The organism is Sporosarcina cascadiensis (genome assembly GCF_009650995.1).
GTDB classification, from domain to species: Bacteria; Bacillota; Bacilli; order Bacillales_A; family Planococcaceae; genus Sporosarcina; species Sporosarcina cascadiensis.
Map to the genome: position 1 here is coordinate 115,344 of NZ_WHVV01000005.1, position 57,275 is coordinate 172,618.

General features: G+C 45.3%; 62 protein-coding genes (2 of these 62 cut by a window edge). 31 read left to right on the forward strand and 31 right to left on the reverse strand.

From position 1 onward, the window contains the following. The 4 genes from GDZ68_RS07245 to GDZ68_RS07260 all read left to right on the forward strand — a co-directional run. Positions 1-1,131 carry the 3' portion of a VWA domain-containing protein gene (locus tag GDZ68_RS07245; protein WP_153721608.1) on the forward strand. It extends 285 nt beyond the left edge of the window, so the window shows 1,131 of its 1,416 coding nt (coding positions 286-1,416); the start codon falls outside the window, past its left edge; the stop codon is at positions 1,129-1,131. Positions 1,132-1,245: 114 nt separating this feature from the next. Then, entirely contained in the window at positions 1,246-1,770 is a 525-nt protein-coding gene (locus GDZ68_RS07250) for a sigma-70 family RNA polymerase sigma factor (RefSeq protein WP_153721609.1), read from the forward strand. Beyond that, positions 1,763-3,088: a DUF4179 domain-containing protein gene (locus GDZ68_RS07255; protein WP_153721610.1), complete on the forward strand. Its 1,326-nt coding sequence runs from the start codon at positions 1,763-1,765 to the stop codon at positions 3,086-3,088. Before GDZ68_RS07250 ends, GDZ68_RS07255 begins: the two co-directional genes overlap by 8 nt. Positions 3,089-3,096: 8 nt before the next feature. After that, positions 3,097-3,297 (forward strand): hypothetical protein, encoded by a 201-nt coding sequence (locus GDZ68_RS07260; protein WP_153721611.1) that lies wholly within the window; start codon positions 3,097-3,099, stop codon positions 3,295-3,297. Positions 3,298-3,391: 94 nt separating this feature from the next. Here the strand turns inward: GDZ68_RS07260 and tnpC are convergent, their stop codons facing one another. The 18 genes from tnpC to GDZ68_RS07345 all read right to left on the reverse strand — a co-directional run bounded on the left by tnpC (position 3,392) and on the right by GDZ68_RS07345 (position 20,854). Beyond that, positions 3,392-4,978 carry an IS66 family transposase gene (gene tnpC / locus GDZ68_RS07265; RefSeq protein ID WP_153721612.1) on the reverse strand — a complete coding sequence of 529 codons (1,587 nt, stop codon included), beginning with the start codon at positions 4,976-4,978 and terminating at the stop codon, positions 3,392-3,394. A gap of 52 nt (positions 4,979-5,030) precedes the next feature. Next, complete coding sequence (gene tnpB / locus GDZ68_RS07270) at positions 5,031-5,390, reverse strand: IS66 family insertion sequence element accessory protein TnpB (protein WP_153721613.1); 360 nt, start codon at positions 5,388-5,390, stop codon at positions 5,031-5,033. Further along, the gene (gene tnpA / locus GDZ68_RS07275) at positions 5,380-5,727 is read right to left on the reverse strand and encodes an IS66 family insertion sequence element accessory protein TnpA (RefSeq protein ID WP_153721614.1); all 348 of its coding nucleotides are present in this window, start codon (positions 5,725-5,727) and stop codon (positions 5,380-5,382) included. Before tnpA ends, tnpB begins: the two co-directional genes overlap by 11 nt. Before the next feature lie 213 nt (positions 5,728-5,940). Then, on the reverse strand, positions 5,941-6,096 hold the full coding sequence (locus tag GDZ68_RS18065; RefSeq protein WP_194841089.1) for a hypothetical protein: 156 nt from the start codon (positions 6,094-6,096) through the stop codon (positions 5,941-5,943). Positions 6,097-6,241: 145 nt separating this feature from the next. Then, positions 6,242-7,003, reverse strand: coding sequence for a polyphenol oxidase family protein (locus tag GDZ68_RS07280; RefSeq protein ID WP_153721615.1), 762 nt, complete (start codon positions 7,001-7,003; stop codon positions 6,242-6,244). 69 nt (positions 7,004-7,072) lie between these two features. Continuing rightward, on the reverse strand, positions 7,073-7,729 hold the full coding sequence (locus GDZ68_RS07285) for a GntR family transcriptional regulator (protein ID WP_153721616.1): 657 nt from the start codon (positions 7,727-7,729) through the stop codon (positions 7,073-7,075). A 49-nt stretch (positions 7,730-7,778) separates the two neighbouring features. Continuing rightward, positions 7,779-9,290, reverse strand: a complete 1,512-nt coding sequence (locus tag GDZ68_RS07290; RefSeq protein WP_153721617.1) for a tripartite tricarboxylate transporter permease — start codon at positions 9,288-9,290, stop codon at positions 7,779-7,781. Between the two features lie 29 nt (positions 9,291-9,319). After that, positions 9,320-9,760 (reverse strand): tripartite tricarboxylate transporter TctB family protein, encoded by a 441-nt coding sequence (locus GDZ68_RS07295; protein WP_153721618.1) that lies wholly within the window; start codon positions 9,758-9,760, stop codon positions 9,320-9,322. Between the two features lie 71 nt (positions 9,761-9,831). Further along, positions 9,832-10,809, reverse strand: coding sequence for a Bug family tripartite tricarboxylate transporter substrate binding protein (locus tag GDZ68_RS07300; protein WP_194841090.1), 978 nt, complete (start codon positions 10,807-10,809; stop codon positions 9,832-9,834). Between the two features lie 18 nt (positions 10,810-10,827). Beyond that, on the reverse strand, positions 10,828-11,796 hold the full coding sequence (locus tag GDZ68_RS07305) for an aminopeptidase (protein WP_153721620.1): 969 nt from the start codon (positions 11,794-11,796) through the stop codon (positions 10,828-10,830). Positions 11,797-12,009: 213 nt separating this feature from the next. Next, positions 12,010-13,122 (reverse strand): o-succinylbenzoate synthase, encoded by a 1,113-nt coding sequence (gene menC / locus GDZ68_RS07310; protein ID WP_153721621.1) that lies wholly within the window; start codon positions 13,120-13,122, stop codon positions 12,010-12,012. Next, entirely contained in the window at positions 13,112-13,933 is an 822-nt protein-coding gene (locus GDZ68_RS07315; RefSeq protein WP_153721622.1) for a GNAT family N-acetyltransferase, read from the reverse strand. The genes menC and GDZ68_RS07315 overlap by 11 nt, the downstream gene beginning before the upstream one ends. Continuing rightward, positions 13,930-15,078, reverse strand: a complete 1,149-nt coding sequence (locus GDZ68_RS07320; protein ID WP_153721623.1) for an amidohydrolase — start codon at positions 15,076-15,078, stop codon at positions 13,930-13,932. Before GDZ68_RS07320 ends, GDZ68_RS07315 begins: the two co-directional genes overlap by 4 nt. A 14-nt stretch (positions 15,079-15,092) precedes the next feature. After that, positions 15,093-15,941, reverse strand: coding sequence for a MurR/RpiR family transcriptional regulator (locus GDZ68_RS07325; protein ID WP_153721624.1), 849 nt, complete (start codon positions 15,939-15,941; stop codon positions 15,093-15,095). Positions 15,942-16,153: 212 nt separating this feature from the next. Further along, entirely contained in the window at positions 16,154-17,260 is a 1,107-nt protein-coding gene (locus GDZ68_RS07330; RefSeq protein WP_228551036.1) for a mandelate racemase/muconate lactonizing enzyme family protein, read from the reverse strand. Continuing rightward, entirely contained in the window at positions 17,257-18,423 is a 1,167-nt protein-coding gene (locus tag GDZ68_RS07335; RefSeq protein WP_153721625.1) for a M20 metallopeptidase family protein, read from the reverse strand. Before GDZ68_RS07335 ends, GDZ68_RS07330 begins: the two co-directional genes overlap by 4 nt. 20 nt (positions 18,424-18,443) lie before the next feature. Beyond that, the gene (locus GDZ68_RS07340; protein ID WP_376776787.1) at positions 18,444-19,847 is read right to left on the reverse strand and encodes a YfcC family protein; all 1,404 of its coding nucleotides are present in this window, start codon (positions 19,845-19,847) and stop codon (positions 18,444-18,446) included. Between the two features lie 119 nt (positions 19,848-19,966). Next, positions 19,967-20,854 (reverse strand): LysR family transcriptional regulator, encoded by an 888-nt coding sequence (locus GDZ68_RS07345; RefSeq protein ID WP_153721627.1) that lies wholly within the window; start codon positions 20,852-20,854, stop codon positions 19,967-19,969. Between the two features lie 462 nt (positions 20,855-21,316). Between GDZ68_RS07345 and GDZ68_RS07350 the strand changes: the two genes are divergently transcribed. The 3 genes from GDZ68_RS07350 (at position 21,317) to GDZ68_RS07360 (ending at position 25,092) form a co-directional block, all read left to right on the forward strand. Continuing rightward, a complete protein-coding gene (locus GDZ68_RS07350; RefSeq protein WP_153721628.1) occupies positions 21,317-22,792 on the forward strand; it encodes a BCCT family transporter in 1,476 nt (491 codons plus the stop codon). A gap of 158 nt (positions 22,793-22,950) precedes the next feature. Beyond that, positions 22,951-23,412: a RidA family protein gene (locus GDZ68_RS07355; RefSeq protein WP_153721629.1), complete on the forward strand. Its 462-nt coding sequence runs from the start codon at positions 22,951-22,953 to the stop codon at positions 23,410-23,412. A gap of 123 nt (positions 23,413-23,535) precedes the next feature. Further along, positions 23,536-25,092: an ABC-F family ATP-binding cassette domain-containing protein gene (locus GDZ68_RS07360; protein ID WP_153721630.1), complete on the forward strand. Its 1,557-nt coding sequence runs from the start codon at positions 23,536-23,538 to the stop codon at positions 25,090-25,092. Between the two features lie 89 nt (positions 25,093-25,181). Here the strand turns inward: GDZ68_RS07360 and GDZ68_RS07365 are convergent, their stop codons facing one another. Both GDZ68_RS07365 and GDZ68_RS07370 read right to left on the reverse strand, forming a co-directional pair. Beyond that, the gene (locus GDZ68_RS07365) at positions 25,182-25,868 is read right to left on the reverse strand and encodes a DUF4956 domain-containing protein (RefSeq protein WP_228551037.1); all 687 of its coding nucleotides are present in this window, start codon (positions 25,866-25,868) and stop codon (positions 25,182-25,184) included. After that, the gene (locus tag GDZ68_RS07370) at positions 25,837-26,646 is read right to left on the reverse strand and encodes a polyphosphate polymerase domain-containing protein (protein WP_153721631.1); all 810 of its coding nucleotides are present in this window, start codon (positions 26,644-26,646) and stop codon (positions 25,837-25,839) included. Before GDZ68_RS07370 ends, GDZ68_RS07365 begins: the two co-directional genes overlap by 32 nt. Positions 26,647-26,948: 302 nt before the next feature. Here GDZ68_RS07370 and pxpB point away from each other — a divergent pair, with 302 nt between their 5' ends. The 6 genes from pxpB to GDZ68_RS07400 all read left to right on the forward strand — a co-directional run bounded on the left by pxpB (position 26,949) and on the right by GDZ68_RS07400 (position 32,525). Beyond that, positions 26,949-27,665, forward strand: a complete 717-nt coding sequence (gene pxpB / locus GDZ68_RS07375) for a 5-oxoprolinase subunit PxpB (protein WP_153721632.1) — start codon at positions 26,949-26,951, stop codon at positions 27,663-27,665. Further along, a complete protein-coding gene (locus GDZ68_RS07380; protein WP_153721633.1) occupies positions 27,665-28,624 on the forward strand; it encodes a 5-oxoprolinase subunit C family protein in 960 nt (319 codons plus the stop codon). The genes pxpB and GDZ68_RS07380 overlap by 1 nt, the downstream gene beginning before the upstream one ends. 104 nt (positions 28,625-28,728) lie before the next feature. Beyond that, positions 28,729-29,775 (forward strand): TRAP transporter substrate-binding protein, encoded by a 1,047-nt coding sequence (gene dctP / locus GDZ68_RS07385; protein WP_153721634.1) that lies wholly within the window; start codon positions 28,729-28,731, stop codon positions 29,773-29,775. Positions 29,776-29,886: 111 nt separating this feature from the next. Further along, complete coding sequence (locus GDZ68_RS07390) at positions 29,887-30,426, forward strand: TRAP transporter small permease subunit (RefSeq protein WP_153721635.1); 540 nt, start codon at positions 29,887-29,889, stop codon at positions 30,424-30,426. Between the two features lie 34 nt (positions 30,427-30,460). Beyond that, the gene (locus GDZ68_RS07395) at positions 30,461-31,753 is read left to right on the forward strand and encodes a TRAP transporter large permease (protein ID WP_153721636.1); all 1,293 of its coding nucleotides are present in this window, start codon (positions 30,461-30,463) and stop codon (positions 31,751-31,753) included. Between the two features lie 13 nt (positions 31,754-31,766). Next, the gene (locus GDZ68_RS07400; protein ID WP_153721637.1) at positions 31,767-32,525 is read left to right on the forward strand and encodes a LamB/YcsF family protein; all 759 of its coding nucleotides are present in this window, start codon (positions 31,767-31,769) and stop codon (positions 32,523-32,525) included. Between the two features lie 235 nt (positions 32,526-32,760). Here the strand turns inward: GDZ68_RS07400 and GDZ68_RS07405 are convergent, their stop codons facing one another. From GDZ68_RS07405 to GDZ68_RS07420, 4 genes are all read right to left on the reverse strand, one after another. Next, positions 32,761-33,768, reverse strand: a complete 1,008-nt coding sequence (locus GDZ68_RS07405) for a FecCD family ABC transporter permease (protein WP_153721638.1) — start codon at positions 33,766-33,768, stop codon at positions 32,761-32,763. Beyond that, positions 33,765-34,772, reverse strand: coding sequence for a FecCD family ABC transporter permease (locus GDZ68_RS07410; protein WP_153721639.1), 1,008 nt, complete (start codon positions 34,770-34,772; stop codon positions 33,765-33,767). Before GDZ68_RS07410 ends, GDZ68_RS07405 begins: the two co-directional genes overlap by 4 nt. 76 nt (positions 34,773-34,848) lie before the next feature. Next, entirely contained in the window at positions 34,849-35,781 is a 933-nt protein-coding gene (locus tag GDZ68_RS07415; protein ID WP_153721727.1) for an iron-hydroxamate ABC transporter substrate-binding protein, read from the reverse strand. Then, positions 35,781-36,578, reverse strand: a complete 798-nt coding sequence (locus GDZ68_RS07420; protein WP_153721728.1) for an ABC transporter ATP-binding protein — start codon at positions 36,576-36,578, stop codon at positions 35,781-35,783. Before GDZ68_RS07420 ends, GDZ68_RS07415 begins: the two co-directional genes overlap by 1 nt. Before the next feature lie 120 nt (positions 36,579-36,698). Here GDZ68_RS07420 and GDZ68_RS07425 point away from each other — a divergent pair, with 120 nt between their 5' ends. Further along, a complete protein-coding gene (locus GDZ68_RS07425) occupies positions 36,699-37,745 on the forward strand; it encodes an NAD(P)/FAD-dependent oxidoreductase (protein WP_153721640.1) in 1,047 nt (348 codons plus the stop codon). A 4-nt stretch (positions 37,746-37,749) separates the two neighbouring features. Here the strand turns inward: GDZ68_RS07425 and GDZ68_RS07430 are convergent, their stop codons facing one another. From GDZ68_RS07430 to GDZ68_RS07450, 5 genes are all read right to left on the reverse strand, one after another. Beyond that, the gene (locus tag GDZ68_RS07430; RefSeq protein ID WP_153721641.1) at positions 37,750-38,496 is read right to left on the reverse strand and encodes an alpha/beta fold hydrolase; all 747 of its coding nucleotides are present in this window, start codon (positions 38,494-38,496) and stop codon (positions 37,750-37,752) included. Between the two features lie 19 nt (positions 38,497-38,515). Then, entirely contained in the window at positions 38,516-39,136 is a 621-nt protein-coding gene (locus tag GDZ68_RS07435) for an MOSC domain-containing protein (RefSeq protein WP_153721729.1), read from the reverse strand. A 442-nt stretch (positions 39,137-39,578) separates the two neighbouring features. Beyond that, positions 39,579-40,040 carry a spore coat protein gene (locus GDZ68_RS07440; protein WP_153721642.1) on the reverse strand — a complete coding sequence of 154 codons (462 nt, stop codon included), beginning with the start codon at positions 40,038-40,040 and terminating at the stop codon, positions 39,579-39,581. A 67-nt stretch (positions 40,041-40,107) separates the two neighbouring features. Then, positions 40,108-40,440, reverse strand: a complete 333-nt coding sequence (locus GDZ68_RS07445; protein ID WP_153721643.1) for a hypothetical protein — start codon at positions 40,438-40,440, stop codon at positions 40,108-40,110. 141 nt (positions 40,441-40,581) lie between these two features. After that, complete coding sequence (locus tag GDZ68_RS07450; RefSeq protein ID WP_153721644.1) at positions 40,582-40,914, reverse strand: DUF5658 family protein; 333 nt, start codon at positions 40,912-40,914, stop codon at positions 40,582-40,584. A 564-nt stretch (positions 40,915-41,478) separates the two neighbouring features. Here GDZ68_RS07450 and GDZ68_RS07455 point away from each other — a divergent pair. Genes GDZ68_RS07455 through GDZ68_RS07470 form a run of 4 tightly spaced genes read left to right on the forward strand, consistent with a single transcriptional unit; the run spans position 41,479 to position 44,189 of the window. Next, positions 41,479-41,841, forward strand: a complete 363-nt coding sequence (locus GDZ68_RS07455; protein ID WP_194841094.1) for a GntR family transcriptional regulator — start codon at positions 41,479-41,481, stop codon at positions 41,839-41,841. Then, a complete protein-coding gene (locus GDZ68_RS07460) occupies positions 41,841-42,749 on the forward strand; it encodes an ATP-binding cassette domain-containing protein (protein ID WP_153721646.1) in 909 nt (302 codons plus the stop codon). The genes GDZ68_RS07455 and GDZ68_RS07460 overlap by 1 nt, the downstream gene beginning before the upstream one ends. After that, positions 42,718-43,470: a hypothetical protein gene (locus GDZ68_RS07465; protein ID WP_153721647.1), complete on the forward strand. Its 753-nt coding sequence runs from the start codon at positions 42,718-42,720 to the stop codon at positions 43,468-43,470. Before GDZ68_RS07460 ends, GDZ68_RS07465 begins: the two co-directional genes overlap by 32 nt. After that, on the forward strand, positions 43,467-44,189 hold the full coding sequence (locus GDZ68_RS07470; RefSeq protein ID WP_153721648.1) for a hypothetical protein: 723 nt from the start codon (positions 43,467-43,469) through the stop codon (positions 44,187-44,189). The genes GDZ68_RS07465 and GDZ68_RS07470 overlap by 4 nt, the downstream gene beginning before the upstream one ends. A gap of 291 nt (positions 44,190-44,480) precedes the next feature. Here GDZ68_RS07470 and GDZ68_RS07475 read toward each other — a convergent pair whose 3' ends face one another. Beyond that, positions 44,481-45,350, reverse strand: a complete 870-nt coding sequence (locus tag GDZ68_RS07475; protein WP_153721730.1) for a dimethylarginine dimethylaminohydrolase family protein — start codon at positions 45,348-45,350, stop codon at positions 44,481-44,483. A gap of 200 nt (positions 45,351-45,550) precedes the next feature. Between GDZ68_RS07475 and GDZ68_RS07480 the strand changes: the two genes are divergently transcribed. From GDZ68_RS07480 to GDZ68_RS07510, 7 genes are all read left to right on the forward strand, one after another. After that, positions 45,551-46,213: a GNAT family N-acetyltransferase gene (locus tag GDZ68_RS07480; protein WP_153721649.1), complete on the forward strand. Its 663-nt coding sequence runs from the start codon at positions 45,551-45,553 to the stop codon at positions 46,211-46,213. Positions 46,214-46,353: 140 nt separating this feature from the next. Then, positions 46,354-47,967, forward strand: coding sequence for an ABC transporter substrate-binding protein (locus GDZ68_RS07485; RefSeq protein WP_330583160.1), 1,614 nt, complete (start codon positions 46,354-46,356; stop codon positions 47,965-47,967). Between the two features lie 15 nt (positions 47,968-47,982). Continuing rightward, positions 47,983-48,972 (forward strand): ABC transporter permease, encoded by a 990-nt coding sequence (locus GDZ68_RS07490; protein ID WP_153721650.1) that lies wholly within the window; start codon positions 47,983-47,985, stop codon positions 48,970-48,972. Further along, entirely contained in the window at positions 48,972-49,823 is an 852-nt protein-coding gene (locus tag GDZ68_RS07495; RefSeq protein WP_153721651.1) for an ABC transporter permease, read from the forward strand. Before GDZ68_RS07490 ends, GDZ68_RS07495 begins: the two co-directional genes overlap by 1 nt. Then, complete coding sequence (locus GDZ68_RS07500; RefSeq protein WP_153721652.1) at positions 49,813-50,595, forward strand: ATP-binding cassette domain-containing protein; 783 nt, start codon at positions 49,813-49,815, stop codon at positions 50,593-50,595. Before GDZ68_RS07495 ends, GDZ68_RS07500 begins: the two co-directional genes overlap by 11 nt. Before the next feature lie 23 nt (positions 50,596-50,618). Then, a complete protein-coding gene (locus GDZ68_RS07505; protein ID WP_228551038.1) occupies positions 50,619-51,242 on the forward strand; it encodes an ABC transporter ATP-binding protein in 624 nt (207 codons plus the stop codon). An 857-nt stretch (positions 51,243-52,099) separates the two neighbouring features. After that, positions 52,100-52,318 carry a hypothetical protein gene (locus GDZ68_RS07510; RefSeq protein ID WP_153721654.1) on the forward strand — a complete coding sequence of 73 codons (219 nt, stop codon included), beginning with the start codon at positions 52,100-52,102 and terminating at the stop codon, positions 52,316-52,318. Between the two features lie 50 nt (positions 52,319-52,368). Here GDZ68_RS07510 and GDZ68_RS07515 read toward each other — a convergent pair whose 3' ends face one another. After that, complete coding sequence (locus GDZ68_RS07515) at positions 52,369-53,301, reverse strand: urea transporter (RefSeq protein WP_153721655.1); 933 nt, start codon at positions 53,299-53,301, stop codon at positions 52,369-52,371. Positions 53,302-53,480: 179 nt separating this feature from the next. Between GDZ68_RS07515 and GDZ68_RS07520 the strand changes: the two genes are divergently transcribed. The 6 genes in view from GDZ68_RS07520 to ureG are tightly spaced (at most 22 nt apart) and all read left to right on the forward strand, a layout consistent with a single transcriptional unit that may run on beyond the window. Then, on the forward strand, positions 53,481-53,783 hold the full coding sequence (locus GDZ68_RS07520) for an urease subunit gamma (RefSeq protein ID WP_153721656.1): 303 nt from the start codon (positions 53,481-53,483) through the stop codon (positions 53,781-53,783). A gap of 22 nt (positions 53,784-53,805) precedes the next feature. After that, positions 53,806-54,126 (forward strand): urease subunit beta, encoded by a 321-nt coding sequence (locus GDZ68_RS07525; RefSeq protein ID WP_153721657.1) that lies wholly within the window; start codon positions 53,806-53,808, stop codon positions 54,124-54,126. Further along, a complete protein-coding gene (gene ureC / locus GDZ68_RS07530) occupies positions 54,127-55,839 on the forward strand; it encodes an urease subunit alpha (RefSeq protein WP_153721658.1) in 1,713 nt (570 codons plus the stop codon). 11 nt (positions 55,840-55,850) lie between these two features. Continuing rightward, positions 55,851-56,306 (forward strand): urease accessory protein UreE, encoded by a 456-nt coding sequence (ureE, locus tag GDZ68_RS07535; RefSeq protein ID WP_153721659.1) that lies wholly within the window; start codon positions 55,851-55,853, stop codon positions 56,304-56,306. Continuing rightward, on the forward strand, positions 56,299-56,985 hold the full coding sequence (locus GDZ68_RS07540) for an urease accessory protein UreF (RefSeq protein WP_153721660.1): 687 nt from the start codon (positions 56,299-56,301) through the stop codon (positions 56,983-56,985). Before ureE ends, GDZ68_RS07540 begins: the two co-directional genes overlap by 8 nt. A gap of 18 nt (positions 56,986-57,003) precedes the next feature. After that, positions 57,004-57,275 carry the beginning of an urease accessory protein UreG gene (gene ureG / locus GDZ68_RS07545; protein WP_153721661.1) on the forward strand. The gene runs 340 nt beyond the window's last position, so the window shows 272 of its 612 coding nt (coding positions 1-272); the start codon lies at positions 57,004-57,006; the stop codon falls past the right edge of the window.

Consider the following 57,275-nt stretch of genomic DNA (forward strand, 5'->3'; position numbering starts at 1 on the left):
GATACGTTTAAGAGTGTAGTGGAGAATGATTTGCCAGGCTATTTTAAAGAGCATCCGGAAGCAGATGCTGACCATGTCTATAATTATCTGGTGTATACACTTGGTTCAGGACAGTACAAGAAGTACTATGAGCAGCTGAAAGATTTCGATCATGGCTATATCATGCCTGAACTGCCGGATGGAGAAGATGAAATCAAACGTGCGAAAGCCCAAAAGACCAATATTGTTGTCTTGATGGATGCGAGCGGCAGCATGAAAGCCGAAATCCAGGGGGAAACGATGATGGATCTGGCAAAAGATGCAATTGATCAATTCACCAGCGGATTGGATGATACGGTGAATATTGCATTATTCGCTTATGGTCATAAAGGAAAAGGCACGGAGGCGGACCGTCAGTTGTCGTGTGCATCTATAGATAATCTGTATCCGTTAAATGCCTATAATGAAGAATCGTTTCATGAAGCATTGAATTCATTTCAGGCAAGCGGATGGACGCCATTGGCAGGTGCTATGGAAAAAGCGCGCGAGTACTTGTCTGATTATGATCGAGAACAGTACCGTAATATCATCTACATCGTCAGTGACGGCGTAGAAACTTGCGGCGGCGATCCGATGAAAGCAGCGAAGCGGCTGCATGACAGTCAAATTGAAGCCAAGGTCAACATTATCGGTTTTGACGTTGATGATGAAGGCCAAAACCAGCTTAAGCAAGTGGCGGAGGCAGGGGGCGGTCAATATGCGACGGTTCGAAACCAATCAGAATTTGAAGAAGTGCTGATCCATAAATGGCAGCCCAGCCGTATGCAAGTGATTACCCAGCAGGGTGTGAAACTGCAGGACTCTGTCTGGAAAATGGAAGAGCTGATTGATTTATATGGCCGGCTGACCAATCTTGCGACGCGCGAAAGCCAAAGAATTACAGATGCTGCCTCTTTCCTGCGCAATGAAGGGTATATCAGCGATGAAGCAGCGGATGAAGTAATTGAAACAGCAAAGCAGCAGCAAGAGATGCGAAATACACATTTTGAAGAACTGAAAAACCAGAAAAATGATGAAGCTGAAGCGGCAAAAGAAGAAATTGATGAGGCAGTGAATGAGTGGAAGGAAGAGTGGTCTGGGGTATTGGAATAAAATTAGATGTCAACGGGACCTCGGGTGATGACCGGGGTCCTTATTAATTTCAAAAACAGTTGAACTTTTTCAGGTTTGCGCAGTCTAATGTATAAGAAGCGGGGGTGGGACTGAATGGAAACAACAGACAGAGAGATACAAGTAAGAGCGATTGCAGGCGATGATGAAGCCTTTCTCGCACTGATGCAGTTGTATAAAGAAGACCTTCTGCGGACGGCTCTTGCATTCTTGCGGAATGAGCATGACGCTCTGGAGGCGCTGCAAGAAGTGACATACCGTGCTTATAAAAAGATTCACACAGTAAAAAATCCGGCTTTTGTCAAAACGTGGCTGATCCGCATCATGATGAACTATTGCCAGGATCAATTGAAAAATAATAAGCGATTTACATCGGATAACGCCGGTATATATGCAGCAGGAAAAGAAGATGTCTCACACCTCGAAATGCAGGAGGCGCTGGCTGGATTATCAAATGAAGAGCAGCAGTTAATTTATTTGAAATATTTTCAGGAAGTAAAAATCAAAGATATCGCACAGCTGGAGAATATCCCGGAAGGAACAGTGAAATCGCGGCTGCATAAAATTTTGCGGACACTACGATCTTATTTTGAAGAGAAGGGGGGAACCGGACATGTATGAGAAGGAAGAGGAAAAGTTGAAGAAGTTGAAAGAGCAATTGGACAGTCGCCCCCTGCCTTTGACTGAAGCTGATCAGGCAATTCGTGAAGGAATGGAGCGGGCGAAGCGGGAAACTCGGCAGGTACGGAAAAGACGCAAGCGGTTCTATGGCACTGTCGCGGTTGTTGCGCTGCTGCTTTTGACGTTTGTTACTTCGATCCGTGTTTCTCCTGCGTTTGCGAATGCGGTGGCTTCCATTCCAGGAATGGAGAAATTCGTTGAACTCATCTCAATGGACAAAGGTCTCGATGCAGCGTTTCAAAATGATTATTATCAGCAGATCGGAGCTTCGCAAACAATCGGCGATCTGACACTTACAATCGACGGAGTCATTTTGGATGAATCAGGAATGAATGTGTTCTATACGATTGATTCGGAGCAGTTGCTGGAACGTATAAGGATAGAAACTGTCGATTTAGAAATGGAAGGAGGCATGCCGGAAGGAAGTGTTTCATACGGTTCGCCGCAGGAAGAGGATGAAAAGGACCGAAAGTATACAGATCGTATAGATTTTCATTTTGTAGATCCCTATCTATCGCAAAATCTTTCATTCGATTTGAAAGTGGAGGCGCTGGTGAGTGGAGAGGGTACGGCGTTTTCTGTGCCGTTTACTGTCCCGGAGAAAATAAAATCCAGCGAAGTATATACATTGAATCAAGAAGTCGAAATTGATTCACAAAAGTTTACAGTGGAAACTGTCACCATTTCGCCGCTGCGGGTGGGAGTAAAGATTGTGCTTGATCCATCTAATCGCATGAAAATCCTTAATTTTGAAGATATGAGGCTGGAAGACGAAAAAGGAGAAGTTTGGAGTTCTATCAAAAACGGCACCACGGCTTTTGGTGAAGTGGACGACAGCAGACGAACATATTTCCTGCAAAGTAATTACTTCAACCAGCCGAAAAAGCTTTATTTACGCATGAACAAAGTGCAGGCAGTCAGGCAGGAAGATGCAGTTGCGGAAATTAACACCGAAACAGGAGAGTGGCTCAATCAGCCGGCCGATCAGAAAATCGAGCTGGTGGAATCAGATAAATATCATGTGGAACTCCGGATGCCAAGCAAAGGGGAGAACGGCGTGCATTATGATTTATTCAGCTCAATAACAGATTCGGCAGGAAAAGAAGTGAACAAAACATCCACCGGGATGTATACAATAGACGGTTTCGATCACTGGAATATCAGCTTCAGTCCGACTGATCACCAAAATCCGCTGAAGCTGGAGCTGTCTGCCTATCCAAATTACCTGGAAGGCGATGTGAAGTTGGAGCTGAAGTAGGGTCGGGGATGCTGCGGAATGCCGCTGGTGATCATGAACTTGGTGCGTGCGCTCATAAAAATATGCTCGTGCTCATTAACTTTCCTCTGGTGATCATGGCGGTCCTTCACGTGATCATGGAGCTTTCGAATTTGATCATGGAGCTTTCGAATTTGATCATGGAGTTGCTTCGTGCGCTCATAGAGAGCAATTGGAGCTTTGCAGGATAAGATTGAACGTGCGGCTGACGGCTGTTTTGTAAGCGTCAAAAAAACCACACCTATATAGAAGGTGTGGCCCCGTGTATCCTTGTAAAGTAATTTGTTACTTCGTAACAAATTGTTGGTAACAGTTTTCCGGTAATTCTGTAGACCAAGGCAGTAGTTTCTCTACTTGATCCGCATCAGATATCACAATGTTTGGCAAGGTCTGCAAAACATACGTTAAATAATTCGGTACGTGTAACTGATTCTCTTTCGCAGTAATGACCAGGCTATAGAATCTTGCGCTGGCTGTAGCGCCCCTTGGAGTATTGGAAAATAGCCAATTCTTACGACCGATCACAAACGGTTTAATGCTTCTTTCCGCTCGGTTATTATCAATTTCCAGGTGGCCGTCACGAAAAGGAGACCACAGTTTCGCCTCTTGATTCACCGCATAGGTCAAAGCTTCTCCCAATTTACTCTTCGGGAGCACTTGTGTACGAACGGTTTTTACCCATGAGAAAAAAGCCTCCACAAGTGGCGCGCTTTTTTCCTTGCGAATTTGGAGCCGTTCGTCAGGAGTGCACGTTTTGAGAGTAGATTCTATCCCATATATTTCGCCTATCCGGCGTAACGCCTCATCAGTCAGTGTACGCCTTCTCTCCGATTTTTTGGGGATAGCATGTGATGTCTCATTAAACTTCCTTCGAAGATGAGCCCAACAGCCAGAAAGCAGAACGCCCTCCAGCTTTTGATACCCTGGATATCCATCGACGTGCAGCGTACCCTGGAAGCCTTTCAGAAAGTGTACGGGGTGGTCAGACGCACGGCTCGGCTGATACTCATATAACACGCACGGCTTCTCGTATTGACCTGTGCGGTATAGCCACATATAAGAAGAAGAGGAAGGACTGCGTCCTTTTTCCCGCAATACCTGCACCCCTGTTTCATCCGCATGGAGTCTGTCTGCTGACAGAAGCAGGTCATGCATCCTTTCGTAGAGTGGCAGGATCCACTTCTCAGATACCTGGAGCAACCAGTTGGAAAGGGTCTGCCTGGAAACCGGTGCTCCTGCCTGCTGAAACACTTCTTCCAATCGGTAAAGCGGCAATCCGAACAGGTATTTCTGGCAAATCAGGAAGGCCAGAATGGAAGGGGAAGCCATGCTTTTCGGGAGAACAGGATTCGGCATCGGTGCAGAAACGATCGGCGTTCGGATACCCTCTTGGTCGCAATGTCTGCAAGCGTATACTTCTCGTTCATGTTCCACTACTTTTACGCGGGCAGGAATCACCACGAGTTCTCGCCGAATGTCTTTCTTCATGAGATGCATCATATGTCCGCAATCCAAACAAGCCTGCTCCTCAGGGGGCAAGCTGTACGTCACACTCTCTATGGGCAGATCCGCCGAGAAGGTCAGTCGTCTTTCCCGGGGCTTCTTCTCTTTTTCAGAAGGATCTGTTGTGTCTATATCCACTGTTTCCTGACAGGAATCCACTAGGTTTTCTGCCTCGTTGAAAAGCTCGAGTTCCAGTTGTCCGCTGGGGGACTTTTCGCTGGAACGACCGAACTCCTGCTTTTTCTTGAGGCGGAACTGCTCCTCATACCAAGAGACCAGAGCAGAGAGTCTAGCGACTTCCTGTTCTAGCACGATGACGCGTTCATTCTGTTCAGTTGTCTGGGATGAGGTGTTCTGTAAATTTTTCATAAGATAGGAATTCGTCAAAACCAGCCAAATTCCTTCTTTATTTTACAACTTTTTATACAACTTTCGTTCCCATTACCCGAGGAAAGACTTTCCCGTCTTCTATCGTCAGTCCATCCAGCATCCATCGTAGCTGACGTGGGCTGACGGAAGTGGCCTCTTCGCCGTGGCCGTCAGGCCAATGAAAACGCCCGGTCTCTAACCGTCGATAATACAACCAGAATCCGTTATAGTCCCAATGTAGAATCTTGACTCGATCCCGGTCTCTGTTACAAAAAATAAATAGATTAGATGTACAGGGATCCATCTGAAAGGTTTCCTGCACTTTCGCCGATAATCCGTCTATAGAAAGCCGCATATCGGTTGCCCCATGGGCAAGGTAGATTCCTTTGATGCCGTCCAGATTAATCCGCATCGTTCAGCACCTCCAAAAGTTCTCGTAGTAACTCTTGATCAAAGCCGCTACCAATCACCAATTTATATTCGCGAAGGTGGAGATCGATGGTGGAGGGAGGAAGCGTCACAGCCACAGAGGACCAAGTAATTTCCTGTTCTACAAAATCACTTCTTTTAATGTCTTCAGGAAATAGCCGCTTACGTGCATTCATGAATTGATCATACGAAAACTGATCCTGTTTTCTGACCCACTCCGCTATCGTTTCCCCGCTGTGCCGCCAGTCCTCGATGATTCGAATCCATTCTTGATCTATTTCGCTGAGAAAAGCCGAAGGCTCTTCAGTCGTTGGTTTCATATTCTCAACTTCCTTTCATTTTTAAGCTAAAACTAGCATCTCATGAAAAAGGACAGAGAGAAATGTGTGTTTACTTTGACGCTTACCACCAAACCGTTAATTGAACGAACCAAAACAGTCGTTCACCGCACCTTTCCCAACATTCGCTAATCAGAACAAAGTAAAGCTGCCCGAAAGCCGTATATCACTGACTTTCGGGCAGCCTACAGTCATTCACTTCAGGCGTTTTACCTGGCTGTTCTTTTCTTTTTCTATGATCTGCCGGGTGAGCATCTCGTTGATTTCATTATAAGACGGCCCTGATTCCGCATTCAGCCGTTTCACTTCCTCGATATCGGTACCTGCCACCGTGTACTTTTTCTTTTCCATTTTACTCACTCGCTGTTTTGGTTCGTTCGTCAGGGAGTTTGGTTCGGTGCCGGCAAACTTTGGCGCTTTTGCTGCTTTAATTCAACTAGATGAAAACAGGGCTGTTCCGGAATGAGATTTCTCTCCCGGAAACAACGCTGTTTTTTCATGCTTTTCTCTGAATAAAACTCACATGACGTCCCGCTTTCCTATCCTCACGATAAGAAAAACCTTCAGCACTCTGGAATGTGCAGGTGCGGTCAATTGTTATGTTCTCAGCAGGAATTCCGGCCAGTTCACACTGCTTTTGCACCGTCAGCTGATTATCAATATGGTATTTATTTGTCGTTGCATTATATTCTATAAATTCATCTGCATAGCCGAGATCATGGAATTTTATATAGACATCTTCATCGACTTCGAACTTTTCCTGACTGAGCGCCGCACCGATCTGCACGTGTATACGCCGAGGATCGCATTGTTCCTCCAGCTGCAAATGACGGAATAATTTCAGCGTAATTTCCTTCACTGTTCCTTGCCAGCCGGAATGAATAACCCCGGTCAACGAATTTTCATCGCTGTAAAAAATAACAGGCACACAATCTGCTGTCAGAGTGCACAGGACAATACCCGAATCAAATGTATACAGCGCATCCGTCTCCGGGATGGCGGTTTCCCGGTCATCCGCTCCGCGTCCCCGGTCGCCTTCTGTCACACGATGAAAATTCGCGCTATGTGTTTGATTGGCGAAGACGAAATCAGCAGGCGAACATCCAAGGAATCCCGCCAGCTGCTGTCGGTTGCTGCGGACATGATCTGCAGATTCACAGGCGTGGAGTGCCATGTTGCCGTTTTCGGGTTCAGCCTTGTCTTTCATCGTCATGCCTGTCAGCAGTCTTTCATTTTCAATGTAGGTGTTTATTTTCATAGACCAGCAACTCCTTTATTCGTAGTAATAGTAAAAAGACGACTAGTTAGAAGTCGTCTTATATTAAACTTATTTAGCTAAGTGATTCTGAATATAATTGAAACCATTTCTGACGTGAGACTGCATCGCAAGTTTTGCTTGTATTTTATCCTTTTCTTCAATAGCTTTTACAATCTCCATATGTTCTTTATAGATTTCGTTTCTTCTTTCATCGTTAAAAGAAGATATATTTCTATTATGATAGATGACGTCGTTCAACTGTACAAGCAGATTGCTTAGCGTGTCATTATCGGCATATCTCAAGATGGTATTGTGTATCGCAGAGCTGAGTTCAAAGTATTCAGAAGAAGAAGTGGTCTCTACTGAGCGCTCTACAAAATTATAGAGTTCACTTATCCCGTTGTCATCCATATTATCAATAGCCAAGTCGACTGCCAAAGCTTCCAAAGACTCTCTGCATGTATACACATTAGCTAACTGCTTTGTAGTGAACTCTTGTACAATCGCACCTCTCCAAGGTATGATCTTGACCAAACCTTCAGAAGCAAGTCTCCTGAAAGCTTCGCGTACTGGAGTGGTGCTGACGCCTAATTGCTCGCTTACTTTGGTTTCTGTGAGTCGTGTTCCCGGTGCTATGTCTCCTTCGACAATAGCTACTTTAATGTTCTCATAAACCATGACATTTAAGGGCTGACGTCCAACAGTTTTAATATTTTCAATGCTCATATAATATTCCTTTCATTTGCTTTAGTCGTAGATTCATGAAACAACGTGTTTAAGCTTTTTGTGTTTTCATGAAAATGCGCTTAAAAACAGGGTAGAAAACAATAAGTGCTATGAGTACTAAAAATAATAAAGAAACAGGTCTAGTGATAAAAATACCAAGTCCAGACTCAGACATGATTAAAGACTGTCTTAACGTATTTTCAGCTAATGGGCCTAGCACTAAAGCTAAAACAAGGGCAGCAGGAGAGTAGCCATATAATTTCATGAAAAACCCTATGACACCGAATATTAGTAATATCCATATTTCGATTATACTATGATTTAAGCTGTAAGTCCCAATTAAGCATAAAGAGATTATTACAGGTATGAGAAATCGATATGGCAATTTAACAATCATCAAAAAGAATGGTATAGCAACTATATTGATCAGAAGTAAAATTGCGTTTCCAAAATACATACTTGAGATAATACCCCAAGCAAAGTCTGGTCTTTCAATCATTAGTAAAGGACCAGGCTGTAAACCGTACATTAAGAACGCTCCTAAAAGAATGGCAGTTGATGCGGAACCTGGGATACCTAAAGTCATTAATGGCACCATAGCTCCAGATGTAGCACCATTATTCGCAGTCTCTGGCGCGATTAAACCAGGCAAATGTCCTTTACCAAATTTCTCAGGTTCTTTTGATACTTTCTTTTCAATTGAATAAGAGAAGAAAGAGGCAATTGTTGCACCTGCACCAGGCAACACTCCGGTTACAAAACCAATTATAGAACCTCTTAAAAATGTGAACTTTGCTTTCATCAATTCTTTCCAAGAAGGCCAGTTTTCCTTGCTTCTTAAAGAAAGATCTAAGTTTTCTAACTTTCCATCTTTATGGGATCCAGAGTATACTCTGAATAATAACTCTCCAATTCCAAATAACCCTATTGTAACAGGAATAAAACTGACACCACTGATTAGCTCAGGTGAACCAAATGTGTATCTTGGGGTTCCTGTGATAACATCCACTCCGACGGTTGCTACTGCAAGTCCAATTAACGCCGAGATAAAACCTTTCAATTTGCTGTCATCAGTCATCCAAATTAGGGTGAGTAACCCCATGATCATCAACATGAAATATTCAGGTGGACCAAATTTGAGAGCTACTTTAGCGAATGTGGGTGCTAGAGTGAAAATTAGTATAACGCCAATTGTACCACCTACAAAGGATGCGATTGCCTGTACAATTAATGCCTTTCCGGCTTTTCCTTGAAGCGTCATGGGATAACCATCAAATGTACTTGCTACAGCTGCAGAATCCCCAGGAGTATTAATTAATATGGAGGTTGTAGCACCGCCGTATTGTGAACCATAATAAATACCTGCCAGCATAATAATAGCTGAAGTTGGGTCCAAGGTGAGCGTCAGAGGTAATAAAATGGCTATTCCAGCTGAAGCCCCAAAACCAGGAATAATACCAACAATCATTCCAATGAAAGCGCCTACAATGAGAAGCAGCATATTCATCGGTGTCAATACAACAGAAAAACCTTGAATCAGATTAGTGATTATTTCTTGCATGATATCACTCCTAACAAGAGAGTATGAATTTAAAAGATATTTTCAAAGAAGCCTTGAGGCAATCCTGTTTTTAAAAGAAATTCAAATAAAATAAAGATTGAAAGTGGAATTGTGAGTCCCAGTATTATATTTTGCTTCAACTTATTTTCATTAAATAACAGAAGAACTACGAACATAAACAATATAGTGGACAGCAATGCCCCTAAAATATTAAAAATAGCTATGTAAACAGTTGTAACAATTAATAACTTGAAGAAAATAGAAATGTGTAAGAGGGAAATCTTTTCTTCACGATTACCTTTATAATTCTTGATTAAATCAAATGCGATTAAAATAATAAGTGTTATGCCGATTACGATAGGAAAAAAACCACTTCCGGGTATATCATTTGAAAAGAATTTAAACGTAAAGGCTATGGATAAGTAGAAGCAGGAAACAACTAATAAAAAGATCGTAAATATATTTTTCATTTCAAGCTGGACTCCTTTCCTGATAAGAAAACTCTGTCTTCTGTTTCAAAAAGACAGAGTTTCTATAATAATTATTGGTTCGCTGACTCTAATGAATCTTTAAATTTCGTGTTAGTTTCTTCAAGGAACTCTGAGAAATCATCGCCATATAGTATATAATCAGACATCCCGTTTTCTAGAATGTATTTTTTCCACTCGTCCGTCTCTGCTACCTTTTTCATGGCTTCAATCCACCAGTCTTTTACTTCATCATCAACATCAGCAGGAAGAACTACGCCGCGCGGTTGTGAAATATTCACGTCGTATCCTAGTTCGGTAAAAGTAGGCACGTCTTCCAATTGCTTTAATCTCTCAATTCCTGAAAAAGCTAACGGCTTCATAAGATCGCCTTCAATTTGTCCCATTGAACGAGCGGGATTACCAACAATAGCATCTAAACTATCGGATAATAATGCACTAGTAAGTTCGCCGGCTCCTTGAAAAGGAACGTAGTCAAAATCAAAACCTGCTTCTGTAGCAAAAAGATTAGGAACAATCATTTCATCACTAACTTGTCCAACTCCGCCAATTTTCATCTTCTTGCCACTTTTTGCTGCTTCAATAAAGTCCTCCAGAGAATCATATTTAGACTCACCTTTAACTAGGAAGAATAAGTCATCAGCGCCCATTAACGCAATTGGTGTAAAAGAATCGTAACTGAAAGCAGTTTCAGAAACTAGAGGGGTAGTAAAGAAGCTTCCACTTGTTGGACCTACAAAGTAAGGATCACCTTTTTTGGTCTCCAAGAACCCCCAACCAACTGCACCACTACCACCTTCACGGTTTTCAATCTTAATACTTTCTGTATAAATATCTTCTTTTTGCATGATTTCCATAATTTTTCTCAGGTATAAATCTGTACCGCCACCGGGGCCAAAAGGTATTACAACATTTAGTGTTTTAGCAGGGTATTTATCGTTACTGCTTGCTTTACCACTCGTGCTGTCTGAGCACGCTGCAGTCATTATAGCAACTGCCAATACGATTGATAGAGTCAGAAACCTTTTCATATTCATACCTCCCTGGTTTTATAAGAGAACGTTGCCGTTTTCTATAATAGTTACACCATCCGCAACGAGTGTTGTTTCAGTCATGATCAAATCATAGTGACATGCCGCTTTAACTGTTCCGCCAAGTGTAATACTTGAACCAATTCCGATATGAACCGATCCGAATACCCCTTCATCTTCAAGCATCAGACCGTTAAATTTACAACGTGGATTTAATCCTACCCCAATTTCTGCAATGTTATAGACATTCGGATCATTTTTAGAGGCTAAGTTGTCAGCCAGTATATGCGCTTCAAAGCCGCCTTCAATATTAGTGATCATGCCATCTTCTACGGTACAAACGACTTGTTCTTTCAAGATGCCGATTCCAATGTAGGGAATACTTGCGTTAGCAACAATCTTTCCATTTGCAGATCCTTCTAATGGAGATACGTTGGCTTCAATAGTTGGTACAGGCGCAAATTGTCCGCTCTTTACCATTCCAGTCATCGAGTTGCTCTTACGGCCAGTTGCAGACATCTTTAAATCAGTTCCATGAGTAGTAGTCAAATGAATTTCTTTTGCATTTTCCAAAGCTCTTCCTACTGCTTCACAAGTCGGAGCTGCTTTTGGGAAGTCTGCAAGAACTCCACTATCAATCAGCATATGATCTTCAAATTGTGTCAACATGATTCCTCTAGAACCATTTTCAACTGCATTTTTAACTGCATAAGTATGAGTGATTGAAGTAAATACCGCACTGATAAATACATCGCTTTCTTTCATTGCAGCAGCAACAGTTGCTGGTGGTTCGCTACTGTCTGACGTTCTCGGCATAATAATAGAGATTGTTGGCTCTGCCCCAACTGCTGTAACGGCGGACGCGATACTTTCTGCTATTGACATGGTCTTTGGTTCCGTAATGATGACAACGCTTTCATTTTCCTTAATATTTGCACAGACTTCGACGACTTGTTTTGCACCCTTAGACATTAACATACTTTTCAAAATAACCAACTCCATATTCTATAGTATTTGTTTCTTTAGACTATTATCAATTATCAATTCGACAATGTCAACTATATTCTATAGAATATATAAAAATAAAAACTGTTCCTTATTTCAAGGAACAGTTTAACTTATACTAATTTTAATATTTTCTCAGCACCAAAGTGGTTTTAAGGCGACAATGCACTCTTCTTGTTATGATATTAAATATCTTCAACCCCGGTGAAACACCCGGCTGTGCACCATGCATTCCTCCACCTTATCCCAATTCAAGTCGAATCCGATGCCTGGCGTCTCTGGTACATCAATCAGACCATCATGCATCGTGACTTCCGGCAAGATAATATCTTCATCCCAATAATGGGCGGAAGGGGCCGTGTCGCCAGGCAGCGTAAAGCCCGGCAGGCTCGTGATGGCGATATTGTGTGCGCGTCCGACACCTGCTTCAAGCATACCGCCGCACCAGAGCGGAATATTGTGCTCTGCACAAATATCGTGGATCTTTTTCGATTCCGTCAAACCGCCGACGCGCCCGATTTTTAAATTAATGATCTTTGTACTGCCAAGTTCAATTGATTTTCTGGCGTCTTCTGCAGAATGAATGCTTTCGTCCAGGCAGATCGGTGTTTCGATTTTTGCCTGCAGCTGTGCATGATCAATGATATCTCCGTGGGCAAGAGGCTGTTCAATCATCGATAGATTAAACTCGTCAAATCTTCGCAAGTGATCGATATCATTCAAAGTATACGCACAGTTCGCGTCCGCCATCAGCTGGATATTTGGATATTCGCTGCGGATTGCCTGCAAAATATCCAAATCTCTTCCCGGCATGACTTTGACTTTGATCCGTCGGAAACCCTGTGCCAGATAACCTTCCAGTTTTTGCAGTAACTTGGCTTCTGTCTCCTGAATGCCGACACTGACGCCGACTTCAATTTGTTTTTTCGTTCCGCCCAGTGCTGCAGCCAGCGAAAGATTCTGTTCTTTTGCGTATAAATCCCATACGGCTCCTTCAAGCGCCGCTTTTGCATTATAATTCCCTCTAAAGTGCTCAAAAACTTTTGAAACGTCATCAGGATGCTGAATTTCTGATTTTAACAACAGCGGAACCAAGTAATCCTCGAGCATATGCCAGTTGGTGTTCACTGTTTCTTCATGGAACAGCGGCGCGATGGACGCGACTGATTCACCGTATCCCGACTGCCCGCCTGCTGATTTTACTTCCACCAAAATAAAATCTTTATCCTGTTCTACTCCCACGCTCGTTTTAAAAGGATGCAGCATTCTCATTTTCATATATCGTAAAATAACTGTTTTAATTTCCATGTGAAATTCCCCGTTTCTCTAAAATATAGACATATCCTTCTTGAACCCCGGGGTGCTTAACTAGATCCGTCACGATCCACCCGTTTTCCAAATAATCCTCAAAGATTTCTCTGGTCTTTTCCCGCCAAATCATTGCTTCGTTAAAATCATGCTGTTTAAGTTCCTGGAAGTTTGCCGGAACCGGAACACCTACTAGCTGATCACCTTTCCGCCAGTGTGATTTCTCCGCAATTAAGAAACCATGACTGCAGCGTGTGTCGATCAGTAAGGGAATGGTATGTAAATCGGGAGAACTCGTCCTGGATGACTGTTCTTGAATCATCCATTCCACTGTGAAACGATCAGTCGGAATGCCGCCGTTTATCCCGCCGGTCATGTCGCCATAGGCATTTTCCGTATATGAAATAACTCTTGCCCGCAGTTTATGAAGATTTAAATTTGCATTGACTGTCTCCAGCGGATCGTACGTCCAAATAATACGGCTGTAGCCCAGTTTCAGCGCCGCCTGTTTTTGCTCGAGCTTTAATTGTTCGCCTATGCCTAATTTCCGGTAGTCAGAATGAATGCCCAGATTGTGAGAATACAGATACACATTTTGCCCGTCGAATCCCGGGAAGCTGTATTGGAAGCCAATCAACCGGTCTTCATCAAAAGCGCCGACAATCAGTCCGCCATTCTTCAGTGAAGCTGTCATATGACTGATCGGCACGGTATCATTTTCTCCCCAGATACCCGCTTCGAGTGCATGAACTTTGTGTAACTCGTCTATTGTTTCAATCAGGCGGATGGATATATTTATTACGTTTTTCACTGTTTATCTGCCTCCATTTCGCGATCTGCCCGTATGATCATCTCAGTCAAAATTTTTGTGCCGTAAATCAGAGCGTCAGTGTTGAAAGACATCTGCGGATGATGAAGCCCGGGCTTCAGGTCGCAGCCCAATCCTATCATTGTGGCCGCAATATGAGGTGTCTTCCATGTATAGAAATGAAAATCCTCAGCGCCTTGCGAGATGCACGGTCCTGCAGTATTTTCTTCTCCTAAAACAGAGCGGATTGCCTGCCGTGCAATACGGACTGCGGCCGCATTTTCGATGGCGGCAGGAGAGTAGCCCGCTGTTTCATAATCAATCTTTGTTTCCGTCAAAGCGGCTGTGCTTTTCAATAGATGAACTGTCTTTTCAAGCAGTGCTTCCATCGTTTCATTTGCTTCCGCACGGATGTCCAGTGTAAAACGAGCAGATGCCGGAACCGAGTTGCTCGTTTCCCCGCTGTGCAACTCCGTCATCTTAATAGAAAACTTCTTTCCGCCGGTCAGCCGGATTCGTTGCAGCGACTGTATCAGCATACTGGCCGCTTCAATCGGATTATTACCTTCTTCCGGACGCGCAGCGTGGGCAGGTGTTCCTGTGATGACCCCTTTTATAGTAGAGGAGGAACCGTGAAGAATGACAGGGGCTGCCTGTCCAAACAGAACTTCTGTGTGAGGCCGGACATGAACTCCGCCCAGAAAAAGCACATCGTTCAATACACCTTCCTCCATCATTTGCAGCGCACCTTCTGCAAGTTCTTCCGCAGGCTGAAAAATAAAGCGTATGGTATGGCTGAGCTGCATATCACTGTTTTTCAATGCTAAAGCGGTGTACAGCGCCATTGTGCTGTGCCCGTCGTGCCCGCATGAATGATTGGCTATTATTTCGCCGTTTACTTCCTGTACGAGCGCGTCCATATCGGCACGCAGCGCAATGACGCCTTCTTTCTCCCCGGGAATCTCCGCGATGAACCCATGATGTCCTGCAAAAGAGGTTACTTGAAGACCCGCCGATGAAAGTTTTTCCTGCAAATAACGGGACGTCCGCTGTTCCTCCCAGCTGGGCTCCGCCAGTTCATGAAGTTCCCGGTAGGTCTGCAGAATCTGTTCTTTGCAGTCTGTAATGAATTGAAAAGGTTTATCCAATGAAGTAGCCTCCTTTATTCTGAAAATAACTGCTGTTCTGTGTATAAGTGTTCGAGTTGCTGCTGCCGTTTGGCTATATCCTCCGAATTATATATACGTATGCCGGCAAGCAGTGTATCGAGAAAGCTTATAATGGAGGCCATAGAATGGGTATCGGCGGCTTCATTATCCGAATTGCTGAATATCATATCTGCCAGCCGGCCAATTGGAGATAGGGTCCGGTCGGTGATACCGATCAGTTTTGCTCCTTGTCCTTTTACCATAGTTGCCGCTTGTAAAGTATCATTTCGATAGCGGGGAAAGGAAAAAATTACGGCAGTCGAGTTCACACCCAAATCGCAGACGTCCTCGGTCATAAAACCGGCGGGACTGGCAAGTACCACGTCGTTCCGCAGTTGTTTCAAGGAAAAAAATAACCAATACGCTGCTGCATACGAACTGCCGAAACCGGCGATGTATACGCGATCCGATTGAATGAGCGTGTCCGCCATGGCCTGTACATCGCCTATATTCAACTGTTCCGCCGTGTGCTGCAGGATCATCTGCTCTTTTTCGAGGACCTGGTGCATGAAGTTGCTGCTGTCATCCGGCTCATTCTTTGAAGTAAATCCTTCAGCTACAGACTGCTTCGGTACAAGCCAATCATTCCGCAGTGCTTGCTGTAAATCAGAGTAACCGCTGAAACCAAGTGCGTAGGCGAGCCGAATGACTGTTGTCTCACTGACGCCGGTTTGCTTTCCGATTTGAAAAGCGGTTGACAGCGCTGCATTTTGCGGATGTTCAATATAAAAGGCAGCTACTTTTTGCTGGCCGGGTGATAAGGAAGAATAGTGCGTTTTAATAGTTTCGTGCAAGGTTGTCATAAAGTCACCTGCCAATGAATGAAGTTTATCCTTCATTCATTTAAACATAGTGAATGTAAAACTTCAAATCATTCAATAAAAAAACCGGCAAGAGAATCCACTTAATCTCTTAGCCGGCCTTTTGAAAGGTGCCTGTGCGCCAAACTATCGTGTTAATTCGAACATTCATGTTTGTTCAAACAAACATAAATGTTTCGCACACAGGCACCCGTTTACTGAACCGTGCAAGAGAACTTTGTAATCTCCTGCACATAATTTTCATCAACTGTAATGCCCAATCCCGGAAGGCCGCTGAAATGAAGTATATCGTTGTCAAATATAGTCACTGCCACATCTTTTGTGAAATTCAGCGGTCCGACCATTTCATTAGACTTGATATTAGACTGCGCTTTTACCAGGTGGGCACCTGCCATCGTGCCGATAGCAGATTCCACCATAGAACCGAGCTGGCAAGGCATGCCGGCCGCTGCCGCCATACTGGTTACGGCCAGTGCCGGATAAATTCCACCGGCTTTCATCAGCTTGATATTGACGAGATCGGCCGCCCGAAGCTCAATAACTTGTAATAAATCAACTGTGTTGCCGGCGCCTTCATCGACCATAATCGGAACAGGGGAGACGGCTCGGATTTCGGCCAGCGATTTCAGGTCGTGCGCAGCAACGGGCTGTTCAAACCAGTCCACCTGACAATCTGCCGTTTCACGAATGATGTGCAAGGTCTCGTGGCGGTTCCATCCTTGGTTGGCGTCCACGCGCAGCTGGACCTCTTTTCCGATTGCCTGCCGGACTTGCCGGATGCGTTCGATATCTGTAGCTGCGTCAGTGCCGACTTTGATCTTAATGCTGCGGAATCCTTCTGCGACATAGCGGCGTGCATCTTCTGCCATATCAGCAGGCGGTTTAATGCTCAGCACTTGAGGAACTGTTATTTCCTCATGAGAACTGCCGCCGAGCAATTGATAAAGCGGCAAATTTGCTGCTTTACCCATGAGGTCATAAAGGGCGATATCGAGCGCGGCCTTAGCGGAAGGCGTCCCCAAAATCTTTTTCGCAAACTGTTGATGGATCTTGTCGATGGAAAAAGGACTTTCTCCAATTAATAACGGGGCAAGTTCTTTTTCAATGACATGATAGGTGCTTTCCCACGTCTCGCCTGTCACGTTCTGATCGGGCACTGCTTCGCCCCAGCCGTCAAATCCATTGTCTGTTTCTACTCGGACGAATATGGTTGGCATGTCTTCCAGCCGCACATAAGAAATGACAAAAGGTTCTTTAAGCGGCAGGCGCGCCGCAAATATATCGATTTTTTTAATAATCATAATGATTCTTCCTTAAACTGCTGTAAGATTTCAATGAAGACTCGAATGGCATCAGGAATCATCTCTTCATCAATATTGAATTTCGGGTGATGGTGTGGATAGGCACTGGTTTCGCTCGCCATTCCGACAAATAGATAGGCGCCTGGCTTCTCTTGTAAATAGTAAGCGAAATCCTCTCCGCCCATCGTGGGCTCAATGAGTTCCACTCTGTCCTTACCAAACGTATCGGTCAGCACTTGTTCGACAAAGCGCGCCTGCACTTCGTCATTGACGAGAGGGGGAGTCCCGACGATGAACTCCACTTGCGCAGCGGCCCCGAATGCCTGGCAAATCCCTTCTGACATTCGGACCATTTGCTGTTTGATCGTCGCGACAGCTTCCGGTGTTAGCGCCCGAATTGTACCGGTCAGCTTCGCGCTATTTGGAATGACGTTTGGTGAGCTGCCAGCTTCGACTTTGCCTACCGTAATGATCGCGGCATCCAACGGGTTCAGTTTTTGACTGATAATATTTTGAAATGCCTGAATGACATGTGTGGAAATATAGATCGGATCCACGGCTTCATGAGGTGCCGAACCGTGGCCGCCCGAGCCTGTGATCGTAATCTCAAAGTCGTCGATTGAAGCCATCATTGGTCCGTGTGTAATACCGAACAGGCCTTTTTTCATCCCTTGCCACAAATGAAGACCGAACACTGCGTCGACATCTTCTAAAACGCCTTGTGCCACCAGAGCCTGTGCACCGCTTGGAGTGATTTCTTCGGCAGACTGGAATAGCAGATAAACATTCGGCTGGACGGCGTCCCGATTGGCAGCCAGCCATTCCGCTACGGCCAGCAAGACTGCGGTATGTCCGTCATGCCCGCACATATGGGAGATGCCTGGACGTGTGGAAGCGTACGGCAGGTCTCCTTCTTCTTGGATCGGAAGCGCGTCGATATCTGCCCGCAGTGCGATAGTTTTCCCGCCGCTTGTTCCTTTAACGAAGCCGACAATACTCGGCAATGCATAATCCAGAATTTCAATTTCAAGCCCTTCAAGACGTTTCCGTATCATGTCACAAGTTTCGTATTCCTCACCTGAAAGCTCAGGATATTGATGTAAATGTCTTCTGTCCTGAATCGCCTGTTCAGCCAGGGATTCAATGGTTGGTTGATTAATCATGAAAATCCTCCTTCATTTCATTAGAAAGGTCCGTATTGAATAAATTGTGCAATTAGCAGTGCGATAATCGCGATGGTGACCTGGATCAGCATAAAAGGGAAGACCCATCTTACCCACTTAGTCCAGGAAATACCGACCATTGCGAGTCCTGCCATCAAGAAACTGACGGTAGGAAAAATAAGATTCGACATTCCGTCGCCAAGCTGGAATGCGAGTACAGCAGTTTGGCGCGTTACGTCTGTCATATCAGCCAGCGGAGCCATAATTGGCATCGTCAGCGCGGCTTGCCCGCTTCCGGAAGGCACCAGGAAATTCAGGCCTAATTGGAAGATGAACATGCCGACTGCATTGAGGGCAGCGGGAAGGACATCGAGTACACCGGCTGTATAATAAAGGATTGTATCTAATAACTGCGCATCCTTAAATGTCACTAAAATGGTCTGTGCCAGTCCGATAATTAAGGCGCCGCCGATTAATTGGCCGGCTCCGTGCACAAAGCTGTCTGCAATTTCAGAAGGGCGCAGTCTGCCGGCCAGTCCCATAAACACGCCGAACATGAGAAATAACCCTGCAATCTCTGTGATGTACCAGTCTAATTTAATGACGCCGAACATGAGAATGACGAAATTCAGCAAGAATATGAGCAATACCAGTTTATGCCGTGCAGCCATTGTGCCGGATAAACCGTCAAGTTTGTCCTGCTTGCCAGCCGGGTAGTTGCCGTAAAGCCCGATTGACGGATCTTTTTGTACTTTTCCTGCATAGCGGTACACATACCAGACGGCTGCTATGTAAAGGACGATAAATAAGACAATGCGGAAGAAAATGCCCGAGAACGTAGGCAGTCCCGCCAAATCCTGCGCAATCCCGACTGTGAAGGGGTTCATGACGGCAGATGAAAATCCGACAGAAGCGCCGAGTGTGACGATCGCAAAACCGGTAATTGCATCAAATCCCAGTGCGACAGCCAGCGGGGCCAATATTCCGATATAAACAATCGTTTCATCTGACATGCCCATTAACGATCCTGCACAGGCAAAGAAGAACATCAGGACAGGGATCACTAGTTTTCCGCGATGTGCCATTTTGACCGACAGCATCGTAATGAACGCATCCAATGCCCCGGTTGCAGTCAAAATTCCAAACGAACCTCCTACAATCAGTACGAAAAAGATGATCGAAGCGCCCAGCACCATCCCTGAATGAATATTACTGAAAATATCCAAGAACCCGGCCGATTGACCGTCAACGAATGAAAACTGATCAGGCAGAAGCGTTTCTCGGCCGTCCACTACTGTGCGTTCAAATTCGCCAGCAGGTATGACATAGGTCAGACCGGCGGATATAACAATAAGACAAAACAGAAGAACAAAGACATTGATCCCGCTTTTCTCTTTTTTCGGTGTATCACTTGATGATTTCAATGTGCTCACTCTCCAATTCCTGCAAGTTTAAAACAATGAATGCATAAATATAAATTTCTGTTTATTCATTGTATAAGAAACAGAGCAGGAGCGGAAATTAGAGTTTTCAATGGTTACTATTAGAGATCCTTACAGTTAGGGAAGTCAGTGAGAGACCTCCACATGTCGATGGTCAGATCTGTGAACGTACTGACCGTGCTGAAGCCTCTCAGATTTTCAGGATAAATCAGATAGGTAGGCATAGTATGTGAAAACCGGCTCAGTACTTTCAGTTCTTTACGGTGAAGTTCATTTTCAATAATCCGGTCGCTCAGCAATGCAATGCCTGCCTGCCCCATGACCGCTTGTTTAATAGCCTCTTCGCTTCCACATTCAACGATTGTTTTTGGGATACAGTGTATTTCATCCAGACAATTTTGGATGATATCCGTTAAGCCGTAGGTAATAAAAGGATGGGAATCAAACATATTTTGCAAGGGGCTGACGGCTGTCAACAGGGGATTGGCGACCAAAATCAATTCTTCTTCATCGATTAATTGCCTTTCAATCCCGGATTGATATAAATTTCCGGCCACAAAGCCGATATCTGCTTGATTGGAACTGACGAGCTTGAGTGTCTCTTCGCTATTACAGCAAATCAGCTTTAGATTTACATCTGGATATAACTTAATATAGGGACCGATAATATGAGATAAATAGCGTCCGCAGTAAAATTCAGGAGCGGCGATGATTAAGGTGCCTGCCGGCTTCTCCAGTTTTTTCAGCTCTCTTGTCAGGCTGTCCAGCGTCCCAAATAGACTTTCTGTATGACGCTTTACTATACTGCCTGCGGGCGTCAAATACATTTTCTTGCCGACCCGGTTCAGGAGGGTATGACCGAGCTCCATCTCCAGCGACTTTATTTGCTGACTGACCGTAGGCTGACTATAGTTCAGTATCCGGGCTGCTTTGGTGAAGTTTAGATGGGCGGAAACGATGTGAAATGTTTGTAAATGCCGTAAGTCCATCAAGTTCACTTCCTTCCATTAATGAAGACTTATATAAAGTATAGTGTGTAGGGTGCCAGTGCGCAAAATAATCAATGAATGTAAAACTTCAAACGGTTGCACACCAAATAATTTCCCGAGGTTTGGGCATAATAAAAAAACCAGCAAGGGAATAATGAATCTCTAAGCCGGCCTTTTGGGAGGTGCCTGTGTGCCAAACTATTGTGTTAATTCAAACATTCATGTTTGTTCAAACAAACATGAATGTTTCGTGCACAGGCACCCCAGCATGACTTCGTTTCTTCTACTGAAATTTATTTTTTTTATTAAAATATAATCAATGAAAGAACGTTGTCACCACAGTATTTCGGCTATCCTGCATACTAATTAAATTAAAGAAAATTTATTTTTTCATTTGATTTCTTAATTAATGGAGAGTATAGTGTAAAGCTGCTCGTGTAAACTATGGCAACAGGGGGAAATATGAAGAAAATATCAAATGTTTTTTACATTACAATAGGGTTAATCATTTTAGCAGTTGGATATGGTGTTATTGATCCTGAGCATTTTGAACAAATTACGAATTCAGGTAAAGCATTCGTGGCGTCTACATTCGGCTGGTATTATATGCTGCTCATGACGGCGCTCTTATTACTCAGTATTTTCATGATTTTCAGTCCGTACGGTAAAATCCGTCTCGGAAAGGATACAGATCGTCCGCAGTTCTCTACAATTACATGGATTGCCATGCTGTTCTCTGCTGGTATGGGAATTGGTTTAGTTTTCTATGGCGCTGCAGAACCCTTGTCCCATTACGCTGTCCCGGCAACTGAAGATCCATTTACAGCTGCTGCATTTAAAGAAGCTATGCGGAAAACATTTTTACATTATGGCCTTCACATCTGGGCACTGTATGGAATGGTCGCTTTGGCTTTGGCATACTTCCAGTTTAGAAAAGGTGAACCTGGTTTAATTTCAGCAACATTGAAGCCGATTTTCGGAGCGAAAATGAAAGGTCCTTGGGGGACAGTTATTGATGTGCTTGCTGTATTTGCAACTGCTTTTGGCGTAGCCACATCCCTCGGCTTCGGTGCTGTTCAAATTAACGCAGGTCTGGATTATTTATTCGGGTTTTCGATTGGCATCAAGTCACAATTTATCATCGTGACCGTTGTGACGTTCTTATTCATTGGATCTGCTTGGTCGGGACTGAATAAAGGAATTCGTTACTTATCAAATACCAATTTACTATTGGCAGTCGCGCTTTTAGGATTAATTTTAATATTAGGGCCCACACTGCTGATCCTGAATATGTTCACTGATTCAGTAGGCGGTTATTTTACACATCTTATTGATATGAGTATGGGTACAGCCCCGTTGAACGGAGAAAATCGGGGCTGGCTCGATGGCTGGACAATATTCTACTGGGCCTGGTGGATTTCTTGGTCCCCATTCGTCAGTATGTTTATTGCGCGTATTTCAAAAGGACGGACAATCCGTGAGTTTATGGCAGGCGTTCTGCTTGTCCCTTCATTCTTTGGTTTCATCTGGTTTGCTGCATTCGGTACGACAGCAATCGATATACAGAATGCAGGGAATGTAAACTTGGCGGCACTCGATATTGAGTTAGTCATATTCGAGATGTTTAATGAGCTTCCATTAGGAACAGTGATTTCATTATTCGCGATCCTTCTGGTAACTTCCTTCTTCATCACTTCCGCAGACTCGGCAACCTACGTACTCGGTATGCAGTCGACATACGGTTCTCTGACACCGCCAAACTCGGTGAAGGTCATCTGGGGTATTATTCAATCCTCTATTGCGCTGATTTTGCTTTCAGTAGGCGGACTGGCAGCCTTGCAGAACACCATAATTATTGCGGCCCTGCCGTTTTCGTTCGTCATCGTATTTATGATGTTCGCACTGTTTAAATCACTGAACCAAGAACTTGATTCTTAATAATAAAAGGAACATGCGATATGCGTGTTCCTTTTTTCGTTATTGATCAATCTAGCAGCGCCGCGGGTATAAAATCTTTTCGTTTTTGAAATACTTTTGACCGTTTTTGTATGACATGTTACGATCGAGTCACTATTTTACTTACTGGAGGCTGTTTAATGAACATCAACGAAAAACTTGAAGAGTTGGGGATTCAACTGCCGCCGCCCTCACGTCCTATGGCGAACTACGAAATGTCGGCGCGTATCGGCAATGCGCTGTATTCTTCAGGTGCAGGCTATATGAAGGACGGGAATCCGGCAATGACAGGAAAGCTTGGCGCCGATGTTTCGATGGATCAGGGTTATCAGGCTGCACGAGGGACTGCACTGCAGTTACTGAGTAATCTGCAGGATGAACTGGGCTCGCTTGATAAAATCAAAAGTTTCGTGAAAATTCTTGGCTTTGTTAATTCGACAGATGATTTCATTCGCCAGCCGGAAGTGATCAACGGTGCATCGGACGTCATTATTGAAGTGTTTGGTGATAAAGGAAAGCATGCCCGTTCTGCAATCGGGGTGAACACTTTGCCGTTTGATATACCCGTTGAAATTGAACTGATTGTTGAATTGGAAGACTGAAGCGAAAAACCAGCCAATTGTATCAGGCTGGTTTTCTGTTTTATAAAGCAATTGAGGGCGCTGGGTGGTAAAATAAAGGAAAGCATAGGGTAGTCCTAAAATAAAAAGGAACAGGTGTACAACATGAGTTTATTAACAGTAAAAAATATCAGCCACGGTTTCGGAGACCGGGCGATTTTTGACGATGTGTCATTCCGTTTATTGGCAGGAGAACATATCGGATTAGTGGGTGCGAACGGCGAAGGAAAGTCCACTTTCATGAATATTATCACGCATAAACTTGAACCGGATGCCGGTACAGTTGAATGGTCAAAGCGTGTGCGCATCGGGTATTTGGACCAGCATGCCGTACTGAAGCAGGGGATGTCCATCCGTGATGTACTGCGCACGGCGTTCCAGTATTTATACGATATGGAAACGGAGATGAATGAGCTCTTTGCCAAGATGGGTGAAGTGGAGCCTGATGAGCTGGAAAAACTGCTGGAAGAAACAGGGCAGCTGCAGGATGCTCTGGAGCAGAACGGCTTTTACATGATCGACGCAAAAGTGGAAGAGGTGGCGAACGGACTCGGTCTCAATGAATTCGGACTGGACCGCGATGTCCATGATCTCAGCGGCGGACAGCGGACAAAAGTATTGCTGGCAAAATTGCTGCTGGAGACGCCGGATATCTTACTTCTCGATGAGCCGACGAACTATCTGGATGTCGAACATATTGAATGGCTGCGCACTTATTTACAGGAATATCCCGGCGCGTTCATTTTGATTTCGCATGATATTCCCTTTTTGAACAGTGTCATTAATTTGATCTATCATATGGAAAATCAGCAGGTTAATCGCTATCCCGGTGATTACGATGAGTTTCTGCGTGTACATGAAATGAAGCAGCAGCAAGTGGAAGCGGCCTATAAGAAACAGCAGAAGGAAATTGCGAATCTAAAAGACTTTGTCGCACGAAATAAAGCCAACGCCGCGACTAGCCGAATGGCGATGTCTCGTCAGAAGAAGCTGGATAAAATGGACGTCATTGAAATGGATTCCGAGAAACCGAAACCGCATTTTGATTTCAAGACGGCACGGACGCCGGGTAAGTACTTATTCGAATCGACAGGCCTTGTCATCGGCTATGATGAGCCGCTTTCCCAGCCGCTTGATTTAACGATGGAACGCGGACAGAAAATCGCTTTATCAGGTGCAAACGGCATCGGTAAAACGACACTGCTGAAGAGTCTGCTGGGTGAAATTCCGGCATTGCAGGGCAAAGTAGAGCGTGGAGAGCATCTGTCGATTGGCTATTTTGAACAGGAAATGAAAACTGATTCAGACCGCACCTGTCTGGAAGAAATCTGGAGTGAGTTTCCGCACTTTGCGCAGTATGAAGTGCGAGCTGCGTTAGCACGTGTTGGATTAACAACGAAGCATATTGAAAGCAAAGTGAAAGTGCTGAGCGGGGGAGAGCGCGCGAAAGTACGTCTTTGCAAACTGGTGAATCAAGAGACAAACTTGCTGGTTCTCGATGAACCGACGAATCACTTGGATTACGATGCAAAAGAAGAATTAAAACGTGCGTTGAAAGAATATAAAGGCAGTATCTTGCTTATTTCCCATGAACCGGACTTTTATGAAGGCGTGGTCTCTACAATCTGGAACGGAGAAACATGGACAACGAAAATGTTCTAATTGACAATATTCTACAATGTTCCACGTGAAACGTTAAAAAACCCAACCGGATTTTATAAAATGCCGGTTGGGTTTTAAAATACAGAGATTCAGTCCCGCATTTCCAAATAAGAAAGTGATACTTTCAAATTTGCGTTGCGAACACGGATTTCATTGAGCAGGTCCTGATCTTTTGTATCAGTTTTACTGCGGATGGCAAACGTATAGAGAATCATCGTTCCTAAGTTTGTTGTCTCCACTTGCCGAAGCTGATAGGATTCTGTCTTGTCATTCAAGATGTCATCGAATAAGTCTTCGTGGTTCAAATTCTCCGGCACGGTAACTTTTAGAATTTGTGTATCTTTGCCTTTGCCGTAGTCAACTTTGTATAGGAGATAGAAAATCAGACTTGCGAATAATGTTAAGGCAATGGCAAGCGGGAATTGAAACAGCCCTGCAGTCATCCCGACGCACAGTCCGAAGAAAATATATGAAATATCCTTGGCGTTCGTTACAGCGCTCCTGAAACGGATAAGGGAGAATACGGCGAATAAACCAAAGGCAACTCCCGCATTATCACTCACGACATTCATAACAACTGACACGACGACGCTCATCATGATAATCGTATGAACAAACGCCTGTGAATAGCGCTCGCCGGTAAATGTAATCTGGTAAACCTTCGTAATAATTAAGCTGAGAACGGTGGCAAGCGCCATCGCAGAAATACTCATCCACATGGTCGGCGCGGCACCGTCTAATCCGTTAGATGAAAACAAGTTCGTGATCTGATCCATTTTCTATTCCTCCTATAATCGGTTCTTCCAATTCTTTTGGTTCAAAACAGTCGGCATGCGGCAATATATCACTGCTCAGCAGTTCGGTACTCGTGCAAAATTTTGAAGCGCTCCGCTGCTCACATTGCAGTTCCTGTAAGATGCGTGCGAGCCAAAGCGGCACGCTGTGATCGACTTTCACTTCTAGTACGACCAGATCGGGATCTATGAAGTGGTCTCCATATGGTCCGTTTTCAATATGCAGATCTTCCTTGCGGCACCTCAAATCGAAGTCGAATGTGATGCGCAGTTCGGAATCGGTCAGGCCGTGCAGCGCGTGCCGGCTGTACGATACAACCATTTCAGGACGCAAATGATAGAACTTACGGAAGTAATCAATCTCTTTCATGACCTGTGAATTGGATGTTTCGTAGTGATCCAGCCCAGCCTGTCCGTCTTCTTCTAAATAGCGGTAGGCTTCTCCGAGCGGCAAGAGCATGCGTCGTTTATTGACAACTTTCTTATGTTTTTGCTTCACTTCAAAGAATGCCGTGCTGTTGAGATCCGCGTCATCGTATACACGCAAGCGCAGTTTCTGCCGATATTTCAGCTTGTTTTTTGTCTCGAAATAAATGCCTTTTTCCGCATTGTCGAAGTATAGGCTGGTGACGGAATATTTCCCGTCCACGCCATTTTTATCATTGCGCATTTCGGGTTCGATCCTCTCCAAAAGCTCTCTGTATTGGCGGCGTGTGATTAAGTATTTCTGCTCTTTTCTGCTGAATATTTCAATCGCCATGTTGACCTGCTCCTTCCAGTTTGATTCGATAGTCTAAGTATACGAAACGAACATGAGCAGATAGAGAGGGAAAGATTAGAATTTGATGAGAAGAAGTAAATTCATTATGAAAGTGGGCAACGCATAAGGGGAGAGGGATTTCATTCAAATAAGCAAGGTGGAAAAAATTTCAAATCAATTAATGCAAGCGCTTACCTTTCTGCAAATTATAATAATTAAAACATTGACATTATTCTAATTTACTATTATTCTATGTATACTTATTACTAGTCAATTAGGTTTATCGAATAGGAGAATACATTATGCAATTTGATTGTCGGCCTGCAGGTGATTGTGCTGTTTTGATTTCATTTGAACAGAACGTTTCTGAGGACATAAATGAAAAAGTCATCCGATTAACCGAATGCATTCAGAAAGCAGAGATTCATGGGGCAGTGGAATTAGTTCCTGCCTTTGCCTCTTTGATGGTTTACTATAATCCTCTGCAAATCACTTTTAATGAATTGAGGGACCTCATCCAGTCCATAGATGTATCAGAGCCAAGCCGAATGAAAGTAGAGCGGACTGTGCATGAGATTCCGGTATGGTATGGCGGCGAGGCAGGACCTGATCTGTCTTTTATAGCGGAGTATCACAATTTGACAGAAGATGAAGTTATACGGATCCATGCCAAAGAAACCTACCGCGTTTATATGATCGGTTTCGTCCCGGGATTTCCCTATTTGGGAGGATTGGATTCCAGAATACATACACCCCGATTAAAATCACCGAGATTGCAGACACCCGCAGGATCAGTCGGCATTGCCGGTCAGCAGACAGGTATTTATCCACTGAGTACACCGGGAGGCTGGAGAATCATTGGGAGAACTCCTGTACCGCTTTTCAGACCCGAACAGACTGAACGTCCTGTATTGATTTCCGCAGGAGACGCAATCCGCTTTATCCCTATTACAGAAGAGCAATATTCCTCATTACTGAATGAAAACACTCCGCAAAAAAAGGGAGGCAGCCCGATATAATGAAAAGCACGGCAGTATTGGAAGTAATAAAACCTGGAATGCTTACAACTATTCAGGATCTTGGCCGCTCAGGCTATCAGCAATATGGAATTGTAGTGTCAGGCGCAATGGACAAGTATGCCATGCGGATGGCTAATTTATTAACAGGCAATGAAGAAAATGCAGCTGTGCTGGAAATTACGCTGACAGGCCCCGTGTTTACCATTTTAGAAGACTGCAAGATCGCCATAACAGGCGGAAATCTATCTCCTTCCGCTGATGGGAAATCCATTCCTTTGTGGACTGAGATTGATTTGCCAAAGGGTACGGTTTTGAAATTTGGCCCAATTATAGATGGATGCAGAGCATATTTGGCAATTAGGGGAGGGTTTGATTCACCGCTTCTGATGGGCAGCCGCTCAACTTATCTGCGCGCAGAAATTGGCGGGTATAAAGGTAGAAAGCTGCAAAAAGGTGATGTACTCTATACATACGATTCTCCGACAGAAATGAAGAAAGGGTATCGAAAGAGTCTTCACAGTGAGCTGATTCCTGAGTACTCCAATGAAATTATACTGCGGGTCATCAAGGGACCGCAGTGGGATGCTTTTACGCCGGACAGTCAAGAGAAGTTCTTAGCGAGTACTTATGAAATATCTGCTCACTCGGACCGGATGGGCTATCGGCTGCAGGGTGAGCGCTTGGAAACCAACCTTACACAAGAGCAAATTACCGATCCTATTCCTAACGGTGCGATTCAAATACCGAGCAACGGCGAACCGATACTTTTATTAGCAGACAGGCAGACAACAGGCGGGTATCCCAAAATCGGCGTAGTCGTGACGGTCGACTTGTTTAAAATCGCGCAGGGAAAGCCCGGCGACCGTATATCCTTTGAAGCGATTGAAATAGAAGAAAGCCACCTCCTGCTGGCAGAACAGGAAAGCGCTTTCAATTTGCTGTCTGTTAGTAATCGGTGAGTTTACAATAAAAAGATTATAAAACTACGCGACTTTGAAGGAGGGACGAGGTAGTGCTGGATGGAATGTAGTGACAGTAAAATATATGAGGGGGAACTCAAAACATGAAAAAACAAATGACACTTGCAGCATCCGTATTATCTTTATTCTTAGTATTGGCGGGCTGCGGAAATGACAAAGCAGACGGCGACAAAGCCAGCGGAAGCGACGGCGGAAGTTCGGACAAGCCGGTCAGCTGGGTAGCCAACTCTGTATACCCGGAAAACAACCACAATGGCGAAGGACTGAAGGAATTTGCTGAAAAGCTGGATGAAGCAACAGACGGAAAAGTGAAATTGGAAGTACAGCTGGGTGGAGCTCTTGGCTATGAAGGACCTGAGCTTTTATCTGCTGTGCGTGACAACGCAGTACCGGTATCAGATATCTTAACGAGCGGTGTGGCGGGCGATGAGCCTTTATTCGAAATTGTTACATTGCCATTTTTAGTTCAAAGCTTTGATGAAGGAAAAGTTCTGAATGATATTGCACGTCCTTATTTTGACAAAATGGCGGAAGAAAAGTGGAACCAAAAGATTCTTTATATCGCTCCTTGGCCGGCTGCAGGTTTCTGGACAAAGAACGAAGTAAAGTCTTTGGCTGATATGAAAGGTTTGAAGATGCGCACGTATGACAAAAACGGAGCATTGGTAGTAGAAGCTGCTGGCGGAACACCTCACCCGCTGCCGTTCAGTGAAGTGTATTCTTCGTTATCTACCGGCGTAATTGATTCTGTATTGACGTCCACTCCGACTGGGGTAGATGCGAAGTTCTGGGAAGTTCTTGATTACTATGTACCTGCCAACGTAACAATGGCAACAAATTTTGTTTCTGTAAACTTGGACGAACTGAACAAGTTGGATAAGGAAACACAGGACAAAATCATTAATGCAGGCAAGGAAATGGAAGAGAAAATGTGGGAAATCGGTGCAAAGCTAGATAAAGAAATGGAAGCCATCGTTAATGAAAATGGCATCACGACGCTTGAGCCAAGCCAGGAGTTTATGGATAACTTAGCGGAAGTAACAGAAGATATCAGACAGGACTGGCTGAAGACTGCGCCGCCTGAAGCAAAGGAAATCATTGAAAAGTTCAATAAAGAAGTTGGACGTTAATCTGCTTCTTTGAATAGAGTAGAAAGCTCTTGGCGGATTATTCAAAAGAATGCCAAGAGCTTTCTATTGAAATTTGATGAATCTATTTTTTGCGGAAAGGGGATAGACAGCATGAGAAGATTTATACGGATCATCGATGCACTTTCTCAATTTTTTGGGATTCTTGCCGGTATATTTATCATGGCGGGTGTCGTGCTGGTAATGGGTGAGATTGTCGTTCGGAATTTATTCAATGGCACGCTCTATATTACTCAGGAATACACAGCGTATTTCATGGTGGCGATCACCTTTTTCGGTTTAGCCTATACACTTAAAGATAAGGGTCATATCAGACTGGAGTTTTTATACAGGGTAGTGAAGACTGGAAAATCCCGTGCCATGCTAGAGATTTATGCGTTAGTGGTCGGACTCATCTTATTTATTATTATCACCTATGCAACAACGAATTACTTTTTAGATGCTGTTACAACTGGCAAACGTTCTATGCAGATCTCCAAAACGATGCTTGCCATACCACAATTTGCTATGCCTTTTGGTTCTTTACTTATTTCACTTCAGTTTGTCGCGGAAATCTTTAAATGTATCTTGCAGATTAAAAATAAAGATTACGGCGAACAGCATGAAGAAGAAATTGATATACTGGGCCGTTAACAATAGCATTTATTGAGATGAAGGGGGACTAGCCTTGAGTTTAGCCGTTGTATCAATCACATTAATAGGTCTCTTAGTCCTATTCTTAGGAAGTACCATATGGGTGGGCGTCTCGCTGTTTCTTGTGGGAATTGGCGGTTTGATGTTCTTTACGAGCAGCCCTCCGATGACCATCATGAACAATATCCTTTGGAACAACACCAATAGCTCCACTATGCTTGCGTTGCCATTATTCATTTTGATGGGTGAAATTTTATTTCGCAGTAAAATCTCTGAGAATTTGTTCAAAGGACTGACGCCTTGGATCAGTTTTCTGCCGGGCCGCCTGATTCATGTTAATATCGCGGCAAGCAGTCTGTTTGCGGCAGTGAGCGGATCTTCTGCAGCTACGACTGCAACTGTCGGAAAGATCACATTGCCTGAGTTATCGAAACGCAATTACGACCGTTCCCTGAGTTTGGGATCACTTGCCGGGGCGGGAACGCTTGGCTTTCTGATTCCTCCAAGCATGATGATGATCGTCTATGGAATTGTTGCGGATGTCAGTATCGGGAAACTGTTTATCGCAGGAATTGTCCCTGGAATTATCCTGGCGGCCGGATTGAGCGGCTATATCATTATCAGATGCCTAATTAATCCAAGTCTTGCAGTGGGGGACGAGAAATATTCCTGGGCGTACCGGTTCCAGACATTGCCTTTGATTTTGCCGGTCATTGTACTGATCGTGCTTGTATTGGGAAGTATCTATTCCGGTTGGGCGACGCCGACCGAAGCAGCATCCGTGGGTGTTGCCGGATCTTTGGTCTTTGCCTTATTCTCGCGGACGTTAACAATCAGCATTTTCAAGGAAGTCCTGCTGGCAACGGTGAAAACGAGTACGATGATCATGCTGATTGTCGCGGGAGCTTCTTATCTGTCAGTCGTTGTAGGCTACTTGAATATGCCGGCCAAGTTGACGGCGTTTATCTCAGAGATGGGATTATCGAGCTATATGCTGATTGTCATTTTAACAATTATGTACATTATTTTAGGCTGTTTACTGGACGGTTTTTCAATGATTGTGATGACTATGCCGCTGGTGTTGCCATTAATTGTTGCGGCCGGCTTTGACCCGTTGTGGTTCGGTATTTATCTGATCTTTATGATCGAAGTAGCACAAATTACGCCGCCGGTCGGATTTAACTTGTTTGTGATTAACGGGATGGTGGAAGAGGACATATTAACAATCGCAAAATATGCCCTGCCTTCTTTCTTGATCATTCTGCTGATCGTAGCTGTTGTGACCGTCTTCCCGGAAATTATTTTATGGCTGCCAAATAAAATGTAGAGGTGAAGAATGAATGGTGAAAGTAGATTTGAATTGTGATTTGGGAGAGAGTTTCGGAAATTTCAAAGTAGGAAATGACGAGGTGGTCCTGCAATATGTAACATCCGTCAACGTGGCATGCGGCTTTCATGCCGGTGATCCTATTGTGATGCAGAAGACAGTAGAAATGGCGCTGGATAATAACGTGGCAATCGGCGCGCACCCGGGCTTTCCGGATTTATTGGGCTTTGGGCGCAGACAGATGTTCATCACCCCCGCTGAAGCAAAGGCCTATGTACTGTATCAAGTGAGTGCGCTGAACGGTTTTGTAAAAGCGGCAGGCGGCACATTGCAGCATGTCAAACCACATGGTGCATTTTACAATATGGCGGCCAAGGATTATGGGCTGGCACGGGGGATTGCAGAAGGCGTGCATGCAGTGAATCCCGACTTAATTCTCATGGGACTTGCAGGTGGAGAATTAATCCGGGCGGGGAAGGAAGTCGGGCTGCAGACAGCGAGTGAAGTGTTCGGCGACCGCCGGTATACGTCTGACGGCAAGTTGATGGACCGCAGCGTCGAAGGCTCCGTGATTCATGACAAGCAGGCAGCAGCCGATCAGATACTGGATATGGTTCTGCATGGCAAGGTGCGCACGCTCGACGGCGAAGAAGTCCATGTCGAAGCAGACAGCATCTGCGTCCACGGCGATAATTATGAAGCAGTGGAGCTGGTGAAGGAAATTAGAAGATCGCTGACTGAAAAGGGCGTTGAATTGAAGGCACTGCGCTGAGCAGAATGAAAAGAAGGACCATCCGGCACTAGCCGCGGTGGTCCTTCTTTTTATTGTGATTGAAGAAAACAGAGAATGGTGCGGTGAATAGCAGTTTTGGTTCGTTCGTTAAGCTGTTTGGTGCGGTGAGGCAGCCTAAACGCGCGGTTGCGGCGATGTTTGGCTCGTTTCCAGCCGTTTTTGGCGCGGTGACGGACGACTTTCGCGCCCCAACCCTTTCATTCAGCCGCAAATCCTACTTCTTCAACAATAAATAGCAGAAATAAGGTGCCCCGATCAGCGAAACGATGATGCCGGCGGGAATGCCGTCCGGCTCTAAAATATTCCGCCCGATCGTATCCGCCAACAGCAGCAAAAAACTGCCGATCAGAATGGCGATCGGTAAATTCATGCGGTGGCGCGGACCAATGAGGGACTTCGCGATATGAGGCGCCATCAGGCCGACAAATGCAATGCCGCCGGTAACCGATACGGCAGAGGCAGCCAGTGCCACTGCAGTCAGCAGCAAAACCAGGCGCTCGCGCTCTACCGACACCCCGACTCCTGTAGCCAGCGATTCATTCAGCCCTAAAAGATCCAATCGATGGGCTTTATACAAAGCAAAAGGTATCAGTACCAGCAGCCACGGCAACAGCGCCCAGATAAACGGCCAGTCAGTGCCCCAAATGTTACCGGCAATCCATCTGGAAATGAAATCAACCTTTTCCCGTTCAGCCGATGAAATAATGACAACCATGATCCCCGAAAGAGCCATAGAAAATCCAATCCCAACGAGTACAAGCCGCATAGGCTGCAGTCCGGTTTTTCGGCTATACGCAAACAGATAAATGAGGATGGACGTCACCAGTGCTCCTGCAAATCCTGCCAGCGGCAATAGCAGTGAGAATAAACCGGCTTCAATCGGAACGAAAAGGAAAAATAGGGCGATTGCCACACCGGCACCTGAATTAATTCCGATAATTCCGGGGTCAGCCAGATCATTTCGTGTAATTCCTTGTAAAATAGCTCCGGACAGCGCAAGTGCAGCGCCAGCCAGAAGTGTAATAAGTATTCGCGGAAGCCGAATGGAAAACAGGACGAATTCTTCTTTGAACGTTCCCTGGCCTAAAAACACAGGGATGATTCGGTTCCATTCAATCGATGCATAGCCAAGTCCCATCGCAACAGCGCTCAGCAGCAGTATTAAAACAACTAAGCAGCCAACCAGAAGACGCTGTTTTTTTCGTATACGGGGAAGAATCATGAGAATGCGCGGCCTCCTTTACGGACGATCACCAAGAAGAATGGCAGTCCGATCACAGCAATGAGTGCGGCTACCGGCGTTTCAAACGGTGCCTGCAGCGTCCTGCCGAGTATATCCGCCAGCAGCATGAAGCTCCCGCCGATGACGGCCGAAACAGGAATGATGAACCGGTAATCTGTACCGACGATGGCCCTCACAATATGAGGAATCATTAAGCCAACGAACGCCAGATTACCGACTAACGCCACAGCGGACCCTGCCAATAAAATAATGACAACGAAAAGAATCGCCTTAACTTTGAGAGTATTTTGTCCAAGCCCGATTGCCACTTCTTCATTCAGACTCAGCAAAGTCAGCTGGCGGGACAGCAGAACAGCGATGAATATTCCTGCCAGAATGACAGGAACGATTATTTGCAGCTGTCCCCATGTCGTGCCGATGACTCCGCCTGCCGTCCACATGGAAACATTTTTAGAGATTTTAAAATACAGTCCGACTCCTTCTGCAATCGCAAAAAGAAAAGTGGATATGGCAGCACCTGCCAGAATGAGGCGAATTGGCGCAAATCCTCCGCGTTTGGCAGAGGCGATGCCGAAAACCAGAAGAGCACCGGCAGCTGAACCAATGAAACAGGCAATCATAATTCCGAAATAATTAACACCGGGCAGTAATGCGAGAGTGATCGCCAAAGCGGCATTGGCTCCGGCAGTCAGCCCGAGCAGCCCCGGATCTGCAAGTGGATTCCGGGTCATGCCCTGCATGATAGCCCCGGAAACCGCCAGTGCGGCGCCGACAGCCAGCGCGCCGATTTCCCGCGGCATGCGAATTTCCTTCAAAATCATCGCACCGGATTCTTTGCTGCCTGTAAATGACAGCCGTACATCGCGCCATGAAGTGTGAGCGGCGCCAAGCTTCATGGCAAGCATGAAGATAGCCAATAAAAGCAGCATACTGGCCAGCAGTTTTATGCTGAAAGGGATTGTTATTTTTCGCTGTTCTTTCATTTGCTCCGCTCCTTGCCTTTTCCGTTCATTAGAAAAGGATCCCCACTTCCGATGGGAGGGGGATCCTTTTCGATTATTATTTCGTGCCTAAAAAGTGCTCTTTAAAGAATCCAAGCTGATAGTCCAGTGTCAACGGATCGTTGAAATAGAATTCGTCTCCGTTGGCTACAAATACGCGATCATTCTTCACTGCAGGGATATTTTTATAGGTTTCTGTTTCCATGAAGGAATTATCCGCTGCATCGAACATACTCAAGATCATATAATCTCCCGCAAACTCAGGAAGCACTTCAGAGGACAGTGCGTAATAGCCCGGTTCCATCGCCGTTTCTTTTACTTTCTCAGGCATAGCCAGTTTCATTTCCTGATAAAGAATTTCTGTGCCGCGGCCCCAGCTGTCGCCGTAAACATATAAGTCTTTATCAAATTTTTCGACAACAGAAACCGTAGCATCCTCACCGATTTTTTCCTTGATCTCTTTACCTGCATCCTGTGCACGCTGTTTGAAGTCTTCTACCCATTTCGTTGCTTCTTCTTCTTTGTTCAGCAATTTTCCGATTTCTATATGCTGTGTCAGATAATCAAAATTACCGTATGTATACGTCACAGTCGGCGCAATTTCTTTCATTTTGTCAATGTTTTTAGTGGTATTGAACCCGATAATCAAATCGGGTTCAAGCTCGATGATTTTCTCAATATTTTCCTCGGATACCTCTTCCACATCTTGTAAGGCAGACTCAAAGCGGGGATTCGACTTCGACCATGAATCGACGCCGACCAAGTTGACGCCCAGTGACATGACGTTACCGGCAAAACTTGCCAGTACAACAACTCTCTGAGGATCAGCAGGAACTTCCACCGGGCCTTCTTCAGATTCGTACGTAATCGTACCGCTTTTTCCTTCGTCCTCTTTCGGTGCAGATTCAGTCGACTTGTCTTCCTGCTTATTTCCGCAGGCTCCTAAAACCAATGCCATCAGCAACAGTGCCGGCAATATAAACTTTTTCATCATTCATTGTCCCCTTTACATAGATCATATGTAATACATAATGGTTTTCCGGTTCTCGGATCCGTTCCAATCTCTGCGTCAATCCGGAACACTTCACGCAAAATATCCGGCTGGATGACATCCGCACATTGTCCTGCACGGACAATTTCCCCGTCTTTCATGGCGATAATGAAATCGGCAAAACGAGCGGCCTGATTCAAATCATGCAATACCATCACAATCGTGCGCTGCTGTTCTTTGTTCAATTTTTGGAGAAGTTCCAGTACTTCGAGCTGATGCGCCATATCCAGATAGGTTGTCGGTTCGTCGAGAAAGATAATATCTGTTTCCTGTGCGAGAGCCATCGAAATCCAGACCCGCTGCCGCTGACCGCCTGACAGTGCATCGACTTCACGGTATTTGAAACCGCTTGTATTTGTCACATCGAGCGCCCAGTCAATGACTTCAATATCATGTGCCGTCAGCCGTCCCATCGCATTTTGATAGGGGAATCTGCCGTAAGACACCAGTTCACCGACTGTCAAACCGCTTGCGGCTTCCTGTGTCTGCGGAAGAATCGCCATTTTGCGTGCCAGCTTTTTCGTATGCTGTTTTGCAATATCCCCGCCGTCAAGTACGACTTTGCCGGATTGATGAGGGATCAGACGTGTGACCGCTTTTAGAAAGGTGGACTTCCCGCAGCCGTTTGCACCAATAATTGCAGTTATCTGCTGATCCGGTATCTGTACGGATAGATCCTTGACAATGATCCGGTCATCATATGCAATTTGTAAATTTTCCGTGTATAAGCGCACCATTTCCTGAATTCCAGCCTTTCCCGCAAGATAATCGTTGATAATGATTCTCATTTTCAGTACAATGAAAACTATAATTCGAAACGCTGTCATTGTCAAATACTTTTTAAAGGGGAAATTACTGTGAATGAAAAAGATATCTTGGATATTACAATCATTGGCGGGGGACCTGCCGGGCTTTACTCTGCTTTTTACAGCGGTCTGCGGGAAATGAAAGCGAAGATTATTGAATATCAGCCGCAGCTCGGCGGGAAAATTCATGTTTATCCAGAAAAAATGATCTGGGATATTGGAGGCGTTACACCGGCACCCGGTGCGCAAGTAATCGAACGGCTGGTAACACAGGGGCTGACTTTTAATCCGGAAGTCGTGCTGAATGAGAAAATCACACATATTGAAAAGTCAGAGGAAGGATATTTCATTCTGCAGGCCGCTTCAGGAACCATTCATTACAGTAAAACGATTATTTTGGCGACAGGTACAGGAATTTTGAATCCACAAAAGATTGAGGTGGAAGGGGCAGAACGTTTTGAAGTGACCAACTTAAATTATACAGTGAAGTCATTGGGCCGTTTCAAAGGAAAGACGGTCCTGATTTCAGGCGGAGGAAATGCAGCAATCGACTGGGCCAATGAACTGCAGCCGATTGCTGAGAAGGTTTATTTAACGTATCGCAAAGATAATTTGAATGGGCATGAAGCGCAGGTGAGGCAGTTGCTCGAAAGCGGAGTGGAATGCCATTTCAATACGAATATTTCCCGTTTCATTGCTTCGGACGATCATAGCAGAATTGAGAAAGTGGAGCTTCAGCACAATGAAGACGGTTCTCATATAGCGGTCAACGTTGACGAAGTAATCATCAATCACGGCTATGAGCGGGATACTTCCTTGATCGGTGACCAGCAGCTCGGCATTCAATTGAACGAGCATCAGCAAATTGCCGGTACTTGCAAGAGTGCGACATCGGTTGACGGCATGTTTGCGGCGGGTGACGTATTGAGTCATGAAAGTAAAGTCCACTTAATTGCAGGTGCATTCCAGGACGCTGCAAATGCGGTGAACTGCGCAAAAACCTATATAGACCCGCAGGCCAATGAAAACGGAATGGTTTCTTCGCATAACGAGCTGTTTAAAGAGAAAAACCGTGAATTAATCAAGCAGCTTATTTGAAGTATTAAAGCGAATTCTGAAGCCAGCGGGACAGCAGCCGGTTAAACGCGTCAGGCTGTGCGACAGGGAATCCGTGCCCCATATCTGATATTAAAATAGATTGAGAACCAGGCAGCCTGGAAAGCAGTGCCGCCGAGTCTTTCACCTGCCGGGTTTCTTTCGTGCCGACAGTTGCCAGAAGACGTGTAGTGCTGCCTGCCAGGTTTTCCGGCAATGAGTAAGCAAGGTTTTCCTGCAGCATTTCCGTCAATGTCCCGCTTTTCATTTTCTTACTGGTTGCATAATATGATTCAAAGTACTCTCCATTTACATACAGCTGCCGCGCCTGAATCCTGGCGAACTGCCGGCTTTGTATGAGCGGATAAGTCAATCTGATCATCGGTTTGATGAAAGGGACAGCGTACTTCATTGGTTTTACTAATGCACTGTTGATCATGGCAGAATGAAAGAAATCCGGTGCCAGATGGATCATTTCCAGACAGACTTGTGCGCCGATGGAAAATCCTGCGAGATGTATGGGTTTGCCAAAGTCTTTTTGCGCAAGCAGTGCCAGCATCTCCTCGGCATTTTCACGGATTGAAAACCCGCTGTCTCCGCTGCGGGCACCATGTCCTTGAAGTGTGGGCACTAAAATATGAAAATCCTCACTGAAATAGGGGATTTGCTGCTGCCACATCCATGCGTCCACACCTCCGCCATGAATGAACAGCAAGATTTCACCTGCTGTATTGCCGTATTCTTCATAGATCATTCTGCTGTCATCCTTTCCATCAGACTGTCTGAAGTTTTTCCATGCGTGCTGCCAATTTCTTCTGCCATTCTGCTGCTAATGCGTCGACTGCTGTGATTTTATTCATCGCTTCCAAATCACGTGTGCCTCTAAAATAGATTTCATTTGCATAGAGAATCGAAACTGCATGAGGATCGCGTTCCAGAAGGGTAATCATTGAATCGGAGCATACGATGCCTTCTTTCAATGTCCGGCATAAATAGCCGGTGAATCCTGTATCAATCAGTTTCTTCATAAGATCTGGCAGGCCTGTCCGCATATTGATCGTGCTGCAGGGTACCCGTCCCTGTGTGACTTGGATGACGGCATCGCCCACTTGGAAGATATCTCCGATGCACACATCTTCTTCGAGCATTCCGGACACCGTTAAGTTTTCTCCGAACGTGGAAGAGGGCAATGTGCAGGCAAATTCCTTTTCCCAGTAAGCATAATGTTCAAAAGGATAGATACATACCGCACGATCAGGTCCGCCGTGGTGCTTCGTGTCCGCAATCCCGTCTCCCTGGAATCCGTCTGCAGAAAGAAACGCTTCTTCCGATGATTGCTTGCAAATTGCACTGACATATTCTTTTCCTTGCACAGTCTTCAGACTGCTCGGCATTCCGATGGATAAGGTTCGTAATTCAATTCTGGTTTTCAATAAAACTCCTTCTTTCTATCCGTTTGTTGCTGCTATTATACATGAGGCCCGAGCTATGAAGGAAGCACAATCGTCCCGTATTTACTATGTACATTGCACGAAAGTATTTTGTAACAGCAGAATGAAGCCGGTTTGATCATTAAAGCCACTTTATTGCTCATTAAACTGTGCAACCGCTCATTCGCAGTCCGCGACCGCGCATTCACAGCGTCTGAGTGATCATAAACACTTGCCAAGCGCTCATAACAGCCATTCAACCGCTCATTGAAATTCCTTCTGCCCGAAGAATCAGGTGTGGCCAGAGATTCGACTTCGAGTATTTTACATGAAACACGCACAGAACAGTCGAAACCGAATATACTAGAAATGAAAGATAGGCTATCGCATGGATAGCCTATTTTTCTTACAGAATGTCCAGTTGAGCAACAAGTGCAACCAAAACCTGAAGCAATAGCTGCAATGAAATCGCTACATCTGTGTCTACTGTGGTTACTTCAATATCACGGCTATTGACAATAATCAGTCTCTGCCGGTTTGTCTGGCGAATTTGAGATCTTTCCAACAACTCTGCTGTAACTCTTTCTGCGCGTGAACTGTCAGCGATAGAAATGTTGACAACAATTGCAATGGCAACCTGAAGCGCTGCCTGCAAAGATACGGCAACCTGGGTATCGGTCGTACTGACACGGATATTGCAGGAATCCCGAATGACAATCAGTTCATTAGACAGCTGGTCAATTTCTGAAGAAACTTCTGCGTCAGCCCCTGTATTGTTGTCGTTATCCCCGGAACAAGGGTTGCAGGGGTGCTGTGCAGAAGAATCCAATGCAGACCACTGTTCTTCATCATGTGAATAGTAACTCATAGCTTCATCCCTCCTCTCTCTTACTAGTAAATGCGCAGGAAACCGTTTGAACTGAACGAATTGACCATTAGTTGTTCTCTTTATTTTCATTCGGGTTTTCGCTGCTCTCCTTCTTTTTGGATTTTTTCAGAAATGCCTCTCTGAGCGGATTGACGTCAGACTTCACCGCCTCTGATTCGGCAGTATCCGCCTCAAATGTTGTTTTTGTCTGCAAAAAGTCCTCTACTTGTGTCTTGAGTTGTTCGACGGTCTTCTTCAGGCTTTCTCTCTGCTCGTCGGAAATCCGTCCTTTTGCCTCTTCCGTATTAATCTGGTTTTTTCTAAATAAGTCTGCAATAAAAATTTCCATTAGCTGGCCGGATAATCCGTATAAGTTTTCTCTATGGCTCTTTTCTTCCAATTAATTCACCTCCTATTTCCTATATATATTCAGAATGAAAAGGAACGTCAGGGCGTCTGGCTGCCATATACATATTCCGTGTCTAAACAAAAAGAGCAGCCGAGGGAATAACTCCCTCAACTGCTCTTTCATTTGTGAATATTAGATCGCCACTGCAATCAGCCAGAAAATATGCAGACAGATCACAGTGACATATAGAAACAAGGCGCTCGTTAGCCCGATTCGCAGGAATATTCCCGTTTTGCCGGCTGTCACGAGATACAGCAGCAGAAGCGGCAATCCGATTTTGACCGTGTAATACAGCACAATGCTTTTCTCATACATAAATGAAACGAGCAGATTGGCTTCTTGGATGTGTCCTGCGCGCAATCCATAATCAGTGAAGACAGCATCTAATAAACATAAGCAGGCTAATAGGAAGCTCGCGTTCAATAGGCGGCTTCGTTCGAGCGGCAAGTCTTTTGAGGCATCCATAATCTCCACTCCCAATCAGTATAGTAAATAGATAGGATGAGCAAAAAGTGTATATTTTATTCATATAAATTTCGGATCTTCACCAAAACATGTGCTTGACAGTTTACTTGATGAGCAGTTTGAGATTTTTCGTGATTGCGCAGTATAGAGGAGGTGGAAGGATACCGTTTCCCTGCGTTCCAGGCGGACGCGTGTCCTGCGGGCCCTCGGTGAGCCAAGCGAACAGCGAAGGGTTCGCTTTGCCGTATTTTTGCGCTCTTTGCAAGTATTAAGGCAAACTGTGCTCCTAACGCTACGCTTTTACTCGCAAAAGCCGTTCTACGTGACGGCTTTCACTCCGGTACACTAGGCTGGTTTTTCAGGACTTTTTATGTGAGTAGGTAGTAGTATGAGCATACTGTTTGAGACTATAACGATAGAAGTTTCTGCATGATAGTGGATAAAAAAATGTGCAGCCCTTGTACTGCGCATTTTTTATATTGCATTTAATTAGGAAAGAATGTATAGTACATTACAACAGTAATGCACTGAGTAACCAGAAAGGCGGTGAAGCTCTTGCTGGAGATGGATGGCGAAAAACCGATTTACATACAAATTGCGGAATGGCTGGAAAATGAAATCATTGACGGAACACTGGAAGCGGACGACAAAATGCATTCGCAGTACCAGCTGGCAGAGCTGTTCAATATAAATCCCGCAACTGCCGGGAAGGGGCTGACGATTTTGCTTGATGCAGATTTGATTTATAAAAAGAGGGGTCTCGGGACATTTGTTGCCGCCGATGCACGGGAAAAGCTGCTGGCGAAACGGAAAGACCATACATTGCGCCGCCTGATTCGGGAACTGTTGGACGAAGCGAGATTATTAGGCATAGAAGACGAGGAACTGTTCCGGTTCATTCAGACCGAGCGAAAGGAGAGATTGTAATGCCGGCAATTTCAATGAAAAATGTAACGAAAAAGTACCGCTCACTGACTATACTGGACCAAGTCAGCCTGAATATTCGGCAAAACGTCATAACAGGCGTAGTCGGACGAAATGGAGCGGGCAAGACGACATTAATGAAGATGATTGCAGGATACACGAAAGAAACGGGAGGCGAGCTGCGAGTTTTCGGGGAGCGTCCGTTCAACAGTCTCTCGGTTTCGTCAAATATGATTTTCATAGATGACATGATGAATTTCCCGGATGCACTGACACTGGGCGATATTTTAATAGAGTGCGAGCGCTTCTATGCTAATTGGGACGGTGAATTGGCAAAACGGCTGCTGGAATACTTTTATTTGCCGCTGACGTTGAAGCATCGGATTTTATCGAAAGGTAAGCGGAGCACATTCAATGCGGTAGTTGGAATTGCCGCGCGGTGTCCGCTGACGATGTTCGATGAGCCGATCACCGGGATGGATTCGGCTGCACGCCGGGATTTCTACCGCGCGTTGCTGAAGGATTATATTGCGCATCCGCGGACAATTTTATTATCGAGCCATCATGTAGAGGAAATGGAAGACTTGTTGGAGGATGTGCTGCTGATTGACGGAAAAGGGGTAGGCTTTCACGGTCCGATCATTGAGCTGCAAGAGAAGTTTTTGTCACTGCAGGGGAAATTGGACATGCTGGAAGCCCATGCGAACCGCCACGCAGTCATTCACCGATCAACAGCCGGTCCACTGACGGAATGGATTGTGGATAATGAGCATACCGAATCGGAAATTGACGAACTGAAGCAGGCAGGCATCCGAGTCACGCCGGTTTCAGCGAGTAATGCCTATTTAGCAATGACCGGACAGACGAGAGGAGGGGTCGATGATGTTTTCAACGCAATGGAGCGTGCATGAGCTGGCGAAGCGTCAGTTTTTATTCAAACTGAATGCCAACGGACCGGCGTTTTCGATGCTGATCGTGCTGCAGATTATCGCGACCGTTTTTCTCGGCGGGGCATCGACTTCGACGTCAGACTATGGAAGTGAGCCGTTCAGCTTAAGCTATACGACCGTATCGAATGACGGACAGGTCGGCCTGACGCTGTTTTGGGCATTGATTGTCGGGTTTTTGCTGACTTCAGCTGCTCAGCGCAATGAATCCTTTGTCTTTGTGACGAACCGGCTGACCTTTCAGCTGGCAAATTTCTATTTTTTCTGTACGGCTGCACTGCTTGGCGGCGTGACGACCGTGATGCTCGGCTCCGTGATGAAAATTATTACACTGGCAGGCGGCCATGCGGTCATTGAAACGGCAGGACTGTTTTCCGCTCCGCTGGAATTTTTCTTGCAAATTTTCGTCATGGCGTCCTATACACTGCTGCTCATGCTGGTCGGTTATACGCTCGGCACTTTCGTTCAATACAGCCGTATTTTCATCATGCTGTTCGCGCTGATGTGGATTGGCTTCATGCAGTTTTCATTCTTTATGCTGGGCACTGATACAGACAGTCTGCTGCAGTTTTACTATGCGGAGCCTTCTGTCTGGCTGTTTGCCTTAAAAGTACTGCTGTCTGCAGCGGCCCTGTTTGGTATAAGCTTTTGGGTGACGAATCGATTGGAGGTGCGGAACCCATGATGATCTTTGCCATAGTTACGCCTATCTTGTTAGTCTTGGGCTTACTTACTATCATGATGACCGTGAAAAACATGGGACGTATCCAAATTAAAAAGAACGTCCACCGCAAGCTGATCATCGGTTATCTGATCCTGCTGTTTATCGGGGTCATCACGGCAGAAATCATGACTTCTATGAATGATCAGGAACCACCGCCGAAGATGCCAGAAAATGCTGCACAATTTGATCTGCGGTCTGCTATTGAGCAGGACGCAGCGATTCCTGAACGACTTGTGGCAGCGAGAAGGACACATGAGGTGGACGGAATATTTGCGATTCCTGACTTATACAACGGAGCCTATATTCTGATCGAACGAACGCCCGGTGAAAGCAATATCATCGAAGAAACCGTTTTTAAGCCGGAACTGTACGCAGGTTTTGACGTGTCAGACGGCTCATATTTTGATTTGACCGGTAAGCTGCAGATCGAACTGCCGGTATGGGACAGCCGCTCGATGCGTATTCCGAAACAGCCGGTAAATAAAATCCGCTACTCGATTTATCATGACTCGAATATGCTGACTCAATTCGGAAGCTCGCCCAGTACAAGTACAGGGATGGTATCGGGCACCGTGTTAGGGGGAATGACAATTTATTTACGCATTCCGGAATCCATTGAGCTGGATATTTCTGAAACTGAAGATGAATTTGAATATGATCAGTATATCGAATTGCTGTAAAATAAAAGCTATCTTGAAGTGAAAATACTTTCAAGCTAGCTTTTTCAAACGCCGTTTTGATTAGTTCAGCACGGCAGCGCACCAAACAAGCAGCCAACCGTGCCAAAAAGCTTCACAAGCGAACCAAAGAAGGTGTGACCGCACCATTCATCAACAGAGGCGCACCAAACTATGTATTGAACGAGCCAAACCATGCTTTCACCGCACCTTTCCTTCAGGCTCAGCATAAAAAGTGCATAAAAAGACTGTCAGCAGCTCAGAAAATGAGCTTGCCGACAGTCTTTTTAAATATTATCCGCGTTCCACAGGCATCGAGCAGCATCTGAATGAGCCGCCCGATTTGATAATTTCCGAAAAGTCGACTTCAATCACTTGAAATCCATTGGCACGCAGCTTAGCATTCACTTTTGCATTCTGCGGAAGACTGAAAACTTTGCCGTTGCCGATCGACAACACGTTGGTGCCTAGAGAGAACTGCTCATCCGCTTCGACTTCGATCAATTCGAATGAAGTCGCCAGTTCGTCGAAGGTCTCCTGGTCGAAAGCCGGCTTGAAAATCAATGCTTTTTCAGATGAAAGAATATTAAATACACAGTCCAAGTGCAGATAGCGCCCGTCAAACGGGATACGCTTGACGGTATACTCAGGAAGCTTCTGTTCTAAATGGCGTACTGCTTTTGACGATGTCCTGCTGCTGATGCCGACATAGATAGTGTCGCGGTCGACAATTACATCGCCGCCTTCCATCCGGTCTGCAGCAGACTGATAGGTGATATCTTCTTCCGACAGCCATTCCTTCAGCGGCCCTTCCTCTCCTTTGCGGATATCTGCCGCCAGACCGGCAACAAACACTTCATTGCCAATCGTAAAGCCGATGTCCCGCGTGAATACCTGCTCCGGAAATTCCTCAGATGCGGGAAGGGTGATTACGTCCACTCCATTTTCCTTCAACAGTTTCTCAAACTGCGCATGCTGTTTCATGGCGCGTGTCTTGTCGATATTCTCGTCCAGATATTGTTTCTGCACTTCATTGATTACTTCGTCAATTGCCATAAATTCTGGGGGACATAAAATGACCCGGCGTAATGTATCATATTCTGTCATGCATTTTATAGTTGAAGTTTTTTGTAGTTGAGCTCCCAATATTCGTGCGCCTCCCATTTTTGAAAGTACATTTACCAATTCCCTTTTCTTCGTTATAACAAACCTGTTTATTAGAATTAATGTAAAATTTAGCATTTGGTTAGCAGCGGACGACTGATGATAAGCCAAATTGCTATAAAGTTGAACGGGGATATTTTCACTTCCTGTATGGTAAAATACATTCTATCTGAGTGTTTTGCTGAAAGGTGAGTGACAGGATGACTTCTTTGCAGACGGATATTACTTTCTTAACCGAAGACCAGCTGCCCGAAATTACAGCGCTGCAGGAGAAAGTGATTGCGGTACTGGAAAAGCCGGAATTTCTGCAGCCTTTAACAGAGGAAGAACTTCTGAATATTTTGCGGGGGAACGGCATGATGGCTGGAGCTTATGCAGATGGTCAGCTAATCGCGTTCAGGGCAATGCTCGATCCGGGAAATGAGGAGGAACATTTAGGAGCGGATGTTGGTATTCCTAATGAAGAGCTGTCCGGCGTCCTGTATTCTGAGGTTTCATGTGTAGATCCAAAATTCAGAGGAAATGGGCTGCAGACCACGCTCGGTAAATGGCTGATGGAACGGATCAATACGAAACGCTATCGTTATATTTGTTCAACGGTTGCGCCGTTTAATATACCAAGTCTGAAAGATAAGTTTGCACTTGGTTTGCGGATCTCTGCGTTAAAAGTGAAGTATGGACACAAGTTGCGCTATATCCTATCTGCAGATGCAGAAGCACCCGTTCAATTTGCTGCTCCCTCTGAAGAACGTTCTGTCTTGATGGGCGACAGTGTACAGCAACAGCAACTATTGGCTGAAGGATGGACCAGCGGACAGATAAAACAGCAGGATGGCAACTGGCATGTCGTATACGTGAAATAATAAGGGATGACATAAGGCTATGCGTTAAAAATGCATGGTCTTTTTTTGCGTTTTTTTATTGGACGGGCATTCATATAGTGCAGCACTTCGTAATATATATAAGCTGAACTACTATTATGTAACGCTAAGGAGTGTCAGCAGTGAAAGGGAAAATGATACCGCTATTTATACTTTGTCTGCTGGTCGGCATATTGTCGGCTTGTGGAAATAAAAAAGCAACTACTGTAAAAGAAGATGATAAAGCGGATGAGCAAACACGCAAGGATGAATTAGTACTTGCGATAGGAAGCGAGCCGGAGGACGGTTTTGATCCGATTACCGGCTGGGGTCGTTATGGTTCTCCTCTATTTCAGAGTACCTTATTATCTTATGATGAAAACTTTCAACTGGTTGGTGACTTAGCGACCGACTATTCTTTAAGTGAAGATAGTCTGGAATGGCAAGTGAAGATTAGGCAGAATATTCAATTCTCAGATGGAGAAGCTGTACGGGCAGATGATGTGGTATTTACATTTTCTGAAGCCAAGAACAGTAACTCAGTCATTGATCTCAGCAATTTAGAGAGCATTCATGCTTCAGATGACAACACAGTAATATTTACATTAAAACAGCCTGATTCAACATTTATTGCTCACTTAGCAAGTATAGGAATTGTTCCGCAACATGCGTATAACGAAAAATATCATGAAAAGCCTATAGGATCAGGTCCTTATCAATTGGTGGAGTGGAATCGTGGTCAGCAATTGATTGTGGAGAAAAATCCTTATTATTATGGAAATGAATCATTTTTCAAACGCCTGACTTTCCTTTTCACTGAAGCAGATGCCGCGTATGCTGCTGCACAGGCAGGACAAGTAGACGTAGCAGTCGTTCAGCCTCGTCTGGCCGATAAGAAAGTCGATGGGATGAAGTTGGTTGAGTTGGAGAGTGTGGACAATCGGGGAATAGTGTTCCCTTATGTGCCCTCTGGTCAAGTAAATGACAATGGAGATCCCATCGGAAATGACGTCACGTCGGACCCTCTCATAAGGAAAGCAATCAACATTGCTGTGAATCGTAAAGAGCTTGTGGAAAATGTGCTGGAAGGGTACGGCACTCCCGCTTATTCAGTGGCGGATCAGCTGCCCTGGTGGAATCCGGATACCGCTTTTGAAGACGGAAATTTGGATGAGGCTGCAAATATGCTCGATGAGGCCGGCTGGCAAATGAATTCGAACGGAGTGCGTGAAAAGGATGGAATTCCAGCAAGTTTTACACTGCTGTATGCCACTGGTGATGAACAGCGGCAATCATTGGCGATGGCGTTTGCCAGTATGATGCAACCGCTCGGTATCGAAGTGGAAACAGCAGGGAAAAGCTGGAACGATTTAGAACGCCTCATGCATTCGCACCCTGTTTTGTTCGGATGGGGAAGCCATACTCCTCTTGAAATGTATCACCTATATAGTACAAGTACTACTGGCAAAGGCTACTACAATCCAAACTACTATTCAAATAAAAAAGTAGATGAATACATGGAGAAAGCAATCCATGCCAATTCACCTGAAGAAGCAAATGAATATTGGAAAAAAGCACAATGGGATGGGGAGATTGGATTTTCAGTAGCAGGGGATGCACCATGGGCTTGGTTAGTGAATGTAGAACATTTATATGTAATTCGTGAAGACTTAGAGATTGGCAGGCAAAAGATTCAGCCTCATGGTCATGGCTGGCCGATGACAGACTTCATTCAGAACTGGCGGTTAATCGAGTAAGGAGACTGATGGATTATGCGGACTATGAAATTATGCAAGGTCATACTGCGAAAGTGTTTGCGGCTCGGCCTGTTGCTCATAGGCGTGAGTCTGTTATCATTCATGCTCGTAAAAAGTTCTCCGATTGATCCAGTAAGAGCCTATGTCGGGGCAGATATGATGACAGTCAGCCCTGAACAGTTGGAAAGAATCTCTTCTTATTGGGGATTGGGGCAAAATCCGCTGACGCAATTTGGCCATTGGCTGAGAGCCGTTCTCCAAGGTGACTTGGGGACCTCAACGATTTATCGGGCGTCTGTCGCAGATTTGATAGCGGAACGGTTTGGAGCCACTCTTTTACTGACAGGCGGAGCATGGATACTGTCAGGTGTGCTGGGATTTCTGCTGGGTGTGTTTTCCGGTCTGAATCCCGATACATTCATCGATAGGACGGTTCGCTTATATTGCTACGTGCTGGCTTCTTCACCAGGATTTTGGATTGGTTTGCTGTTCTTACTGTTCTTCGCCGTTCATCTCGGCTGGTTTCCAGTTGGTCTTGGAACACCTGCGGGCTTGCTTTCTGCCGAAGTGACATGGATGGACCGTCTGCATCATGTGATGTTGCCCATTGCTACATTGAGTATTTTAGGCGTAGCGAATGTTGCTTTGCATACGAGAGAAAAGGTTATTGAAATCTATCAGCAGCCATTTATTCAATTTGCCAGGGCGAAAGGAATAAACGGACTGAAGTTATTCCGCCTTCATGGGTTTCGCAGTGTCCTCCTGCCTGCAGTTTCCATGCATTTTGCTTCATTTGGTGAAATTTTTGGCGGTGCCATAGTGGCTGAGCAAGTATTTTCTTATCCCGGAATTGGTCAGGCGCTGGTAGAGGCGGGATTAGGAGGAGATATACCTTTGCTGCTCGGTATGGTTCTCGTCAGTGCGCTGTTTGTATTTGTCGGGAACTTACTGGCAGATATTTTATATGTGGCGGTTGATCCCCGATTGAGAAAGGGGGCAGTTTAATGCAGGCCGGAAATGAAGCTGCTGCGCACGATTTGAAGCGCAGGCGAAGCGATAAGCGGTTAATCTGGCTGCCGTTAACTGCGCTGATTGCTCTTCTCGCTTTTGGAATTTATTCTAATGAGCAAGTGATGGTGAACTTACAGTTGCGGAATCAGGCGCCCGGTCTGACACATATTTTCGGGACCGACTGGCTGGGAAGAGATTTGTTTTTCCGGACAATGTCTGGATTAACGAGAAGTTTGACTATCGGATTAATTGCTGCCTTACTCAGTACGTTGTTAGCAGTTATATTCGGCATTCTGTCTTGGTGGCATACGAAAATAGATATGGTGATCGTGTGGCTGGCTGATTTACTATTGAGCCTGCCTCATTTAGTGATGTTGCTGTTACTGTCATTTGCAATGGGCGGGGGTATGAAAGGGCTGATCATCGGCCTGACGCTGACACACTGGCCCAAGCTCTACCGCCTATTACGCAGCGAGATTCTTCAAATCAATGAGTCGCCGTTTATTCATGTATCAAGGCAACTTGGCAAAACGAAATCCTGGATTGCAGGGAATCATTTATTGATCCTCCTGCTGCCGCAAATAGTGGTGGGGTTTGTGTTAATGTTTCCTCATGCAATTCTGCATGAAGCAGCAATCACTTTCCTAGGATTCGGACTGCCGCCGGAACAGCCTGCAATCGGCAGCATTTTATCCGAGGCGATGGGCTTTTTGACAGCAGGTATTTGGTGGATGGCTTTATTCCCGGGTTTAATTTTACTGGCGACCGTGCTTTCTGTAGATTGGTATGGAAGGCTGCTTGGAAAGAAGTTACAAGTGAAGGGAGGCCATCATCATGGCGGTTGAACAGCGCTCATCTCTTTTTGAAGTGCAGTCTTTGTCAATTGGTTTTGACAACTCGCTTGGCAAGCGCCAAGTATTAATTCACGATATAGATTTTACCATCGACTCTGGTGAAATCGTAGCTATAATCGGAGAAAGCGGATCGGGAAAAAGCTTGCTGGCACAGGCGTTTATTGGTCTATTGCCGAAGTCAGGGTTTTGGAGAGGGCGTATGCTTTTCAAGGGGGAAAAAGTTCAGTTTGAAGATCAACAGCGACTTCGTGGAAAGAGCATCTTTTTACTTCCTCAATCTGTAGAAGCACTAGATCCCTTTATGAAGGTTGGTAAGCAGATACAGACTGTACTGAAAAAAGGAAGCAGACTGCAGACGGATTTGGATTTATTGGAAAAAGTAGGATTGCCGCCAGGGACTGACTCGCTGTACCCATTTGAATTGTCAGGTGGAATGGCTAGAAAGGTATTGGGTGCCATGGCGTTGGCAAGCGAAGCTGATTTGGTGATTGCGGACGAACCGACGCCCGGATTAGACGAAGAGTCGCTGCGCACCGTAGTCGGCCTCCTGAAACAGTTGTCTGCAGAAGGAAAGGGAATTGTACTCATTACGCATGATATTCGGATGGCTTTGCAAATTGCTGATCGAATTGCCGTCTGTAAAGAGGGAAGGATTGTGGAGGTGGCAGCTGTCGAGGACTTTTCTAATCGAGGAGAAAGACTGCGGCATCCCTATTCCAAAGCTTTATGGAAGGCCCTTCCGGAAAATGCTTTCTCCACCTAATGAAAAGAAAGTCGGGTGTTTACATGCTGGAAGCAAAGAGCATCGGTTATGGTTACTCGGGCAGATGGGTATTTCGTAATCTCAATCTGCAAATCTCTGAGGGGGAAGTGGTTGGCTTATCTGGAAACAGCGGCTGCGGCAAAACGACAATGGCTAAGGTCTTGGCAGGATACATGGAACCTTCGGAAGGTGCCATTAAAGTGATGGAGAAAAGTATGGACAAGACCGCAACGGGAAGAGCACATCCCGTCCAATTAATTTGGCAGCACCCCGAGCAAACGGTCAATCCAACATGGAAGTTGTCTAAACTGCTTGAAGAGGCCGGGCATTCTGATAGTGATCTGATGGAACAGTTACATATCGATCCGCAATGGCTCTCCCGGTATCCGCATGAATTGTCGGCCGGACAGCTGCAGCGTTTCTGCTTGTTGCGGGCATTGCTTACAAATCCATCCTATGTTTTGGCGGATGAGGCAACGGCTATGCTGGATACTGTGACGCAGCTAGAACTTTGGAAGTTATTATTGAAGTTGGCGGAAGTTCGCGGAATCGGTATCTTGGCCATCAGCCATGATTCCTATTTACTTGATCGCATCAGCACACGCAGACTTCAGTTTTCAGAGCTTACTCAGCATATATTTTCATAACCATCCTGGGTTTGCATTAAAGTTGGTTCTTGGCAATTTTTCCGGCAGGTATTGCGAGAACTATGCAATGCTTCTGGTATGTACTGGTTTCGTTGCTCGACTTTGCAGGGATTTTGAATGAGGTGTGAGTTTGCAGTTTAAACTCGCTTCGGCGCTGGGGGATTGCCTTACGCTGTGAGCCTACTGGCGAAAGGCGTGCCAGCAGTCTCACAGCCACGGCCGACCCCGCAGTTGCGCCTTCGCTGGTGAAGGGAATGTATGTCATGTTGCTTTTTTTTGCAGAGTGTGGATTTAGTTGGCTTTGTTTCGTTGTTCGATTTTGCAAACGCATTGATCACAAGATGCTCAGCCTTTGCAGGATGAAAAGTAATGTATGAAGAACCGCACCTTTCGTAATAATCTCAAATAATATACTCATATTGCCTGCTCACACAAAAAGTTTTGAAAAACTAGCCAGTGTACCTTCGTTCCAGGCAGCCTAAGTTCGCCGCGTCCTGCGGCAACGGCTGCATGACTCACTTCGTGTGAGCCTGCGGCAAAACCACTCCGGGAGGGTCAGCCCGACAGGTAAGACAACTTGCGGGAGCGAAGCGAAAGAAGATGGCAGAAGGCACCCTGTATTGCCTTAATTTTTGCAAAGAGCGCAAAAATACGGCAAAGCGAACCCTTCGCTGTTCGCTTGGCTTACCGCGGGCCCTCCGGAACGCGTCCGCCTGGAACGCAGGGAAACGGTCTCTCTCCACTCACCCTATATTGCGCAATCATATTATTTTATTTTAGTAAAAAAGCGGTTACGAATCCTGCCATTTACACATACTGTCCAGCGTAGAGTGAAATCAGGGCAAGGGGGTGACCGCGTGTTTGAAAATTTTAAAATGATAGAGCCATTGTTTGAAGATCAAGTGCACGAACGCCATCAGTTTGTTGTAACGATGGAGGGAGAAGAGTATACGGGAATCTTGGAAGACGGTGAAATTATCTGGTATCATCCAAAGCCTGACGCCGTAAAAGCAGACGAGCAAATGAATGAAATAGAAATCGAAGTAAAAAAGTTAATTGGGCAGCAAGTAAAATAATCTCTCAAAAGACTCGCACCTGCGCTGGCTGCGAGTCTTTTGCCATTCAATTAAAACCTCGGAAACACTTTTCTCACCCCAAGCAATAGCCATGTACTTAAAACAAACGGCATAGTGAAAGCTGGCAGACCATATGGCATGAGCAAGGTTGTGACGGCAGCAGTTAAGGGGACTGCAATACATGCACCTAAAATGCCTGTTACAACGGCCAGCCGGTTTGAGGAGTCTTTAAATACAACTGACACCGCAAGAATCGTCAAAATTGCGTTATATCCATACAAGCCCGCTTGAATCAATGAATGCTCCGCCAGTAAAACGAATGCTGTTAAAACCGCAAAAACATTTCCCACGATTGCAAAAACTCCAAATCGCCAGCCTGCCCAGAATAAACCGGCGTACAGCAATACTCCTGAAATTGAATTTTGCAGAAAAAAAATCTGCCCTATCCCATTTAGCATTGCCTGCATACCGCTAACATTGCCCTCGATATGCAAATCCCAGCGAGACAGATCCTGCGGCACTAGTTCAGAAGATAATTGAATGATGTCCAATCGGTAAGATGCTAATAAGGTAATCCAACTCACAATAATGAAAGGGAATGTTAAGACAGGAATTTCAGTCTGCCGCATAAAATGCATGACAGTGGCAGTGAAAAGTGCCGTTACAGCAGCTCCGAACAGGCCGATGATCCAATGATAAGGCCCTGTTAAAAAGAGGGTGAGAGCGATTCCCGTCAGAACCGGACTGTATCCCAGTAAACCTTGCTGTATCAGTTGAGTATCTGCCTTGCCCGCGAGGCCGATTAATGTGCCGATTAGAGAGGACAGCAAAGCGACCATACCGAGCAGGGGAGAGGAAACTGTGATCGCCAATAAAATTAAAATTCCTGTCATTGTATTTTCAATAAATAACACTTGTGAAACACCTTTACAAGTTGCGGCGGCAATTGCACGCCATGTCATGAAGGGATTGATAGACACCATGGAATCCACCTCTTTTCTAAACGTTCATCTGCTTACTGATCATAATATGAGCAATTTAAATCAAATTATGTTGAAAGTCCCGGAGAACTGTTGATTAAGAATAATTATAAATGGACAACATGGTAAGTGAATACTTTGTTTGGAAATATAGGCTACCTATTGAATGGGAGGACTGTAAAATGCACTTACTACCAAGAGAAATTGATAAGCTTCTCATCGTTGTAGCGGCAGACGTGGCGAGACGGCGAAAAGAAAGAGGACTGAAATTGAATCATCCGGAAGCAGTTGCCTTAATTACCCATGAAGTACTGGAAGGTGCACGGGACGGCAGGACTGTTGCCCAGTTAATGGAATACGGAGCTACGATCTTGTCGCGTGATGATGTGATGGACGGAGTTTCTGAGATGATTCACGATGTGCAAGTGGAAGCAACTTTTCCAGATGGAACGAAACTTGTCACGGTTCATCAACCAATTAATTAATACACCATGGGAGGAACGTACAATGCAGCCAGGAGAACTATTTTTGAGAGACGATGTAATTATTATAAATAAAGACAGGCCCATTACTACGCTGACAGCAAAGAATACTGGAGACCGGCCGATTCAAGTAGGTTCACATTATCATTTTTATGAAGTTAACGGAGCCATACAGTTTGAACGGGAGAAAGCCTTCGGAAAACGGTTAAATATTCCGGCAGGCGCGGCGGTGCGATTTGAACCGGGTGATGAAAAAGAAATCGAATTGATCTGCTTCACCGGCAAACAGCGCGTATATGGTTTTAATAATAAAGTCGACGGTTCTATAGAAGGAAGGTGCAAATAAATGGGTTTTGAAATGTCGAGAGAGCAATATGCGCAAATGTATGGACCGACTGCAGGGGATTCCATTCGTTTGGCGGATACAGATTTATTCATACGAGTGGAGAAAGATCATACAACTTATGGAGATGAAGTAGTATTTGGCGGCGGGAAGGTAATTCGCGACGGCATGGGCCAGGATCCGCTTATTACCCGTGAAGACGGGGCGCCGGATACAGTCATCACCAATGCAGTGATTGTGGATTATACAGGAATTATTAAAGCCGATATCGCAATCCGTGACGGCAAGATTTCAGGGATTGGAAAAGCAGGAAATCCGAACATCATGGATGGTGTCAACATCGTCATCGGTGCGGGCACAGAAGTGATTGCGGGGGAAGGATTAATTGTCACGGCCGGCGGAATCGACACACACGTCCATTTCATTAATCCTGAACAGGTCCGGACAGCATTGGCTGCCGGTACGACTACGCTGATTGGCGGCGGCACGGGACCAACAGCCGGCTCAAAGGCGACAACCGTTACGCCCGGTGAGTGGCATATTCACAAAATGCTCGAAGCTGCTGAAGGATTGCCGATTAATGTAGGTTTTACAGGCAAAGGACAGGCTGCCGATAAAAAACCGTTAATTGAGCAAGTGAAGGCGGGCGTCATTGGGTTGAAAGTTCATGAAGATTGGGGTGCCACTCCCTCAGCAATCGACAACGCACTGTCTGTAGCGGATCAATACGATGTTCAAGTGGCACTTCATGCAGACACGTTAAATGAAGGCGGCTTTATGGAAGATACGATGGCAGCGATAAAGGACCGCGTCATTCATATGTATCATACCGAGGGAGCAGGCGGCGGGCATGCACCGGACCTGATCAAATCAGCAAGCTACCCAAACATTTTGCCGTCCTCAACTAATCCTACTTTACCCTTTACCGTCAATACAGTGGATGAACATTTGGACATGCTGATGGTATGTCACCATTTGAATCCATCTATTCCGGAAGACTTGGCTTTTGCAGACTCACGGATTCGTCGTGAAACGATAGCTGCAGAAGACATCCTTCAAGACATGGGTGTGTTCAGTATGACGAGTTCAGATGCGCAGGCAATGGGGCGTGTGGGCGAGGTAGTGTTGCGTACATGGCAAACGGCCAATAAAATGAAACACCAAAGAGGCACGATGGAAGGCGACGAAGAACGGTCGGATAATACGCGGGTAAAACGATACATCGCAAAATACACGATTAATCCGGCAATTACTCACGGAATTTCCAAGTTTATTGGTTCAGTGGAAGTAGGAAAGTATGCAGATCTTGTCCTATGGTCTCCTGCATTTTTTGGTGTAAAACCGGAAATGATCCTGAAAACCGGTTTTATTGTAGAAAGTCTGATGGGAGATGCGAATGCTTCGATTCCTACACCGCAGCCCGTCATTTATCGCCCAATGTATGGACAAGTCGGGAAGACACTGCAAACGACCGCAATCACATTTATTTCGCAGGCAGCCTACGATGATAAAGTCCACGAGAAATTGGGACTGCAGCGAATTGTTCTGCCGGTTGGCGGCATACGTTTATTGACGAAAAAAGATATGAAATTGAACAGTGAAACGCCCGAAATTACTGTAGATCCGCAAACATATGAAGTGTATGTGAACGGCGAACATATTACATGCGAGCCAGAAGATGAGTTACCGATGGCTCAGCGATATTTTCTATTTTGAGGTGAGAAAGAATGATTGTAGAGGAAATTGTAGCGAATATACAGCAAATGGATGACCAAGAGATTCAAAAGCGGCATATAGAAAAGGTCTACTTGGAAAGTGCCCATCTGGTCAAGCGGGTGCAGCGTGTGAAAACAGATCATGGAAAAGAAATAGGCATTCGGTTAAAGCAGCCGCGCGATCTTCAGGCGGGTGATGTCCTGTTCATGGATGAGCGGAACTTGATCATGATCGATGTCATTTCAGATGATTTGCTAGTCATCCAGCCGCGCGGTTTGAAAGAAATGGGAACGATTGCACATAACTTGGGAAATCGTCATCTGCCGGCTCAATTTGAAGGAGATGACATGCTGGTTCAGTATGATTACCTCGTCGAAGAGCTGCTGCAGCAAATGGAGATTCCTTTTGTACGGGAGGAACGTAAAGTACGACAGGCGTTCCGTCACATAGGCCATAGTCATGACTGACCACTATTTACCTTTAATGCAGCTTTGTGATTCCAGTTTTCCGACTGGTGCATTCAGTCATTCCTATGGACTGGAAACGTATATTCAGGAAGGATTGATCCATGACCGGCAGTCTTTCACACAATGGCTGACAGCATTTTTACACGAGCAGCTTATTTATACAGACGGACTGGCCAGCAGGATTGCGTTCAATGCGCTGGAGCAGAATGACGTGGAAGCACTGTGGGCGCTGGACCACAAACTGTATGTACAGAACCTGCCTTCAGAAACACGGGAAGGCGCTCAAAGGATGGGGCAGCGAATGGCGAAGCTGATTCAATCCTTATATGACATACCGGTTTTGACTCTTTATGCAGACAGGATGCAGAAGAAACAATCATTTGGTCATCCTGCGCTCGTGTTTTCCATGGTTGGACATCATCTGAATACGTCTTCATTCGCTGTTACGCTGTATTATTTATACTCGACTTGCAGCAGCTTAATTCAAAATGCAGTACGGGCAATTCCCTTAGGACAAACAGATGGACAGAAAACAATTCAGCATTTTCATGGTGAATTACAAAAAGCGGCGGAACTTATTCAATGCATGGACATAGAAGATTTCGGTATTGTTTCGCCCGGTCTGGAAATTGCACAGATGAAGCACGAGCATGTGAATATTCGTATTTTCATGTCGTGACAGTAAAGGAGATTTCATATGAAACCGATAAAAATTGGAGTAGGCGGTCCTGTTGGCGCCGGTAAAACACTGCTAGTTGAAAAAATAACGCGTGCTTTACAGGGGCAAGTGAGCATGGCTGTCGTGACCAACGATATTTATACAAAAGAGGATGCAAAGTTTTTAATTCAGCATGGCATATTGCCTGAAGACCGTATCATTGGAGTGGAAACGGGCGGATGTCCGCATACGGCTATTCGTGAGGATGCTTCCATGAACTTTTCAGCCATCGATGAATTAATAGGCAAACA

Coding starts and splice junctions, on each gene's coding strand:
- GDZ68_RS07250 (WP_153721609.1), top strand. CDS start 1,246: ATGGAAACAACAGACAGAGAGATACAAGTAAGAGCGATTGCAGGCGAT.
- GDZ68_RS07255 (WP_153721610.1), top strand. CDS start 1,763: ATGTATGAGAAGGAAGAGGAAAAGTTGAAGAAGTTGAAAGAGCAATTG.
- GDZ68_RS07260 (WP_153721611.1), top strand. CDS start 3,097: ATGCTGCGGAATGCCGCTGGTGATCATGAACTTGGTGCGTGCGCTCAT.
- tnpC (WP_153721612.1), bottom strand. CDS start 4,978: ATGAAAAATTTACAGAACACCTCATCCCAGACAACTGAACAGAATGAA.
- tnpB (WP_153721613.1), bottom strand. CDS start 5,390: ATGCGGATTAATCTGGACGGCATCAAAGGAATCTACCTTGCCCATGGG.
- tnpA (WP_153721614.1), bottom strand. CDS start 5,727: ATGAAACCAACGACTGAAGAGCCTTCGGCTTTTCTCAGCGAAATAGAT.
- GDZ68_RS18065 (WP_194841089.1), bottom strand. CDS start 6,096: ATGGAAAAGAAAAAGTACACGGTGGCAGGTACCGATATCGAGGAAGTG.
- GDZ68_RS07280 (WP_153721615.1), bottom strand. CDS start 7,003: ATGAAAATAAACACCTACATTGAAAATGAAAGACTGCTGACAGGCATG.
- GDZ68_RS07285 (WP_153721616.1), bottom strand. CDS start 7,729: ATGAGCATTGAAAATATTAAAACTGTTGGACGTCAGCCCTTAAATGTC.
- GDZ68_RS07290 (WP_153721617.1), bottom strand. CDS start 9,290: ATGCAAGAAATAATCACTAATCTGATTCAAGGTTTTTCTGTTGTATTG.
- GDZ68_RS07295 (WP_153721618.1), bottom strand. CDS start 9,760: ATGAAAAATATATTTACGATCTTTTTATTAGTTGTTTCCTGCTTCTAC.
- GDZ68_RS07300 (WP_194841090.1), bottom strand. CDS start 10,809: ATGAAAAGGTTTCTGACTCTATCAATCGTATTGGCAGTTGCTATAATG.
- menC (WP_153721621.1), bottom strand. CDS start 13,122: ATGGAAATTAAAACAGTTATTTTACGATATATGAAAATGAGAATGCTG.
- GDZ68_RS07325 (WP_153721624.1), bottom strand. CDS start 15,941: ATGACAACCTTGCACGAAACTATTAAAACGCACTATTCTTCCTTATCA.
- GDZ68_RS07330 (WP_228551036.1), bottom strand. CDS start 17,260: ATGATTATTAAAAAAATCGATATATTTGCGGCGCGCCTGCCGCTTAAA.
- GDZ68_RS07335 (WP_153721625.1), bottom strand. CDS start 18,423: ATGATTAATCAACCAACCATTGAATCCCTGGCTGAACAGGCGATTCAG.
- GDZ68_RS07345 (WP_153721627.1), bottom strand. CDS start 20,854: ATGGACTTACGGCATTTACAAACATTTCACATCGTTTCCGCCCATCTA.
- GDZ68_RS07350 (WP_153721628.1), top strand. CDS start 21,317: ATGAAGAAAATATCAAATGTTTTTTACATTACAATAGGGTTAATCATT.
- GDZ68_RS07355 (WP_153721629.1), top strand. CDS start 22,951: ATGAACATCAACGAAAAACTTGAAGAGTTGGGGATTCAACTGCCGCCG.
- GDZ68_RS07360 (WP_153721630.1), top strand. CDS start 23,536: ATGAGTTTATTAACAGTAAAAAATATCAGCCACGGTTTCGGAGACCGG.
- GDZ68_RS07365 (WP_228551037.1), bottom strand. CDS start 25,868: ATGGATCAGATCACGAACTTGTTTTCATCTAACGGATTAGACGGTGCC.
- GDZ68_RS07370 (WP_153721631.1), bottom strand. CDS start 26,646: ATGGCGATTGAAATATTCAGCAGAAAAGAGCAGAAATACTTAATCACA.
- pxpB (WP_153721632.1), top strand. CDS start 26,949: ATGCAATTTGATTGTCGGCCTGCAGGTGATTGTGCTGTTTTGATTTCA.
- GDZ68_RS07380 (WP_153721633.1), top strand. CDS start 27,665: ATGAAAAGCACGGCAGTATTGGAAGTAATAAAACCTGGAATGCTTACA.
- dctP (WP_153721634.1), top strand. CDS start 28,729: ATGAAAAAACAAATGACACTTGCAGCATCCGTATTATCTTTATTCTTA.
- GDZ68_RS07390 (WP_153721635.1), top strand. CDS start 29,887: ATGAGAAGATTTATACGGATCATCGATGCACTTTCTCAATTTTTTGGG.
- GDZ68_RS07400 (WP_153721637.1), top strand. CDS start 31,767: ATGGTGAAAGTAGATTTGAATTGTGATTTGGGAGAGAGTTTCGGAAAT.
- GDZ68_RS07405 (WP_153721638.1), bottom strand. CDS start 33,768: ATGATTCTTCCCCGTATACGAAAAAAACAGCGTCTTCTGGTTGGCTGC.
- GDZ68_RS07410 (WP_153721639.1), bottom strand. CDS start 34,772: ATGAAAGAACAGCGAAAAATAACAATCCCTTTCAGCATAAAACTGCTG.
- GDZ68_RS07415 (WP_153721727.1), bottom strand. CDS start 35,781: ATGAAAAAGTTTATATTGCCGGCACTGTTGCTGATGGCATTGGTTTTA.
- GDZ68_RS07420 (WP_153721728.1), bottom strand. CDS start 36,578: ATGGTGCGCTTATACACGGAAAATTTACAAATTGCATATGATGACCGG.
- GDZ68_RS07430 (WP_153721641.1), bottom strand. CDS start 38,496: ATGATCTATGAAGAATACGGCAATACAGCAGGTGAAATCTTGCTGTTC.
- GDZ68_RS07435 (WP_153721729.1), bottom strand. CDS start 39,136: ATGCCGAGCAGTCTGAAGACTGTGCAAGGAAAAGAATATGTCAGTGCA.
- GDZ68_RS07440 (WP_153721642.1), bottom strand. CDS start 40,040: ATGAGTTACTATTCACATGATGAAGAACAGTGGTCTGCATTGGATTCT.
- GDZ68_RS07450 (WP_153721644.1), bottom strand. CDS start 40,914: ATGGATGCCTCAAAAGACTTGCCGCTCGAACGAAGCCGCCTATTGAAC.
- GDZ68_RS07455 (WP_194841094.1), top strand. CDS start 41,479: ATGGATGGCGAAAAACCGATTTACATACAAATTGCGGAATGGCTGGAA.
- GDZ68_RS07460 (WP_153721646.1), top strand. CDS start 41,841: ATGCCGGCAATTTCAATGAAAAATGTAACGAAAAAGTACCGCTCACTG.
- GDZ68_RS07465 (WP_153721647.1), top strand. CDS start 42,718: ATGATGTTTTCAACGCAATGGAGCGTGCATGAGCTGGCGAAGCGTCAG.
- GDZ68_RS07470 (WP_153721648.1), top strand. CDS start 43,467: ATGATGATCTTTGCCATAGTTACGCCTATCTTGTTAGTCTTGGGCTTA.
- GDZ68_RS07475 (WP_153721730.1), bottom strand. CDS start 45,350: ATGGGAGGCGCACGAATATTGGGAGCTCAACTACAAAAAACTTCAACT.
- GDZ68_RS07480 (WP_153721649.1), top strand. CDS start 45,551: ATGACTTCTTTGCAGACGGATATTACTTTCTTAACCGAAGACCAGCTG.
- GDZ68_RS07490 (WP_153721650.1), top strand. CDS start 47,983: ATGCGGACTATGAAATTATGCAAGGTCATACTGCGAAAGTGTTTGCGG.
- GDZ68_RS07495 (WP_153721651.1), top strand. CDS start 48,972: ATGCAGGCCGGAAATGAAGCTGCTGCGCACGATTTGAAGCGCAGGCGA.
- GDZ68_RS07500 (WP_153721652.1), top strand. CDS start 49,813: ATGGCGGTTGAACAGCGCTCATCTCTTTTTGAAGTGCAGTCTTTGTCA.
- GDZ68_RS07505 (WP_228551038.1), top strand. CDS start 50,619: ATGCTGGAAGCAAAGAGCATCGGTTATGGTTACTCGGGCAGATGGGTA.
- GDZ68_RS07515 (WP_153721655.1), bottom strand. CDS start 53,301: ATGGTGTCTATCAATCCCTTCATGACATGGCGTGCAATTGCCGCCGCA.
- GDZ68_RS07520 (WP_153721656.1), top strand. CDS start 53,481: ATGCACTTACTACCAAGAGAAATTGATAAGCTTCTCATCGTTGTAGCG.
- GDZ68_RS07525 (WP_153721657.1), top strand. CDS start 53,806: ATGCAGCCAGGAGAACTATTTTTGAGAGACGATGTAATTATTATAAAT.
- ureC (WP_153721658.1), top strand. CDS start 54,127: ATGGGTTTTGAAATGTCGAGAGAGCAATATGCGCAAATGTATGGACCG.
- ureE (WP_153721659.1), top strand. CDS start 55,851: ATGATTGTAGAGGAAATTGTAGCGAATATACAGCAAATGGATGACCAA.
- GDZ68_RS07540 (WP_153721660.1), top strand. CDS start 56,299: ATGACTGACCACTATTTACCTTTAATGCAGCTTTGTGATTCCAGTTTT.